This window comes from uncultured Porphyromonas sp. (genome assembly GCF_905372525.1).
Taxonomy (GTDB): Bacteria; Bacteroidota; Bacteroidia; order Bacteroidales; family Porphyromonadaceae; genus Porphyromonas.
The window spans coordinates 1-50,581 of sequence record NZ_CAJPPN010000014.1; the positions used below are offsets into that span (position 1 = coordinate 1).

At 53.9% G+C, this 50,581-nt stretch carries 48 protein-coding genes; 31 read left to right on the forward strand and 17 right to left on the reverse strand.

Annotated elements, in window-relative coordinates:
- From QZ170_RS03910 to QZ170_RS03950, 9 genes are all read left to right on the forward strand, one after another.
- A partial coding sequence (locus QZ170_RS03910; RefSeq protein WP_297177419.1) for a hypothetical protein occupies window positions 1-688 on the forward strand: 688 nt, incomplete at its 5' end.
- A gap of 55 nt (window positions 689-743) precedes the next feature.
- Window positions 744-1,469, forward strand: a complete 726-nt coding sequence (locus QZ170_RS03915; RefSeq protein ID WP_297177422.1) for a hypothetical protein — start codon at window positions 744-746, stop codon at window positions 1,467-1,469.
- Window positions 1,470-1,530: 61 nt separating this feature from the next.
- A complete protein-coding gene (locus tag QZ170_RS03920; protein WP_297177424.1) occupies window positions 1,531-1,896 on the forward strand; it encodes a hypothetical protein in 366 nt (121 codons plus the stop codon).
- Between the two features lie 34 nt (window positions 1,897-1,930).
- Window positions 1,931-2,188 carry a hypothetical protein gene (locus QZ170_RS03925; protein ID WP_297177427.1) on the forward strand — a complete coding sequence of 86 codons (258 nt, stop codon included), beginning with the start codon at window positions 1,931-1,933 and terminating at the stop codon, window positions 2,186-2,188.
- Window position 2,189: 1 nt separating this feature from the next.
- Window positions 2,190-2,792, forward strand: coding sequence for a master DNA invertase Mpi family serine-type recombinase (locus QZ170_RS03930; protein WP_297177430.1), 603 nt, complete (start codon window positions 2,190-2,192; stop codon window positions 2,790-2,792).
- Window positions 2,793-3,038: 246 nt separating this feature from the next.
- Window positions 3,039-3,644, forward strand: a complete 606-nt coding sequence (locus QZ170_RS03935; protein ID WP_297177433.1) for a hypothetical protein — start codon at window positions 3,039-3,041, stop codon at window positions 3,642-3,644.
- A 254-nt stretch (window positions 3,645-3,898) separates the two neighbouring features.
- On the forward strand, window positions 3,899-4,138 hold the full coding sequence (locus tag QZ170_RS03940) for a hypothetical protein (protein WP_297177435.1): 240 nt from the start codon (window positions 3,899-3,901) through the stop codon (window positions 4,136-4,138).
- Between the two features lie 11 nt (window positions 4,139-4,149).
- Entirely contained in the window at window positions 4,150-4,368 is a 219-nt protein-coding gene (locus QZ170_RS03945) for a hypothetical protein (protein WP_297177439.1), read from the forward strand.
- Window positions 4,369-4,378: 10 nt separating this feature from the next.
- Window positions 4,379-7,159 carry a hypothetical protein gene (locus QZ170_RS03950; RefSeq protein ID WP_297177441.1) on the forward strand — a complete coding sequence of 927 codons (2,781 nt, stop codon included), beginning with the start codon at window positions 4,379-4,381 and terminating at the stop codon, window positions 7,157-7,159.
- Between the two features lie 714 nt (window positions 7,160-7,873).
- Here the strand turns inward: QZ170_RS03950 and QZ170_RS03955 are convergent.
- Window positions 7,874-8,020, reverse strand: coding sequence for a hypothetical protein (locus QZ170_RS03955; protein WP_297177445.1), 147 nt, complete (start codon window positions 8,018-8,020; stop codon window positions 7,874-7,876).
- A 179-nt stretch (window positions 8,021-8,199) separates the two neighbouring features.
- Between QZ170_RS03955 and QZ170_RS09115 the strand changes: the two genes are divergently transcribed.
- From QZ170_RS09115 to QZ170_RS04035, 16 genes are all read left to right on the forward strand, one after another.
- Window positions 8,200-8,523 (forward strand): HNH endonuclease signature motif containing protein, encoded by a 324-nt coding sequence (locus QZ170_RS09115; protein WP_365299922.1) that lies wholly within the window; start codon window positions 8,200-8,202, stop codon window positions 8,521-8,523.
- Window positions 8,524-9,281: 758 nt separating this feature from the next.
- Window positions 9,282-9,689, forward strand: coding sequence for a hypothetical protein (locus QZ170_RS03965; RefSeq protein WP_297177451.1), 408 nt, complete (start codon window positions 9,282-9,284; stop codon window positions 9,687-9,689).
- Window positions 9,690-9,921: 232 nt separating this feature from the next.
- Window positions 9,922-11,352: a terminase TerL endonuclease subunit gene (locus QZ170_RS03970; RefSeq protein ID WP_297177454.1), complete on the forward strand. Its 1,431-nt coding sequence runs from the start codon at window positions 9,922-9,924 to the stop codon at window positions 11,350-11,352.
- 46 nt (window positions 11,353-11,398) lie between these two features.
- Complete coding sequence (locus tag QZ170_RS03975; protein ID WP_297177456.1) at window positions 11,399-12,649, forward strand: phage portal protein; 1,251 nt, start codon at window positions 11,399-11,401, stop codon at window positions 12,647-12,649.
- A 54-nt stretch (window positions 12,650-12,703) separates the two neighbouring features.
- Window positions 12,704-13,369: an HK97 family phage prohead protease gene (locus QZ170_RS03980; RefSeq protein ID WP_297177459.1), complete on the forward strand. Its 666-nt coding sequence runs from the start codon at window positions 12,704-12,706 to the stop codon at window positions 13,367-13,369.
- Between the two features lie 17 nt (window positions 13,370-13,386).
- A complete protein-coding gene (locus tag QZ170_RS03985; protein WP_297177462.1) occupies window positions 13,387-14,487 on the forward strand; it encodes a phage major capsid protein in 1,101 nt (366 codons plus the stop codon).
- Between the two features lie 8 nt (window positions 14,488-14,495).
- Complete coding sequence (locus QZ170_RS03990; protein ID WP_297177466.1) at window positions 14,496-14,795, forward strand: head-tail connector protein; 300 nt, start codon at window positions 14,496-14,498, stop codon at window positions 14,793-14,795.
- Window positions 14,792-15,115: a head-tail adaptor protein gene (locus QZ170_RS03995; protein WP_297177469.1), complete on the forward strand. Its 324-nt coding sequence runs from the start codon at window positions 14,792-14,794 to the stop codon at window positions 15,113-15,115. Before QZ170_RS03990 ends, QZ170_RS03995 begins: the two co-directional genes overlap by 4 nt.
- Window positions 15,115-15,597, forward strand: a complete 483-nt coding sequence (locus QZ170_RS04000) for a hypothetical protein (protein WP_297177472.1) — start codon at window positions 15,115-15,117, stop codon at window positions 15,595-15,597. Before QZ170_RS03995 ends, QZ170_RS04000 begins: the two co-directional genes overlap by 1 nt.
- Window positions 15,598-15,600: 3 nt before the next feature.
- Window positions 15,601-16,008 carry a DUF3168 domain-containing protein gene (locus QZ170_RS04005; protein ID WP_297177475.1) on the forward strand — a complete coding sequence of 136 codons (408 nt, stop codon included), beginning with the start codon at window positions 15,601-15,603 and terminating at the stop codon, window positions 16,006-16,008.
- Window positions 16,009-16,032: 24 nt separating this feature from the next.
- The gene (locus tag QZ170_RS04010) at window positions 16,033-16,557 is read left to right on the forward strand and encodes a phage tail tube protein (protein WP_297177478.1); all 525 of its coding nucleotides are present in this window, start codon (window positions 16,033-16,035) and stop codon (window positions 16,555-16,557) included.
- Window positions 16,557-17,168 (forward strand): hypothetical protein, encoded by a 612-nt coding sequence (locus tag QZ170_RS04015; RefSeq protein ID WP_297177481.1) that lies wholly within the window; start codon window positions 16,557-16,559, stop codon window positions 17,166-17,168. The genes QZ170_RS04010 and QZ170_RS04015 overlap by 1 nt, the downstream gene beginning before the upstream one ends.
- A 54-nt stretch (window positions 17,169-17,222) precedes the next feature.
- A complete protein-coding gene (locus QZ170_RS04020) occupies window positions 17,223-21,446 on the forward strand; it encodes a tape measure protein (protein ID WP_297177484.1) in 4,224 nt (1,407 codons plus the stop codon).
- A gap of 34 nt (window positions 21,447-21,480) precedes the next feature.
- Window positions 21,481-22,053, forward strand: coding sequence for a phage holin family protein (locus QZ170_RS04025; protein ID WP_297177487.1), 573 nt, complete (start codon window positions 21,481-21,483; stop codon window positions 22,051-22,053).
- Window positions 22,019-22,474, forward strand: coding sequence for a D-Ala-D-Ala carboxypeptidase family metallohydrolase (locus QZ170_RS04030; RefSeq protein ID WP_297177490.1), 456 nt, complete (start codon window positions 22,019-22,021; stop codon window positions 22,472-22,474). Before QZ170_RS04025 ends, QZ170_RS04030 begins: the two co-directional genes overlap by 35 nt.
- 53 nt (window positions 22,475-22,527) lie before the next feature.
- Window positions 22,528-23,505: a hypothetical protein gene (locus QZ170_RS04035; RefSeq protein WP_297177493.1), complete on the forward strand. Its 978-nt coding sequence runs from the start codon at window positions 22,528-22,530 to the stop codon at window positions 23,503-23,505.
- A 510-nt stretch (window positions 23,506-24,015) separates the two neighbouring features.
- Here QZ170_RS04035 and QZ170_RS04040 read toward each other — a convergent pair.
- The 14 genes from QZ170_RS04040 to QZ170_RS04100 all read right to left on the reverse strand — a co-directional run bounded on the left by QZ170_RS04040 (window position 24,016) and on the right by QZ170_RS04100 (window position 40,488).
- Window positions 24,016-24,285: a DUF5053 domain-containing protein gene (locus tag QZ170_RS04040; protein ID WP_297177496.1), complete on the reverse strand. Its 270-nt coding sequence runs from the start codon at window positions 24,283-24,285 to the stop codon at window positions 24,016-24,018.
- A 68-nt stretch (window positions 24,286-24,353) separates the two neighbouring features.
- A complete protein-coding gene (locus tag QZ170_RS04045) occupies window positions 24,354-24,497 on the reverse strand; it encodes a hypothetical protein (protein ID WP_297177499.1) in 144 nt (47 codons plus the stop codon).
- A 436-nt stretch (window positions 24,498-24,933) separates the two neighbouring features.
- Window positions 24,934-25,767: a GLPGLI family protein gene (locus QZ170_RS09120; protein WP_365299913.1), complete on the reverse strand. Its 834-nt coding sequence runs from the start codon at window positions 25,765-25,767 to the stop codon at window positions 24,934-24,936.
- A gap of 196 nt (window positions 25,768-25,963) precedes the next feature.
- A complete protein-coding gene (locus QZ170_RS04050; RefSeq protein WP_297177502.1) occupies window positions 25,964-26,809 on the reverse strand; it encodes a GLPGLI family protein in 846 nt (281 codons plus the stop codon).
- Between the two features lie 710 nt (window positions 26,810-27,519).
- Window positions 27,520-28,785, reverse strand: a complete 1,266-nt coding sequence (locus QZ170_RS04055; RefSeq protein ID WP_297177505.1) for an amidohydrolase — start codon at window positions 28,783-28,785, stop codon at window positions 27,520-27,522.
- 10 nt (window positions 28,786-28,795) lie between these two features.
- Entirely contained in the window at window positions 28,796-30,160 is a 1,365-nt protein-coding gene (locus QZ170_RS04060; protein ID WP_277086221.1) for a dipeptidase, read from the reverse strand.
- Window positions 30,161-30,418: 258 nt separating this feature from the next.
- A complete protein-coding gene (eno, locus tag QZ170_RS04065; protein WP_297177513.1) occupies window positions 30,419-31,699 on the reverse strand; it encodes a phosphopyruvate hydratase in 1,281 nt (426 codons plus the stop codon).
- A 594-nt stretch (window positions 31,700-32,293) separates the two neighbouring features.
- A complete protein-coding gene (locus QZ170_RS04070; RefSeq protein ID WP_297177516.1) occupies window positions 32,294-32,632 on the reverse strand; it encodes a PG0541 family transporter-associated protein in 339 nt (112 codons plus the stop codon).
- Window positions 32,633-32,643: 11 nt separating this feature from the next.
- Entirely contained in the window at window positions 32,644-35,784 is a 3,141-nt protein-coding gene (locus QZ170_RS04075) for an efflux RND transporter permease subunit (RefSeq protein ID WP_297177519.1), read from the reverse strand.
- 9 nt (window positions 35,785-35,793) lie between these two features.
- Window positions 35,794-36,837, reverse strand: a complete 1,044-nt coding sequence (locus QZ170_RS04080) for an efflux RND transporter periplasmic adaptor subunit (protein ID WP_297177521.1) — start codon at window positions 36,835-36,837, stop codon at window positions 35,794-35,796.
- 33 nt (window positions 36,838-36,870) lie between these two features.
- Window positions 36,871-38,292: a TolC family protein gene (locus QZ170_RS04085; RefSeq protein ID WP_297177524.1), complete on the reverse strand. Its 1,422-nt coding sequence runs from the start codon at window positions 38,290-38,292 to the stop codon at window positions 36,871-36,873.
- 270 nt (window positions 38,293-38,562) lie between these two features.
- Window positions 38,563-38,715, reverse strand: a complete 153-nt coding sequence (locus QZ170_RS04090) for a hypothetical protein (RefSeq protein ID WP_297177527.1) — start codon at window positions 38,713-38,715, stop codon at window positions 38,563-38,565.
- A gap of 206 nt (window positions 38,716-38,921) precedes the next feature.
- Entirely contained in the window at window positions 38,922-39,593 is a 672-nt protein-coding gene (locus QZ170_RS04095; RefSeq protein ID WP_297177530.1) for a peptidylprolyl isomerase, read from the reverse strand.
- 25 nt (window positions 39,594-39,618) lie between these two features.
- On the reverse strand, window positions 39,619-40,488 hold the full coding sequence (locus QZ170_RS04100; protein WP_297177533.1) for a YitT family protein: 870 nt from the start codon (window positions 40,486-40,488) through the stop codon (window positions 39,619-39,621).
- 643 nt (window positions 40,489-41,131) lie between these two features.
- Here QZ170_RS04100 and QZ170_RS04105 point away from each other — a divergent pair.
- The 6 genes from QZ170_RS04105 (at window position 41,132) to rplI (ending at window position 46,187) form a co-directional block, all read left to right on the forward strand.
- Window positions 41,132-42,067, forward strand: a complete 936-nt coding sequence (locus tag QZ170_RS04105; protein ID WP_297177535.1) for an amidinotransferase — start codon at window positions 41,132-41,134, stop codon at window positions 42,065-42,067.
- A 133-nt stretch (window positions 42,068-42,200) separates the two neighbouring features.
- The gene (locus tag QZ170_RS04110) at window positions 42,201-42,794 is read left to right on the forward strand and encodes a 7-carboxy-7-deazaguanine synthase QueE (RefSeq protein ID WP_297177537.1); all 594 of its coding nucleotides are present in this window, start codon (window positions 42,201-42,203) and stop codon (window positions 42,792-42,794) included.
- 5 nt (window positions 42,795-42,799) lie between these two features.
- Window positions 42,800-44,845: an OmpA family protein gene (locus tag QZ170_RS04115; protein WP_297177539.1), complete on the forward strand. Its 2,046-nt coding sequence runs from the start codon at window positions 42,800-42,802 to the stop codon at window positions 44,843-44,845.
- Window positions 44,846-44,979: 134 nt separating this feature from the next.
- Window positions 44,980-45,309 (forward strand): 30S ribosomal protein S6, encoded by a 330-nt coding sequence (rpsF, locus tag QZ170_RS04120; RefSeq protein ID WP_297177541.1) that lies wholly within the window; start codon window positions 44,980-44,982, stop codon window positions 45,307-45,309.
- A gap of 25 nt (window positions 45,310-45,334) precedes the next feature.
- Window positions 45,335-45,604, forward strand: a complete 270-nt coding sequence (gene rpsR / locus QZ170_RS04125) for a 30S ribosomal protein S18 (RefSeq protein WP_297177543.1) — start codon at window positions 45,335-45,337, stop codon at window positions 45,602-45,604.
- A 55-nt stretch (window positions 45,605-45,659) separates the two neighbouring features.
- Window positions 45,660-46,187: a 50S ribosomal protein L9 gene (rplI, locus tag QZ170_RS04130; protein WP_297177545.1), complete on the forward strand. Its 528-nt coding sequence runs from the start codon at window positions 45,660-45,662 to the stop codon at window positions 46,185-46,187.
- 251 nt (window positions 46,188-46,438) lie between these two features.
- Here rplI and tpx read toward each other — a convergent pair whose 3' ends face one another.
- Together tpx and mfd are read right to left on the reverse strand one after the other, a co-directional pair.
- Window positions 46,439-46,942, reverse strand: a complete 504-nt coding sequence (tpx, locus tag QZ170_RS04135; RefSeq protein WP_297177548.1) for a thiol peroxidase — start codon at window positions 46,940-46,942, stop codon at window positions 46,439-46,441.
- Between the two features lie 155 nt (window positions 46,943-47,097).
- A complete protein-coding gene (gene mfd, locus QZ170_RS04140) occupies window positions 47,098-50,496 on the reverse strand; it encodes a transcription-repair coupling factor (RefSeq protein WP_297177551.1) in 3,399 nt (1,132 codons plus the stop codon).
- Window positions 50,497-50,581: the final 85 nt, after the last annotated feature.

Sequence of the window (50,581 nt, forward strand, 5' to 3'; positions counted from 1 at the left end):
AGAGGAAGGTTCAGAGGAAGGTACAAGTAAGGTTGCGACCAAGGTAGAGGAAGGTTCAGAGGAAGGTACAAGTAAGGTTGCGACCAAGGTAGAGGAAGGTCGTGGGGGGAATATAGGGGGGCTAAAAGCCCCTAAAAAGAAAGAGAAGGAAAAGGGGAAAAGGGAGGCAGAAAATGCGCCCGCCCAAGATCTGAATAAGATGGGATATAGAGAGAGCGCCTATGAGGAGTCTCCAAGTAATGGTATCCTTACTCCCATCCTCTCCATCTACGAGGAGGTGCGCAATGAGTACCCTATCCTACCAGCACCACCACTCTACGACAGCAATATCTTCTATCAAGCCAAAGAGCTGACCGACGCTTGGGGCGGAGGAGGCTTCCGGGATCGATTGGGGAAGGCTCTGCGCCGAGCTTGCGCCTCTACCTTCCTGCGTGGCAAAAAGAACCTCTTCAAGTATGCTTGGCTGACGAAGCTAGCTAATCTCGAGAAGATCGAGGCGGGCAACTATGATGATGACGAGCCCAAGGCGCGGGCCTCATCCTCTGCCTCGACTGCCACCCACTACACTAACGCCGCTTGGCAGGAGGTAGCCCCTCCACCCATCACTCCCGAGCAGCAGGCGCTCATGGATAGAGTCAATAACATGACGATCGAAGACTTCTACAAGCAGGCCTCCTCCCAACCATAATCATCACTACTATCAAGAAATGGATAACCAACTGTTACGCGCCCTGCTATCTGCAATGGAGACAACCAATGTCCGCCCTTTGGCTCGCAGGCGTAGCCTCTTCACCGATCCCGAAGGTTTAGCCTCGGGTGACGTCAGTGACATCGTAGACGCGGTCATGTTCTTAGGATACAAGCAATGTCCGCAGTTCAAGCTGGACAATCACAACCTCTTCGCCTACACCAACGCCGCCCTCTGGGTCGCTGGTCGTAGCGAGATGAAGGCCCTAGACCTACAGGGTAGGGAGCGACAGGGAGATCCCACACGTGGGCTACTCATCCTCGGCGGTACAGGTACGGGAAAGAGTCTGCTAGTACGACTCCTTCGACAGCTTGCCACAGCACTCTCTACCGAGCATCTCATCTACGACACCACCTCCCAGAGAGAGGTGTGGAAGCCCTTCGTTTGGGCTGATAGGCATGCGGTGGAGTACGTCAGCGAGTACAACGCTACAGGTACGATCTCCAGCCAAAATGCTCCAGTGCTCTGTATCCAGGATCTAGGCACAGAGAGCGAAGGATCACACTACGGCAAGCGCTGCAATGTCCTCTCGGAGCTCCTCATCTACCGATACGACAAGCAGGACGCTACCCGCCGTACCAGCATCATCACCTCCAACCTCACCCTCTCTGAAATCGGAGACCCTGCACGCTATGGAGAGCGTGTCCTATCTCGCCTCCTCGAGGAGTGCAACATCTTGCAGTTGGCAGGCCCTGATCGGCGCCGTACGCCGCTCCTATGACGACAAAGGTCACCTCAGGAAGAGAACTCTATATCATTAACAAGTTCATCTTAGCTAAGCAATGAGCAGGAAGCATACACATGTAGGTAAAGAAAACAGAGGGGGGCTAACCAAGTCTCGGGAGACATTCATGCTCTCAGAAGAGGAGATAGCCCTCATCGAACACCGAGTGTTCGATGATCGGATGTTGCTAGAGGACGCTGTCAAGGGCTTCCCTCGGACGGGTCCGATAATAACCTTGGCACTCAAGGATCAAGCCCCAGACATCTACTATAGAGCAATCAGGGAGAGCAAGGTGATACGAAGGGAGCGCCGTAGAGAGATCACGAGCGAGCCGTGGTACGGTGATAGCTGTACCCTCTTCTGGTCTCCCAAGCTGCTTATACAAAGAGGCTACCTCAAGGCCTCTGGAGCAAACAAAGATTAGCTGAGGTCACCACCCACGAGGCAAACAATAAGCAATGAAACGATTATATCTCATCTCCATCCTCCTACTCACTGCTATCTGCACCTCTTGCAATAGCTCACCATACAGAATCGGGCGTGTCATTGGGAAGCACCTCCGTATGAATGGGCGGGATACCACCTATGTAGTAGTCTTTTACTGCGGTGAATGGTTTTGGCAGAAAGAATACTCCGCTGTCGTGGCCAAGGAAGACTACAATAGCGTCCATAAAGGCGACTATGCCGAGTTCAATGTAGAAGCAGGAAAGAAGTAACATGATTTACGGATACATACGAGTTAGCAGTGACAAGCAGACGGTGGAGAACCAGCGCTTCGAAATCACTAACTTCTGTCAAAGGCAAGACATGAAGATCGACGACTGGATCGAGGAGACTATCAGCGGTACGAAGGCCTACAACAAGCGCGAGCTCGGGCGCCTACTTCGCAAGGTAGGTAAGGGCGATACCATTATCTGCTCCGAGCTCTCCCGCCTGGGGCGAAACCTCTTTATGATCATGGAGATCCTCAACATCTGCATGACCAAGGAGTGTCGCGTCTGGACAATCAAGGATAACTATCGCCTAGGTGACGACATCCAGAGCAAAGTCCTCGCCTTTGCCTTCGGGCTCTCTGCCGAGATCGAACGCAACCTCATCAGCCAACGAACAAAGGAGGCACTAGCCCGCAAGCGTGCCGAAGGAGTGACGCTGGGGAGACCTAGAGGAAGCAGGAATACTTCTCACAAGCTCTCAGGCAAAGAAAATTATATACGAAGTGCACTGAGTAACGGAGTAAGCAAGAGCACAATATCTAAACGCTTGCACGTTAGTCGTAGCACCCTATATATCTATATCAAGGATAATCTTGTAGGAGTATAATAGACATATTTGCTGTCTCCGACTACCTAGAGCTGACAGGACGTATGCATGAAGGCGAGAGCCTCGAGGAGTACCTCCTACGTGAAAGTCCAGACTTCATGTTAGCAAAGCGCGCCCTTGGGCTCATCGAAATTCCCGAGGAAGATCTCAATCCAGACCGACGCCGTGCGCCGCTCCTGTAGGGACTAGTCACTATCAGAACAATAAAAAGAAGACGATATAACACGTAACTAAACAACAACGAGTATGAACAGACTTTTCAATGTGGAGACACTTAACAGGCTCTCCATGGAGTGTCACGAACGAGCAAAAGATAAAGGCTTTTGGGATGCTCCTCATAGCATCGGTCACCACCTGATGCTGGCGTTCGGAGAGCTTCACGAGGCTATAGAAGCCGACCGCTTGGGGAAGTGGGCAAAGCTCACGCTCGAGCAGATCGAGGAGCTTCGAGGCCTCAAGGGAGCAGCGTTTGCACAAGCATTCCTGCGGATGGTCAAGGACTCCGTGGAAGACGAGATATCCGACGCCGTTATCCGCTTGCTTGACCTACTGGGCTGGTTGCTCAAGAGAAAGCGCACGACAGAACTCCTAACCGAGAGCGACCTCAATAGAGTGTTTGCAGTTCTCGACACGACACGCCCAGACGAGGAACTCACGCATCTTCTTTTGCGCATCGTGGCAGATACCTCTGGATATTGGAGGTTGGGGCTTCTTCGTGATAAGGGTATCCTCTACGCCATCAAGAGCCTCGAACAACTCTCCGACCACCTCGGTATCGACCTTATGACGCACATCGAGCTGAAGATACGCTACAACTCCACCCGACCGCATCTTCATGGCAAGAAGTACTAATTCAAACTAAGCGTACAATCAGTCCCTAGGGATACCCACAAGAGATAAGTCACCTGATCACCTTCAGATCCTCGAGGAAGAAATGCAACTGCACATCCGTAGCCCCACGACCATAGTCGTATTATTTGGTAGAATTATTTTTTAGTCATACCTCCCGCCCCCTGCACCATCAGGTAGAGGTGCTACCACTCTGCACTCCCTTGGTGCAGGGGGATGACGGAGGCAGTCTCAACCCTTTAACTCCTATCTTGCTTATGTCCAAGAAAACGACAGACGGCTGGCCGGAAAAAACGACAGACTGGTCATTCCTATCATTCGTCAGCCTCATCCTCTGCATCTTCCTATTCTCCCTGGGAATTGCATTATGGGCTCTCAGTACTCTCGTTCATTCCTCATGGATGAACGTGGTGTCCTGCATCCTCCTCGGCCTTCAGAGCCCCTCCCTCTTCCTTTGGCTCTACTGCACTAGGAAGGATAACTCTAGAACCCTCTAACACCAAGACTTATGTCTTTCCTAACGATCGCAGGCCTTGTCCTGCTAGCCGTGTGGCTCTGCTTCCTGGCAGTCATTTTTTTTTCGAAGAGTAGCGACTTCTACTCCCAAGGATATCGGGAAGGCCGACGCCACGGGTGGGAATGGGGGTACCGCCGAGGTTGGGATGATGCCCAAGCCAACGCCCGCCCCTCCAGATACCAAAGGCCGTCCGACAGACCCAATAAGTAACGACAACAACATGGCTATACCCAAACCTAAGGAGGTCGATTACAAACAATATGTCGCAACCTTCATGGATAGCAGCGATGAACCGCATCGCTGGATCCTCATCATCTCCTATCCAGACGCGGAGGAAACGCACCATCATCCCCACCGTAAGGAGGTGAGGCTCGGTGTCCCACCTGTAATGTTGAACATAGAGCGAGAGAGCGCTCTAAGCCCAATCGCGGAGGGGCGGCTCTCGTTCAGCCTTCTTCAGGAGGAGCAGGCAGATGCAGGCCGCCACTTTGACTACCGCCACTTGATGCAATCTCCCGAAGGGAGTGTGTCCGTGGCGCTCCTACGTCTCCCATCCTCTGTTCAGATCACGAGTACAGAGGATCTACTCCGGATCCCCGACGAGCCCGGACTCTATCTTAGCGATACATGGGAGCGAGGCTGGTGGCGGGGCACCCTAGACCCCGAGAGCTACCGAGAGCCTGCTAGTCAGCATTCAGGCTACCTAGTAGCCTTCGAGGCTTGTGACTTCGGTAGGCTAAAGCGGATAGAGCTTAGGGCTGGAGATGAGCGGATGCAGGGCTTCCTTCCCCGAATGGAGCTCACAGAGTTCATCGCCTCACTAGTATCACTCGCCCTGTCCGATCCCGAATGGGCGTACATCTATAGTTCCGACTCCATTGCTCGGGAACATGGTAGGAGCTATGTCGTCAAAGGACTCATGGCATGGTGCGCTGACCACTTCACCGATTGGAAGAATGAACTGTTCGTAGAAACAGCCCCATTCCTTTCGGATGAAGAAAAGCCAATCACGGCCTTTGAGGCGCTAGATCGTGTACTCAGAGCCTTCACACTCTCTATAGAGCAAGCGGAGGGAAACTGGGTCATCACGGATCCCTCGACACTCCAAAGTGCGGAGGAGGGGAAGTATAACTTCTCTACGCAGAATGAAGATGCCTATCTGGATCTAGTGCCTGAGGATCTAGTGCCTCTAGGCGCTGATGGAGAACTGTCCGCTCTACCCGCTCGGGGGTCACTGACGCTAACGACAGAGTCCCATCTGTCAGACGCTATACCCGCATTCTCCTTCCCTAAGATGGAGAACCCAGGGAAGTGGAGGCTGGTCCCTCGTGCAGATACTAGACTCAGGATCCCTGCTTGGCGCTATCGAATGAATGGCCTAGAGAATTTTGATTGGACCATTTCTGGAGGTGACCGGGTGGAGACAGAGGCCTTATCTCTGGGAGAAGATCGGGATCTATATACCGTGGTATGGAACCCATGGAGCATTCATGGGCGGATCGATGCTCCGTCGATTCAAAATGGTCAACACACGGTAGATGAGTGGAGCATATTCCGTACAGACGAGGCTAGCTGGGAGTATGCTCCAGATACAGGAGTATACATGAATAGGGCTCTGAGGGCCGTTCATGAGAACGGAAATATCGAGCTCCTCACCTTCCGTGATAGAGCAGGGTGGCACTATGTCTGTGTAAACTCCTTCGCAATTACAACGATCATCCCAGAGCCAAAGCTAATTGGATACACAGCGTATCTAATGGCTGTTCGGGATGACCTAAACTCATCACTAGATACGAAGGGGCGTTCATTGACGGATAAGGCATGGAGCTTCTCCGTACCAAGAGTCGCCGACACAGAAGGGATGGGTCTACGGCTGGATCTCCCCTTGATGGTCTCAATGGGGCAAGATCTCTATCAAGAGCACACAGACAAGACCCATTTCACTATCCCCATATCAAGCACGGGCCCCTATGGGAGAGAATACGATCGAACCGAGTATCTAAATGAGGCTCGGGATAATCTGGCGCGTATCCAAGAATTCACAGATGTGGTTACGGGCTGTCGGATCTACTTCTCTCTAGTTGCTCGAGGGGACCAGGACTCCGACCCAGTTCAGTCCCTTGGGATCAGTGTACGTAAAGAGGAGCTCTCGTGGAGTGATGGTGAGAATACGACTCGTCTCCCCTACCTCTCTTATGGCTCTATGAGTAAGGAGGGACGTCTCAAATGGGGCGCTAGCTGGAACCATCCGAACATCGGTCAGGATGAATATCTAGGAGAAGGCCTGCACATACCGCTCCCTCCTAAGCCGTTCACTCGACTAGAGCTCACAATCTATCAGTCGCCGAAGTTCTACAAGCTGCAGGGTGGACAGTCCGTCGCCACGCACTTTCAGGGGTGGCACCTATGGAGCGTGCCAAGTATCATAGCCCTGCAAGCACCAGCTCTTTGGGTGGCAGACCCTCTTGGCCGTCGTGGTCAGGATCTTGCTCCAGATCGGAAGGAACGCTATCGCTTCACCCCTAGTACAGATGAGGATATAGAGGAGACTCTTCACCTCTCCGATGGGACAGGTCTGACAAAGCTATCTCCCAGTATCGTGCGCACAGCTGATGGGGTAGCACTCAAGGATCGAGAGCGTAAGTCTGAGGATGCCTTCACTCAGTATACTCTAGCTGGGTATCGAGCCGAGTGTTTCGGTGCACTCTATGGAGCTCTTCCTGCTCGAGGCTTTGAACTGACGGGGACATTCCGCTACCGCTCTAAGATCTCTCGAGCTAAATATATGGAGCTTGACTGGCTGGCTGTATCTCGTGAGATCGATATCCAACAGATGTCAGAGAAGGGCACATATCATTTGTTGCGCCCCGCCTCGTCCGTACGACAAGAGAGCCTCATCCCTGAGGTTATCAAGGGGTACCAATATCGAGGAGAGACATATGATACATCTTCACCTCGTTATGTCGATCGTGGACACCGCCCGCCCTCAAGGCGTTGGTAAGTCTCGCCGTTCTCGTCCTACTCCTAGTGCAGATCCCAGAACTCCGATCTTCTTGCAGATTTGTGCAAAGGAGCTAGGCGTTGAGTGCGTTCCTGAGTATCGATTTCACCAGACAAGGCTATGGCGCTTTGACTATGCGTTTCCGATCCAACGCATCGCCCTCGAAGTCGAGGGTGGCGTTTGGACGGGAGGCAGACACACAAGTGCTCGTGGCTTTCTCGGAGATATTGAGAAATATAACGAGGCAACACTTCTAGGCTGGCGACTTTTACGTATCACACCAGCGGATCTCCTTCGTACCTCGACTATGTGCCTACTTAGGCGAGCTATTGAAGCTACTCTCTAGTAAAGGTGCCCACCCTCTTTAATTGGAGGGTGGCACCTTGAGACCCAAAATTCAAGTCGAACTCACACCATTATTCTGCTTTCTCATTTATGCCCACAGATCCCCCCATTCAATGTAGACTCCGTACATGTGTGTCCGAAGATGACGCTCAAGAGTTAAGGCGTCTTCGTAAGGTATTCGGATTTCGCAGCGACTACCATCTTTTCAAGTCTTCTGTACTCTTGGTGTTGCGCTTGCTACAAAAAGCGGAGCGTAAGGGGATGGAGATGGATGAAGAGACCATCGAAGAAGCCTTTACCGCCCTAAGTGACTGGGAAGCACCTGAACTAGGGAAGCGCCCTAAGAGGGGGAGCAGGGAGGCTTCACTACTACACCTTTTGTTCGGGATTGATAATGCACCTGTCGAAGATAAGATAGAGGGGAAATCCGCCCCAGAACCTCGTCCTGAGGTACAGGAATGGTATGAGAGGTTTACCAAACACCATTATCAGCGCCTTCATGATATGTTTGCTCATCGTATTCCCAGACCGACAGCCGACGGTATGACCCCTCTTGACCTATTTCACGAGACACTCCTTCGTCTCTGCTTCCCTCCTGAAGATATCGTTAATTGGGATGATTATCAGCGCTGGGCCCTTCGCAAGTTCCATCAAGTAGAATGAGACGACATCGTACACGCGACTACGCCCGTCTGATGAATAGCAGGGCATGGCGTCGATTGAGACTGACATACCTATCACAGCATCCTCTATGTGAGGATTGCCTACTTGTCGATCGCACCACCCCAGCACAGGAAGTCCATCATATACGCCCCATAGAGAGCGCTGCTGGACGTCCAGAGGAGATGAAGGCTCTTGCACTCGATCCTGGGAACTTACGTGCACTCTGCACTTCTTGCCATCAAGAAGCGCACCGACTGCTCGCTTCATCTAGCAAAGCTGTAGCGAGGGAGCGAGCCAAGGAAGCCCTAGACTCCTTCGTCTCCCATTACCTAACTGATCCACCACCTATTAAATGATGTAGATATTTGTTAGTATGACTTGCTTTCTCTACCTTTGCCCCTGCATGGCAGGCGGGGTAACGTATGCCTGCCAGCAGGGGAAGGAAGAAGTTTAGGACTTTGATATCGTGAATGTCACGATCCACTTCCCGAACTTAATCCTAATACTAATGCTCGTTCGCATGACTTGAAGTATTAGGAGTTTTAAGTTAAAGGGGTGAGGCCTTCGGGCTTTGCCCCTTTTCTCTTAGGTACTAGGACTTTCCTTGTACCCGTCCAAAAGTTCCGTTATCAAGTGGCTCGCTTGCCTCTGTTTCCCATCCCTTTTGTACTACAAAGATACGAAAAATATACGTACTAACCAAATATAATCAATTCTTTCTCAGATACTTACGATGATTTTTAAGCAAGGGGGGGGAGGGTGTTTTTTAGGAAAGGGAGGCCCCCTGCATACCACCCCCTGCACCCTCTTTTACGCGTGAGGTCTCAGGGTCCCGTGGGGGTATTTCTGTGCATGGAAGGTTGGGGGGGAGGGAACTATCCCCGGGGGCAGCTAGGTGACAAAGTTGCAAAAAATGCAACCGAGTGGAACGAAAAATAGGCAAGTGTGAGGTGTTGTGGGGACAGATAAATTCGTTTGGGGGGTAAGGGTATGATTCAACTTTACAGGGGAAGCCCCTGCCATTTCAGGGACCAATCGCAGGAATTGCCCAAGGGGCTACTATGGTTGATATCTTTCGTGAACAGCGCTTGTTCACTAATATTTTGATTGAGCTATGAACAAGGACCAGACTATTTCTTTCCTCCGTGAGTGCCTAGAGGCTATCGAATCTTACTCTGCTGCTTTTGAGCCTCTATTAGAAGATCTATCTATGGCGCTACAGGTGCGTGACATGGCTTATCAGAGCCTCATGCAAGACGGTGTTATCGTGGAGGAGCTAAGTCGAGAGGGTGACCCACGAAAGAAGGGGAACCCTGCCTGGCCGATGTTTATCGAGACCAGCAAGGAAGTCCGTGCTAAGCTCACAGCTCTCAACATGACGGTCGCCACTGCGAAGTTTACTAGTGGAGACGAAGTAGATAAGCTAAATCAGATCCTCCTCGAAGCCCTCAATGAGTACACTAAGCCCAAGCGAAGCACAAAAGCTAAAAGCCCAGCTAGTAGAAAGGTTACAAAGGACTAAGATCCCCTACCCTCGCTTCAACAAGCTGGATAAGCGACTCTCCTCCTATATTCGCGCTTGCATCAAGAGTCCCGAACTACATAATATGTATGAGCTCTTCGCCTTGGAGAGCTTTCTTCAAAAGGTCGAGCGCTATACCCTCCGGGACGAGAAGGTCCGCCACTTTATAACTTTTTACGAGCATATCCGGCTCCCAAGCGCCGAGGGTATGGTCTTTTTCCCGCTGACACCAGTGCAGGTTTTCCAATTCACGAATATCTTCTGGTTCTATTATCCTGATGACCCGGATCGGAGGGTGGTGCGTGAGGTGCTACTTTTCGTTCCGCGTAAGTTCAGTAAGACGACTAGCATTGCCACACTTGCCGTCTACGATCTCCTCTACGGAGATGCTAATGCAGAGAGTTACGTCGGTTCAAATAGCTACCAGCAATCGCAGGTCTGCTTTGGAGTGATTAGTAAGATCCTCCGGGCTCTAGACCCCACGCTTCGTCGCTTCAAGATTAACCGTGAGCAGGTATTCAATCGTATGCCTGGAAAGATGTCGATCTCTCGATGTCTTGCCAGCGCTGCCGATCGCCTTGATGGGCTGAATGCTTCACTCGTGATCATTGACGAGTACGCCCAGGCAGAATCGGACGCTCTCAAGGGTGTACTCACAAGCTCTATGGGAGCCCGTCGCAATCCCCTAACCTTCGTGATTACCACCGCCAGCGATAAGTCAGATACTCCATTTATCGAAATGCTAGAGGCTTATAAGTCAATTCTTCGAGGAGAGGCGGAGAATGATGCTATCTTCGCCCACGTCTTTGAGCCTGACGCCTTGGATGAAGAGGGCGACCCGAATACCTGGATGAAGGTACAGCCCCACCTCGGAGTTACCGTACGCCCTGAGTACTACGCCGCTGAATACGAGAAGGCACAGCTTACCGCTGGAGAGATGAAGACCTTCCGAAACAAGCTCCTCAACATCTTTGCTCGAGATGAACGAGAGATGTGGTTGGATCGAGCCACCATCGAGCGTGCCTTTCTCTCTGTCCCCCTAGAACTTCTCCGTGGATCACGGGCTATGTGTGCCGTGGACCTCTCCGTACGAGACGACTTCTCCGCCGTCACCTTCCTCATCTATACCCCGAGTCGTGTCCCTGAGGGGAGGACGACCGTCTGCCCCTTCCACGCTGTGACATACTACTTCTTCCCCCGGGGGCAACTCGATCGCCATGTCAATCGGGAGCTTTATCGCCGATGGGTAGACGCAGGACACCTCCTCCTCTGCGAAGGTGAATCCATCGACTATGCTCAGATAGTGAATCTCATCCTCAGTCAGCCTTTCGCCACCCTAAAGATCGGATACGATCCCTACAAGGCATTGGAGTTTACCAATCTACTCCTCGCTACCCCCGGGGTAGGGAAGGCGAACCTCGAACCTATTCCTCAGACAAATGGGAGCTTCAACACTGCCGTAGACTCCTTTGAGCTTGCTCTCTCCCGTGACCAGATCACCTTCGACCCAAATCCCATCACCGCTTACTGCTTCGCCAACGCCGTAATTGACTCCGACCGCCTCGAGAACCGTAAGCCCATCAAGGCAACGCCCAACGAGAAGATAGACGGTGCTATCACCTGCCTTATGGGCTTCTGGCTCTTTAATCACTATAAGTCATAGGACTGTACGCTATGCCTTCTCCACTCACCAGCTAATCCCTCATTTTATGTTTCTCCTCCAATCCCTCCGTTCGCTCTTCCGTCGTAGTAAAGACTGCCAAAGTTCTTCAGGTTCCTCTTCTCTGGATAACTTCCTCGCTGACTTCGCTCCACGCCGCAACTCCTCCATCTCTACACCAGAGAGTGCTATGGCAATTGCGGCCGTCTATCGCTGTGTGGACATCCTCTCAGGCACTATCGCCTCCCTCGATCTCCAGCATCAGAAGAAAGACCGCAAGGTCTTTATCTACGACGAAACTAGCCCTCTCTCACTCCTTTTCTCAGGTAAGGCTAACGACCGTCAGAACTTCTTCACCTTACTTCAAAATGCGATTATACGCCTGCTCCTTTCAGGTAACGCTTACCTAATGCCTCGCTTCGATCGATCGGGGCAGATCGATAGTCTCATTCTCCTCTCTGAAGGAGCCGTATCGTACGACCCGTTAAGTAACCGTTACCATATCTCTGATCCAGTCTTTGCTATCGCCGGAGACTTTCCAGCTGATGCCATTATCCACCTCAAGAACAAGAGCCTAGATGGGGGCTACACTGGTGTCTCCACTATCCGATACGCAGCCCTTAGCCTCAGCCTCAGCGCCAACGCTGACCGCCAGACCAATGACGGGCTCCTCGCAGGGAACCAGAAATCTGGCTTCCTTGTCGGTGGTAATGAACTCCAAGGAATAGGCGCACTGAGCGAAGACGTTTCTGACCGAATTACAGCCAGGGTGAACCGAGAGATCCAGGCAGGCCAGCGCATCATTCGCCTTTCTGGATCAATGCAGTTCATAGAGAGTAGTATGAGCAACAGCGACGCAGAACTGCTAGAGGTGCGCAAGTACTCCGTCCTTGATGTCTGTCGATTCTTTGGAGTTCACCCTTACATGGTTTTTGCTGATCAAAGCACCAACTATAAGGAGGCCGAGAACTCCCAGATCAACTTTCTCAACCAGACCCTCCGGCCTTTTCTTCGACAGATCGAGCAGGAGTTCACCGACAAGCTCTTGCCACGCTCCCGGCGACAAGCTGAGCGTATTCGCTTCGATCTATCTGCCCTCTTTGCAACGGATCTACGGACTCGCGCCGAGTACGTAAAATCTTTGGTAGAGTCTGGTGTGATGACACCTAATGAAGGAAGGCAATTTGAAGGTCGTGCACCCCTAGATGGAGGAGACACCCTCTTTGTCTCCTGTAATATTGCCCCTATTGACAGCCCTAAGATACGTGGAGATCAGGGAGAGATACCTCTTGAAGAATAGTGGGGCCAAAAGATGGGCCTGTAGGAGTAAGGGTGTATAACTATCCCAAGCAGTATGTCTAAAGATCCTTCAATAGACCACCCAGTAGAAATCCTGCATGAGCGCCGGAGCTTTGATGGCCTAGATACTCGCCCTGCTTTAGGTGATGGTGAGAGCCGCTGTATTGAGGGGCTTGCCATCGTCTACGAAAGAGAGAGTGAAGTCCTCTATGACTGGTGGGAGGATCGCGCCTTCACTGAGATCGTCCACCGTGGTGCTGTTACAGAGGAACTCCTTAGTTCCTCTGACGTTCTCGCGCTCTACGAGCACGACCGCACCAAGCTCCTCGCCCGTAGTACTCATGGTGAGGGTAGCCTCACCCTTTCCATCACCCAGAAAGGTCTCCGGTATTCGTTCGACGCCCCAAAGACCCAGCTCGGAGATGACACTCTGGAGCTCCTACGTAGGGGGGATCTCCGTGCTTCTAGCTTCCTTTTCGGTGTCGGTAAGGGCGACACCCGCTGGGAACAGAGAAGTGATGGATCATGGATCCGCCATATCGACCATTTCTCCTTTCTTGGTGATGTCTCTGTAGTCAGCCAACCTGCCTACCCTCAGAGCACAGCCAACGCTCGAAGTCTCCCTGACTTTCCGCCCTCCGAGGATCCAAAGAAAGAGCCACGCTCGAAGTCTCCCCTCGAAGAGTACGCACTGAAGCGTGCCAATCTCATTTCCCTCTAAATTTATCCCCCCTCCCTATGACAAAAGAACAAGAAGAGCTCCAAAAGTCGCACGCTCGCTTCAAAGAACTACAAGAAGTCCGCAGAGCAGGTAAGCTCACTGAGGAAGAAGAGCGGGAGCTCATTCAGCTCACTGCTGACCTTGAAGAGCGAAGTGTCAATGCCCTGGCACAGAAGGCTCTCCAAGCGATACAAGGCACTGATAGTGCAGAGGCTAACCAAGCCTTCCTCGAGGCTGGTCGTCGTGCTTATAGCACCCATCAAGCAGTCGATGTGGAAGCACGTGCGGCCACACTCTCCCCTCAAGTCGAGGCGGCTCGCCCGACTGTCATCCAAGAAATCTTGCAGCCACTCGAGGCAGAGCTCATCCACACCAAAGTGGGGCTGAAGATCCAGACAGGGGTCCATGGACAACCAGTTTGGCCAGTCTTAGCAGGAGTTAAGGCGACCATCGCAGGAGAGAATGTCGCACTTAGCGATCAGGCTATTAGCCTCGATAAGGTGAGTGCCAAGTCTGAGCGTGTCGGTGTGTATGTTCCTGTCACCATGCAGGCGCTAGGTACGACGAACCTCAATCTCCGCTCGATCACCATTGAGCGCCTAGCACAGGCCGTAGGGGATACTCTTAACACGGCGCTCTTTGCCAAGACCGCCCCAAGCTCCCCCAACAATGGCATCGGCTCCGTACTCGCAGCACCCTATGCTACTCCTCTCACATCAGGGTGGTCTGCCTCGGTCGCCCCTACGATCAAGGAGGTCGTTGCCCTTGAGGCCGAAGTGCTAGGAAAGGAAGTCAAGGTGGACAATAGTACTGCGTACTTCGTACACCCCAAGACCTATTGCATGCTGAAATCGACTCCCATAGAGAAGGGGAACCCCAAGATGATGCTCGAAGATGGGCACATGAACAATCTCCCCGTAATCTCTACCACCTATATCCCTGAGGACGCTATCCTCTTCGGGACCTTGTCCTATGCGGTGCTTGCTCACCACGGAAATGGTGATCGCTTCTATGCTCAGTACAACGGAGTGTATGATAGGATTGACTTCACCCTCAACGGTGATTACTCCATCACAGTGCTCCGCCCAGAGGCATTTGCCGCCATCAAGCGTAAGTAGTACCCCTTATGCCCCGGTACCTAACCCTCCCCGAAGCTAAGAAACACCTCAACGTAGACCACGATGAGGATGATGGCTTTATCGTCGAGCTCCTTGATGTAGCTGAAGATTTCCTCTCGAACCTCCTCCATCGGCCGCTCTATGCAGTTGAGGAATCAGATGGAACTCTTCCCCCTGCTCTTCGACATGCTCTGAGGATGATAGTCGCTCGTCTCTATGCAGATAGGGAGGGGTATCGGTCTGGGCGCATGACGGAACTCCCTTTTACCATTCCAGCCCTCATCAGCCCTTACAGGATAGAGCGATGAACGCAGGAGCCTTTACCCACCGCATTACCTTCATTAGCTCCGTACGTATTCAGAGCGCATCTGGAGCTGTACGCGACGAACGACAGGAGGCCTTTCACACCCGAGCCTTCCTTAAGACATTGCGTCCAACCTTCAATAAGAATGGATTGCAGGCCCAGGAAGTCGTAGACCCTAGCTCACTTGTCTTTGTAGTACGAGACGACAGGCGCCTCACCGCTTGTCGCTGGCTCCGCTGGCGCGCTGACATCTACAGCATCGTCCTCCTCAAGCCTCTGCCCGATCGTACGGTCGAAGTTACCGCCCGATATGTAGACGAGTAATGCCCGAAATTGTCAGCATCACCGGTCTATCCGAGGTAAAGGGCTTCCTAGAGCGGCTCAAGTTCGCTCCAAGCCCTGAGAGGCTTCGTGAGCCCTTCTTTCGGGCTGCAGAACTCTACCAGCAGGACGTCCGCTTGACGCTCCCGGCCTTATATCGCCCTCCGAGTCGAAACGGACATAGACCACGAGGCAACCTAATTCGAGGGCTTCGTAGGCGTATGCCCCGAAGGAGTAGAGGGGGACGCATCAGCCTTTCCGTGGGCTTCTACTACGTGGACGGACGCATGCCTTATAGCGAGAGCAAGGCTGCTAACCATGCTCATCTCATTGATCAGGGCACCGCCGATCGCTACACTCAGGCAGGAAAGTATCGGGGGCATGTCACTCCGACATTCTTCTGGACGGGGGCGAAGCAGCGTCAGAGATATAGAGCTCAGTCCCTCCTTGTGAAGGGTATATTCCGTACTCTATCAAGTATCTAAGGTATGTACGTCGATTCTAATCGTAAGTGGCGATCCGCTCAGTGGGTACGCACTCAGCTCCTTTCCTCCGAAGATCTTCGAGTCCTTGTCGGAGAGAAGATATTCCCTCTCATAGCTCCAGAAGGTACGGAAGGCGACTTCATCACCGTCACCCGAACAGCCTATGGGCGTGAGTATGACAAGACGGGTGATGCCCACAGCATCACCACTGTTACCGTTCTCTGTGTCTCGGACGACTACGACCGAAGTCTTCAGCTTTCAGAGCTCGTTGATGCTGTTCTTGACGGAGGACGTAACGACGATATTGGCAAAATCTTCGGGTCCAGCTCTACCTCCGCCACTCTTGACACCAGCGAAGAGTACTTCCTGGACGGCAAGATAGTCCAGTCCCTCACTTTCGCTATTTCCTAATTCTCTAACCCCTAATCCAACATTATGCCTTCTCCAGCAACACCTCAGAAGTTCGATAAGAACAAAGACCTCATCAAGGGCGAACTGACGATGGTCTTCCTCAACGGGCTCCTGTTTGCCTATGCTAAGAAAGATGACTTCAAGTTCTCTCCCAGCCAGATTGACGTTGCCAGCAAGCTCTCGGGCAAGTTCGACGACAAGATGGGAGGTAAGAACGAATGGTCACTCTCTGTAGAAGCCCTCCTCTCAACGACCAAGGGACACATGTCCTACGACGCTCTAGAGCATATCGCCGCTAGCGGTAAGGCTGTTACTTTCGAACTAGCTCGGGTCACTGTAACCGACAACAATGGCGAACGTACAGCCACCAAGGGGGATGTCCTACGTAAGGGGCGTGTCACCGTCAGCGATCTCTCCAGGAGCAGTCAGAATGGTGAGTATGAGACTCTGTCTTGTACGCTCAATGGCTCGGGACCTCTCCTGACGGGGTCTGGTAAGGAAGTAGGCAGCGCCGAAGCACTTACCGAAGCAGGCATCACCCTCGAATAATGGATGCCCTTCGCCTCCGCGTAACGCTCCGTGCGGTTCTCCTCTTTGAGAGGCTCTCCGCACGGAGTTTTGCATCTTTAGATCTACAGGATCCAGACGATGTCGAGCTCCTCATCTACACCCTGCAACGAGATGCCACTCCAGAAGGTAGCCGTCTACCTTTCGATGTCTGGAGGAATGTACTCAAGAGCCCCGATGTATCGGAGACTTACTATACAGCATTAGGTAAGGCTCTCGAAGAGTTAGGCGAATTTTCCCTTATGGGAGGATCCGGCGAAGAGGCTGAACTATCGGAGAGACCCGATGACGCTCCCTCCTTCACCGAAATAGCTACTCAGCTCATCATCGAAGGGGGGATTAGCCCAGACTACGTAATGGATCGGCTCGAACTCTGGGAGCTCCCAGCCTTGCTCCAAGCCCTCGAGGGGCACAAGCGGGAAGGATTAGAGTATACTCGTCTTTTCACTTGGCTTTCTATGCTCCCACACCTCGCTCAAGATGCAGCCGAAAGTCCCGAGAAGATTCTTCCTTTCCCCTGGGACGAGGCAGAGCGTTCTGCAGAACGCTCCGCCGTACTTGACATCCTCCGAGGAGCTACCTATACCCCATAGATCAGCATACCCTCATCTCACCTACTCATAAGCGAATAGCTCTGCACTATAGCAATGGCCAACAATCTCTCCTTCTCCGTTCGTCTAGAGCTTCTAGCGGACAAGTTCCGCCAGCAGGCCGAAGGCGCTAAGAATGCCCTGCGAGGTATTCAGTTCCAAGCCATAGCAATGGCTGGGGCTCTTGGTGCTGGCATCTCATCGCTCTCAGGGCTCTTCTCATCACTTGTTTCCACGGCTCGTGAAGCGGGCCGTGCTCGTACCACTCTTCGTAATGTTAGTGCTGATGCGCGCGAGTACGGGCAGAGTCTACGCTTTGTCTCTGAGCTATCAAATAAGTATGGCACCGATCTCATCGGTCTCACGGAGGCCTTTGCTAAATTCAAGGCAGCCGCCACGCCTGCAGGCGTTGCTATAGCTGAACAGGAGCGTATCTTCGCTAATATCTCCAAAGCGATGACATCCTTTGGCATATCAGGAGGGGAGGCAACCCTTACAATGGCTGCCATCACACAGATGATGGGGAAGGGAAAGATTTCCAGCGAGGAGCTACGCCAACAGCTGGGCGAGCGCATTCCTGTCGCAATGCAGGCCATGGCAAATGCTGCAGGTGTATCAGTTGGACAGCTCGACAAGCTTTTGAAGGAAGGTAAGCTCCGGAGCTCCGAGATTATGGGCAAGTTCTCCGATGAGCTGGCTAAACTCAGTGGTGAGACCTCGACAGATAACCTCGAGGCTAGTCTCGGGCGCTTGAAGAATGCCTTTTCCGATCTGGCTGATGCCCTGAGGATTGGTGATCACTTCAAACGAGCCGTAGATATTGTAAGAGGGCTTCTTGAATATCTTCGTACACATCTATCTAACTTCTACATCTGGGCGGGTGCCTTGCTAGCAGGCAAGCTTTGGGGGAAGTTCTCCAATGCCTGGAGTGAGGCTGGTGCTGCTATTCGTGCTAGCCAAGCACAAGCCATCGCCGATGACGCTAGAGCCAAGAGCGTTGCCCAAAAAGCAAAGTCTGATGCCGAGAAGGCCCTCCGTTCTGCCCAGGAGAAGGTCGCACGTGCTGAAGCAGCACTAGAGAAGGCTACTGCTCCCACAAAGTCCGAGACGAACCGCATAGTTAAGGCGCAAGCGTCTGGTGACAAGGGATTTTCTTCCGCCGTGGCAAACCTCAGTAAGGCACAAGCTGAGTACCGCCAACTCACAGCTCTCCACCAGTCCTACTTACGTGGACTGGAAGCCTCCGAGCTAGAGGTGGCAAAGCGTCTAGCCGTTGCTAAGCAAACTCTTGCAACTGCCCACGCTGGTGGTGATGCAAAGACGATCTCTGAAGCCAAAATAACCTATGATAAGGTTTTAGCTGAAGCCTCTCGACTTCACGCCCGGAATACAGCAATCCGTGAGCAAGCCGAGATCCGATACGCTTTCAAGGCTGACGAGCTGCAGAAGAAAATTGCTATCAGCGGACAGGCTCTCAACGAAGCCCAGTACAGACGTCGTGAGCTCCTAGCCGAAGCCCACAGCAAGAATGAAGAGCAGAGGCAGAAGCGTCTCGCCTCCCTACAAGCAACCCTTGACCGAGAGCGTGCAGCCCTAGCTGCTCGAGCTACATCCGTCCCGACGTCCGCTGGTAGCATGTCGGGCGTGGGTAATGCCCAGCGAGCTACACAGTTCGCTGGTCAGCTTTCTTTCCAACGTCAGTCTGCCAGCATTGTGGCGAGTCAAGAGCAGGCCGCTGTTTCCACCGTTTCTCTTTGGACACGTACCACGACTACCTTCCGTGTTCTTTGGGCTTCGGCTGTAGCTACGGTTCGTAGCCTCCTCTCTACCCTTGTACCCATGGCGATTATCGGTGCTATCACAGCCGTTGTCACAGCTATGGTCGATTGGTACAACAAGCAGAAGGAGATCAATGGACTTCAAGACCAATATCTGGCAAAGCAGAAGGCCTTAACCTCCACTCGGGGTGATGAGGCTATCCAGATTCTTCGACTCTTCGATCTATACAAGAGCCTACATGGCAAGCTCGAAGAGCAGAAGACCGTACAGCACCAGTTAGAGAGGAGTCTAGGCCTTCAGGAGGGGAGCCTAGACCGCATTGCTGGTAAGTATGACCAGATTCGATCTATAGTAGACAAGATCGTACAGCTTAAGGATATCGACCGGCAGATCGACTTCTATAGTGAGACTAGTAAGGATAGCCGTAAGCCTCAACAAGAGCTCTATGAATACCACCTAGAGCGTGGTGGGAAGACGCTCAGTGCCGATCAGCAGAGTGCCGTCCGTAGTGTCATTGCCCGCTATGCTACAGCCACAAAAGAGGAGATGTCTGCATGGATGCGTGAGACCTATGCTCGTGTCGGATCTAGCTGGGATCCAGCCAAGGATAAAGCAGCTCTTCTGAATACTATCCATCGTAGCCTCCGGGGGAGTTGGGCGACGAAGGCCGAGCAATCCTTCTACTACAGTGCTGCCAATAAAGGTAATACCTTTTCTGACCTCAAGGATGCAGGAACGCGTGCTTTCATCGGTCAAGATGCAGAAGCAAAGATTCAAGAACTTCAGGTCAAGCGCCTGCGCATCGAGGGGGAAGCAAATGCTGCTGTCAAGGAGATAGGCGGAAGATTTCAAGGGCAAGGATCTGCTACTAGTAGTGGAGAGGTGGATAAGAAGGGTAAGAAGTCTGATCTCGAACGAGCCCGAGAGGCTGCTGCGAAAGACTTACAGGAGGTCGAGAACAAGCGTACAGCACAGCTCTACAAGAGTACCGACGACTATCGACTTGCCCTAGATAAGGTTGCCCAGACTCACACTGAACGCTTGGCATCTCTCCTAGGTGCTCGATCCTTGGAGGACGAGCAATACAAGAGGCTCCAAGGGCTCCTTCTTACCGACCGAGATCTCATAGAAGAGAAGCAAAGGAGCGCTACCGAGCTCCGAGCGCTCTCCGCTAAGGTATCCGCCGGTATTGCTAGCGAAGACGACCTTCGCAACGCCCGTGCAGACCGAGCCAAGGCAGAACTTTCGGCTCTCATCGCCTCAGGCCGTGAGCTTGATGCCTCCGATGCCTATGTCCAAGCCAGGCTCTCCGAGATAGCCGAAGTGTCTGCTATCGCCTCCCTACAGCGTGAGTACACCCATCAGACAAAAATCCTTACTCTGGAGCGTACCGAAGGCGTCTTATCAGAGGAGGAGTACCATAAGGCTCTCGCTGAACTCATCGCATCCACTCGTCGAAAGATCGTCTCCACCGAGACCTCCACCTCAGGTGAGGAGATCCGAAAGATCCAGCTATCAGAAGAATTGCAGAGAGATCTTCAAAAGCTTACCCCTAGCCTTTTACCCTCACGCAAGAGCCGTGATACGACGCTTGACTACAAGAAGACAGAACTTGACAAGCGAAAGGATGAGAAAGAACTCCTTGATGAGTATATCGGCCAGCTAGAGAAAGCCCAGAAGGCTGGACTAGAGGTTGGAGAAGCCTTGCAGAAGGCACAAGCCGAAGCCAAGACACTTGGGCAGGCTGTAAAGCTAGCAGAGCTCTCCGAGGATCTCAAGAAGTATCAGAAGGCCATCGCTGACAAGACCCTCTCCGGGATCAAGGCCGTCGCTCAAAGCGCTCGCAACCTAAAGGGCGCCTTCGACGGCCTAAAGAAAGCCTTTGACCCCGACGAGAGTGCCAGTGCTTGGGAGCGCTTCTTTGCAGTCTTCGACTCCGCCAGCCAAGGTATCGATACAATCCTTAGCCTCGTCTCTATGGTCCAGGAGCTCACTAAAGCTCGTGAAACTGCTGCCGCCGTAGAGCAGGCTCTCACCGCCCAAAAGATCGCCCAGACGACAGCTGTTACGACAGCTGAGACTACCAGTACAGCCACCGAAGTAGGACTCTCCGCCACCCGTACCGCTGCCACCACTATAGAGACCAAGGCTGACACCATCGGTGCTGCAGCTAAGGTTGCAAAGGCGCATGCCGCCCTTCCCTTTGTGGGCGTTGCTATCGCAGGCGCTATGATCGGTGCCCTAATCGCTACTATTGCCTCTTCAGCCAACAAGGTGCCCAAGTTCGCCAGTGGAGGGATTGTCCCAGGTGGTGATGGTTCCGGAGATCGCGTACTAGCACGTGTCAATCCGGGAGAGCTTATCCTCAATAAGGCTCAGCAGGGACGGTTGGCGAACCACCTCACCAGCGCTAGTGCCCTAAGGGTAGAAGTAGAAGGGCACATCCGAGCTAGAGACATTCTCCAACTTTCCACAGTGGCTACCCGACATAAGACTCGATAAAGTCTATCTCTTCACCTTTTCATTCCCTATCTCTATGTTCCCAACACTCACTACACTAGTCTCTACAGCCGATCTCATCCGAGATAGCCTCCTCTTTGTCGCCCTGCACGGAATTGTACTTATAGCAGTGCTCATAGATCTCTCTAGTGGCTGGCACAAGGCAAAGCGGCTCGGAGTTGCACGTACTAGCAAGGCTTTGAGGAAAACTGTCAGCAAGGTTAATAGCTACCTCTCCTGCCTGCTTCTGCTTTCCATGATGGACGTTGCTCTCTATATCGTGGACTTCTGGACTCGTTTCAGTATGCCGGAGCTCCCTTACTTCTGCGCCCTCGGTACCATCCTCGTCCTCATTATTGAACTCCGTAGCGTTTATGAAAATCGCTCCGTGAATGACCCATCCCTCCCTGACGAGGACGAAGTTATTCTATCAGAAAAAGTTCAAGGTGGACTCGAAGTTTTAGAGAGCGCGCTCCACCTCATCTTACGGGCAAAGACTAAAGGCTTATCTGAAGAGGATATCCAACAGCTTTCCCGACTTATCTCCCTTATTCCACCCAAAAATCAGACCCAAGATGAATCTCAATCCCAGTCCCAGCCTCAGGACTAAGTACTTTACCCTCTCCGAACTCGTTCACAGCTCGACGGCCACAAATCGAGGCTGGTCTAACACCCCTACCCCCGTGGCTCTCTCCAATCTTCACCGTCTCATGGTCTACCTCGACAAGATCCGTGAGGCTTATGGCGCTCCAATCCGAGTGTCTAGTGGCTACCGGAGTCCTCGCCTCAATAAAGCTGTCGGTGGCGTTCCAGACAGCCAGCACCTCTATGGTCTAGCCGCAGACCTTGTCACGGAGGATCTCCCGCGCCTATTTGAGGTAATTAGAGCCCTCGGAGGCTTTGACCAGCTCATTGATGAGCGTCCGAAAAGCAGTAGTAGATGGGTGCACGTCTCTATTGCCGCCGAAGGTAGTAAGCCTCGGGGCCAAGTCCTCCTATATAACGGGAGAGGATACAAGCATATTAAGTAATTACAGGAAGAGCCCATGGGCACTCCCTTCACTTCAAACAGGATGATACGACAATGATAGACTTAAAGAATGTTGTACGTGTACCCTATGGTACCGACCAGCTCTTCAGCCTCATAATCGACTTCGAAGAGCCCGGAAACCCTCCTCCCGTTGGAGACCCGCTCCCCCCGCCACTAGATCTTAGACAGGTGGAGGGGCTGACCGTCACGCTCAGTAGCGAGTGTGGGGATGTCTACAGCGATATTCCTATCCGCATCGGGGAACGAGAAGGGCGACATAACCTGCTCTTCGTGGAGCTACCGTGGGAGAAGCAGCATCTTGGACTCTGGTGGTGTAATGTCGTTTTCGACATCCCTAATAACGACTATGCAGATGGCAAGTGGCACCATACGAGGCGCTTCCCTTTATGTTACGTGGCAGGGGCAGAGACCGCGGGTAGCGTACGCCCACGGCCTCAGCCCGAGCACACTCTACTTCTTTCTCGTGCCACTGGAGCGTCGTATCCCTTCTCTGCTCCGGATATGGAGACAAACCTATTCGTCTACAGTAGACTCGCTATGGGACGTATTAACTACAGTAATATTGAGCAGGCCTTTGGCTATGTCCATGACCCGACATTCTACCAGATTGCTCCAGGGGAGGTACTCCGATTTACGGAGTACGGACTATTCAAGGGCTGGGAAAATCTGTCCACGAATATCTATAAGGGGTGGGCTGATGCTCATCCTCCTGCGAGTGTCATCTTCTACGATGAACTTCGTGTACCCTTCCTGAAAGTGGAATACATAAAGGTGTCTGAAGCTGGAAATGGCGGGAGGAGTAAGGATAAGCGACACGTTAGTGGGGAACTCATCATCGCCCCAAGGCGCGCAATGTACTACCGATACGACGCTATCTGGCAAGGGGCTGCATTGATTCTACAGCGTGTTGATATCCGCCGTCCTGCCCCAAGACCTGACGCCTTTCGCCCAAGCCCGATAGACGAACAGTCTCGCTACCCCTTTCCAGAGATAATTCCTTTCCCAAACTAAGAGGTGCTATGAAGAGAAAAAAGATTTTCCTTGCTCTCCTTATCTACCCGTGGTTATTCCTAGTGGGCTGTCAGGTGAGGACACGAACCGTGACCTTGGAGCGGATAAAGACTGAGTGGCGCGACCGAGTTGTACGTGACAGTGTCCTCATCCATGACAGCATCTACGTCCAGGAGAAGATCCGAGGAGATACCGTCTACCGAGAGCGAGAGGTGTGGCGTTCCCGAGAACGAAAGGTACACGACACCATTCGTCTTTATCGTACCGACACCATACCAGTCCCAGTTGAAGTGGTTCGTGAGGTACCCCGTCCCTTCTTCCAAGAGTTACGGCGCTCAGCGCTTTTGCTATGCGTCGTCCCGATAGTATTCGCAGCGGTGATACTTGCCCTTCGGAAATGGAGACGGCGCTAAAGGAGGCAAAAGCAATGACCCCCGAGATCGAAATCTCGAGGGTCATAAAGAAGGGGTGCCTAGTGACTTGATTTGTGATTAGATGATCCCCCTTCTTTTATAGAGCATCTGCACAACGTCGAATCCGATCGGCTAGGTCACAAAGAGCTCCTTTGAGCTCGGCTTGTTCTTGCTCGGTGAACCCTGCATTGAGGCCACCATATATGCCATCCATCTTGTGGTACATCCACGAGGATGACTTGCCAAAGTATCGGCGTGCTAGGCCACGCCAAGATATGTCAAGTAGGATGTCACTGACTTTCTCCTTTACGCTACATTGCTCTGTAGCTTCCTTTACGGGCATGTGAACTGAAACACTCATCGTCATACAACTATCATTAGTTTCTTTTTAGTTTCAGTCACCTCCTCGATAGTTCGAGGAGGTGGCTGTTTCTTTTAAGGGAGATCTACTAGGTCATCGAAGACCTGTTGTGCTGCAAGTAGGAGTTGCTCATATCCATTCGGGTAAGCTCTTCGGATATTCCGAATGAGCTCTATGAGCTCCACTTCTTCTTCCTCTAGTTCCATTTTCTTTGTCATAGGCGTTGTTGTTTATTATCTAATCACACCACAAAGATAATACGAATATTCGTATTACGCAAATTGATACAATCAATATACCCACTACAAAATAGCGCACGCCCCGCGCATATCTGCGTTTTGAAGTTTCTATACTCATTGAAAATTCATACTTTTATAGCGGAATAGTGCGAACCCAGGCGATTCACAGAGCGGTTACCTCACAGTAACCGCTTTTTCTTTGATAGCGTCTGTGCATCATCTAGTTACACAGCTATCCCACTAGTTTGGAGCCGTACGGACAAACTAGGATTTTAGGGCTTTTTACGCATGATTTGCGCACATTTTGCGCACGCCCAAAAAACGTGCGCAAGAATTAAGAATAGGACATGAGCCGTAGACTTCCGCCTAGGTGAGGCTTCCGTCTAAATACGTTCGTAAGGGAGATAGAGAGGATTTATTCCAACTCAATGGGATTATAGGGGCATGTGAAGTCTGATGTGAGAGGACCCTCGGGGGTGAACACCTGGGGAGCACCTATCGATCTAAGGAACCGAGCTGGGTTACGGAACATACATGCAATGGTTCGGTTAGCCTGCTCTCTCGTAGTATCTGTATAGGGCCAATCCCAGAGCTTTATGAAGGTCGTCCTGTGTAAAATCTCATCTGCTGTATACTTCACTTCTCCTGTATCATCATAGACCTCTAGGACAAGGCCGGGGAGAGAAGAGAACTTCCAAGGGCCAGCAGAAAGAGGCAATGCGAGTGTAAACCAAGCACTATAGTTTCGCCCTCGGAATCGGCAAGTCGCTAGTTGGCAAGGGTAGCCTAAGATGGTCTTCTTTTCACTAGAAAATTCCCACTTAATCTGAGGGAGGGGTTCCTGATAGCGCAAGACTGGACCATCGGAGAACGTCCTATATACTGTAGTCACAGATTGATCCACTAGACAGGTGTATAGATCCTCCCTTTGTGCATAGTCAGAATATGTAGGTAGCACTCGTGTCCCCTGTTTGAGCAAGACTGTAGCGACGGAGTCTGTCTGGTATAGGTTCTCACTATAGGACTTGGTGTACCTATCTCCGATCTGGAGGGTGACGACATCTTCGTCTGCCACTTTCTGCTGTGTGGAAGCTTTCGATAGGTACCGGTATCTAACAAGGTATCGTGCTGTGTCCAGAGTCCTATATTTAGCTAGGGAGCGAGCTACAGCAAAGATACAATCTCGCTGTGCCAACAGAGCGGATGCAGACACAAGAAACAGAGTAGCGATGAATACTAGACTTTTCACGGCACCTAATACTTACTTAAACTACAGAAAGCTAATGTTTGCGCTTACCTTCCACTATGGCACAGTCACCGAATCGATACAATCAAGTTCTACAGATGGGGAGCACTGCTTTGCATGGGGAAGTACCGCCTCTGATACTGTGTGGGAGCCTCTACATCGTATGGGGCAACGGCATAAGCCTTATACTTCAGGCTCTTTATTCCACCTCTAGCCATAGCCATTCAAAAGAGAAATCTCGATTCTTATTCGTATTTCCCATATAGATTTGTGCCCCCGTTGCTTGCTCACAGAAGACGATAGGTTGCTTATGCATACGCAGAATGATGCGTCGTAGCTTATCACGCGTCGTCTCGATATGCGGGTAGGTCCAGAAGCGAATAGGAGTAGACTTCTTATTCTCTATCGCGGTACAGGTAAAGACAAACTCTTCCTTTGTATCTTGGACGGCTAGTATTAGCCCAGGAAGCCCACAGAATTTCCACGGCCCATCGGATAGTGGTATATCCGAGCTAAACCAGGCAACATATTCACGGCCCCGAAACTTACCCTTTGCTTTCTGGCACTTATATCCAAGGACATTCTTCGTCTCGGGTAGGATTTCCCACCCAAAGTTGGGCTTGGGCTCGGTATATCTTCCATACCCTGCTCCTAAGAAAAGACGGTACGATGCTGTTAACTCCTTCGAGCTCGGATATCCCTTGAAGATATCTTCAGGGAAGGTTATCCCGCCGTGGGCAGTGATGAGTTCAGCCCCTCGCTTTCTCTCTTCATCTGCTATCTCTCGGAGTCTTAGAATATCCTTGCTGTAGGTGGCGGATATCCGCTTACCGATGAGCAAAGTTTGCACATCTGTATATCCCAGATGACGATACTTGGGGTCGGTGTATAGTTTGACTACGATTTTGTAGCTAACTTCATACATCGCTGTATCAACGACCTTGCACTTAGCTATCTCTCCATAGCAGTTAGGGAAGATAGGTATCCCTGCTGACAGGGTCACTACTTGCACGAGCAAGTAGAGGGCTAGAACCATTCGTCTCATAATCCTATATCTTTTAGTTATCTGAGTTTCCCTCTTGGTGTGAGGGCTACAGTCCATATTATTTCGACCCTGTATCATAGTTACTGAGCACCTCATACCAAGGGACAAGATGGCGAACTTGGCAAAGGTAACTTGGCTTGTTTCACAGAGGTGGGGGATGTCGTTCTTCATTCGTTAGGAGTATTTTCTATGTGTTTGATTGGTATTCCTATCGTCGTTCCCTATGACGGAGCGTGAAGTGTCATTCCTCAGTCATCATATCGTCGTAGTAGTGTACGGTTGTGAGCATGATAGCTATATCCCTCAGGATATTCACGGTCACTCTTACGTATGGTGCACCAACAGTAGGCTGTCCTCTCCAGAGAAGCCTTAACCTTCCGTAGATCCTCTCCTGCAGGGCCATGAACTATCTGTATGGATGTGTTGTCTCCTTCAAGCATAGGTTATCGTTCAATAAGTTAGTACCTCACAAAGATACATTATAGTTTAATAGAGTGATCCTCTAATGAGGTGCGACGCAGGTAGCGACGTCATCAATACGCGGGAGCTAACGGAGCTACCCGCTCGCGAGAGCTATGTGTCTTTGTCGAGCGGAGTATATTTTGCGATGTTGCAGCTCTCCGACAATTACAGGGGTAAGGATACAAACTAGCCCACACAGCATAGGAGCTATGTGGGCTAGTCTATAAGAGGATTCTGACGACGTATATCTATCCGTGTCCGAATAGTCGTCGGGCGACTTCCCTGGCCTCGGCAATGATCTCTTCTTGGCCTGGGACGTAGCGGTCTCGCATGCGTATGACACCGTCGATGATGACGGTGTCGATACAGCTACTGCCGGAGGTGGCGTAGACGAGGTTGGAGGTCAGGCTATTCAGAGGCACCAGCTCTGGTACGTTGAGGTCTACAAGGGACAAGTCAGCGAGCATACCCTCGGCGATACGTCCTGCGGGGATCTCTAGGATCTCTGCCCCGCCGATAGTGACGGTGTGATAGATGTCCGCAGCCTTGGTCGCTGTAGGGCTAAACCGCCAAGCCTTACCCAGGAGCGAAGCTAGCTTCATCGCTATGACCATATCGAGGTTGTTGGACGAGGAGCAACCATCTGTGCCGATGCCGAGGCGTATGCCCCGCTTCTTCATCTCCTCGTACTTGAAGGTATAGCCACTGCACAGCTTCATATTCGAGGCTGGGTTATGCACGACACTTACCCGATGCTTTGCTAGGAGATCCATCTCCTCATCATCCACCCACACGGCATGGGCGACGATCAGGTGCTCGCTCAGGATACCGAGCTTCTCGAGGTAGCGCACGGGCGTCAAGCCATGCTGGCGAACACACTCGTCCACCTCGCCCTTGGTCTCTGCTAGGTGGAGATTGATCTTGACATTATGCTCTACGGCGAACTTGTGGCAGAACTGCAGTTGCTCCCCACTGACCGTATAGATAGCGTGAGGCCCGAGGGTGAAGGTGATGCGGTCACTAAAGGCCTTGAAGGCCTCGTAGTACTCGTAGCTACGCTTACGGTCAAGGGCTGCACGCTCCGCCCCTCCTTGGTCGAAGAGCGTATAGGAGAGGTGGGCACGTAGCCCCAGCTCCTCCACAGCCCGAGCCGTCTCCAGCGGATGCATGTACATATCGAGGAAGCATGTAGTCCCCGAGCGCAGCATCTCCAGACAAGCCAGCCGAGCCCCCACATAGACATCGTGGGCGGTCATCTTGGCCTCCACGGGCCAGATATAGTCCTCGAGCCACTCCATCAGGGGCAGGTCATCGCCGTAACCCCTGAAGAGGGTCATCGCTGCATGCGTATGGGTGTTGATGAAGCCTGGGATGACAGCCTTGTCCGTCCCATCGATCACCTCCGCACCCTCTGGGGTGGGGAGGTTAGGGGCAATGCGAGCTATGCGGTTGCCCTCGATGAGGACGTCAGTGATGGTGTCCTCGTGGAGGACATTCTTGATCAGTATGGACATGCAGGAGGATTTATCTCTTGGGGTAGATCTTGTAGAACTCGGCGACGGACTCGATGCCCTTGTAGAAGATATCTAGGGGCATATTCTCATTGGGCGAATGGATAGCGTTGCTCTCCAGACCGAAGCCCATGAGGATCGTCTTGATGCCAAACACCCGCTCGAAGGCTGCGATGATAGGAATACTCCCCCCACGGCGTACCGCTAGAGGACGCTTGCCGAAGGCTACGCCGATAGCTTCCTCGGCAGCCTGATAGGCAGGTAGATCGATGGGGCAGAGGTAGGCCTCACCTCCGTGCATGGGGGTGACCTTCACACGCACGTACTTGGGTGCGATCTGCTCGATATACTTGACGAAGGCTTCGCTGACGGTGTGGTGGTCCTGATTGGCGACAAGACGGCAGGAGACCTTAGCGTAGGCCTTGGAGGGCAGGACGGTCTTTGCTCCCTCGCCTTGGTAACCACCCCAGATCCCGCAGACATCAAAGCTAGGACGGCAGCTATTACGCTCGAGGGTGTGGTAGCCCACTTCGCCGAAGAGGTCATCTACGTCGAGGAACTTCTTGTATTCCTCTTCGCTGAATGGGATCTTGGCGATCATCGCACGCTCTTCATCCGATAGGGGCACGACGTCGTCGTAGAAGTGTGGGATGGTGATGCGCCCGTCCTTGTCCTGTACCTGTGCGATGAGCTTACAGAGCTCGTTGATGGGGTTCGCCACCGCACCACCGAAGTGCCCTGAGTGTAGGTCGTGGTTAGCACCCGTGACCTCGATCTCCCAGTAAGCTAGGCCACGTAGACCCGTCGTGAGCGAAGGGGTCTCGGCGCTGACCATGCTCGTGTCAGAGACGATGATATTGTCTGCACGTAGCATCTCTAGGTGCTCACGGCAGAACTGCTCCAGATGTGTTGAGCCGATCTCCTCCTCACCCTCGAAGAGGAACTTCACGTTGCAGTGTACCAGCCCTAGTGCCATCGCCGTCTCGAAGCCCTTGACCTGGATCATGGACTGTCCCTTGTCGTCATCGGCGCCACGTGCCCAGATATGACCGTCACGCACCTCAGGCTCGAAGGGTTCGCTCTTCCACAGCTCGAGTGGCTCGGGGGGCATCACATCGTAGTGGGCATAGACGAGGATGGTGGGCAGGGAAGGATCCTTCTCGTAGTGCCCGAAGACGATGGGATTACCCGCCGTCTGATAGATCTCGACGGTCTGCACCCCTAGGCTCAGCAGATGCTCACGCCAGTGCTCTGCACAGCGTTGCATATCGGGCTTGTGCTCACTCTGGGCACTCACGGATGGGATACGGATGAGGGCAAATAGATCCTCTAGGAAACGACCTTCATTCTGCTTGATGAATTCTTTTATCTGGCTCATACTGAAGTATTGTTTAGTTAGTTGTGTCCCCCACCCTCCCCCACGGGGGCTGATAGGGTACTCCATATTATATTTAGGGTAAATGTACAACAAATTAGCGACTAACCTCTCCTACGCCGAGGCCGAGGTCTCCAGAGGGGGGGCTATACACCCCTCACTCGTAGGGAGAGCATGGGTACCTATAGAGACGTAGCGAGCCCCTGAGTGTGTAGGGTCACACTCAGGGGCTCGACGTATCTGTGGAGTCAGTAGCAGAGACTACTTGACGCGCTTGTAGCCGTAGACAGCGAGATCACCAAGCTCTTCCTCGATGCGGAGGAGCTGGTTGTACTTAGCCATACGGTCGGTACGGCTGAGCGAACCCGTCTTGATCTGACCAGAGTTCGTAGCCACTGCGATGTCAGCGATCGTAGCATCCTCGGTCTCACCAGAGCGGTGGGAGGTGACGGAGGTGAAGCCGTGGCGGTGTGCCATGTCGATAGCGTCGAGTGTCTCGGTGAGGGTACCGATCTGGTTTACCTTGATGAGGATAGAGTTACCACAGCCCTCAGCGATACCACGACGGAGGTACTCGACATTCGTTACGAAGAGGTCATCACCTACGAGCTGGATCTTCTTGCCGAGCTTGTCGGTGAGCTTCTTCCAGCCTTCCCAGTCGTTCTCTGCCATACCATCTTCGATCGAGTCGATAGGATACTTCTCTACGAGCTCGGAGAGGAAGGCGACCTGCTCATCGACTGTACGCTTGACCCCGTGTGCACCTTCGAACTTCGTGTAGTCGTACACACCGTCCTTGAAGAACTCCGAGGAAGCGCAGTCCATAGCGATCGTGATGTCCTTACCGGGTACATAGCCTGCCTTTTCTACAGCCTTCAGGATCGACTCGATAGCGTCCTCTGTACCGTTGAGAGCAGGAGCGAAACCACCTTCGTCACCTACTGCAGTGCTTAGGCCACGGTCGTGGAGTACCTTCTTGAGGCTGTGGAAGACCTCGGCACCCATACGAAGACCTTCACGGAAGGAAGAGGCTCCGACGGGACGGATCATGAATTCCTGGAAGGCGATAGGAGCATCCGAGTGAGAGCCCCCATTGATGATGTTCATCATAGGTACGGGGAGCACGTAGGTATTCGTGCCACCGATGTAGCGGTAGAGGGGGATGTCCAGGTACTGAGCAGCAGCCTTGGCTACAGCCAGCGAGACACCGAGGATAGCATTTGCACCGAGCTTGCTCTTGGTCTTGGTACCATCGAGGGCGATCATCTTTAGGTCGATCTCGCGCTGATTGAGGGCACTCATACCGTAGAGCTCAGGAGCGATGACGCTGTTGATGTTCTCTACAGCCTTTAGGACACCCTTACCGAGGTAGCGGCTCTTATCACCATCACGTAGCTCGAGAGCTTCGTTCTCACCCGTAGAGGCACCGCTGGGGACAGCAGCACGGCCGATGATACCACATGCTAGGTGCACGTCTACTTCTACAGTGGGGTTCCCACGCGAGTCGAGGATTTCACGCCCGACGATCTTGATAATTTCCATAACTAAATACTAATTCGAATTAGTAAATCTACTAGTGATTATACTTGCTCGCAAAGATACGATTATTATAGTGAATAGCCAGCCACTTATCTGTCAGGGCTGATGCATGAAATCACTATAGTGCGAGGGCAAGGTCGACAAGGAGTATACGCCGAAGATAGAAGTATCCGTATCCTAGTCTAGATATGCCATGCGAATACCTCCTACCTAGGAGGGATGAGTGTACACGCGTGTACACAACTGTATACCCACGTGTACACAACTGTATACACGCGTGTACACAAGTGCGCTCTAAGTATCTTCTCTGTAGGGCTCGCTTGTATGTCTGTTTCTGGGGATATAATACCTAGGATCTTTAGTGATGGGCTAAGGCTCCCTGGGAGCAGAAATAATACCCCCGAAGATCCAAAGGCAGGAGTGTGCGAGCGAGATCATGCGTCGGCCCTGACTTATCTATACTAACTCCAGGGAATCTCCCCCCTGCCATATCGGGGTCAGTCCACCCAAGCCTTCCAACGAAGAGGGGCTACCCACAGATATAGATCTGGTAGGTAGCCCCGAGAGAAAGAAGTTCTTCGATGAAGGGGGCTAAGGCTAGATCATCTCCTCGACAGCCCAGACGAAAGCACGGAGCCCCTGGTCGGGGGTCGCTTCATCTAGCGCACGTAGGGCAGCGAGCAGGTCGTGCACCTTAGTCGCAGGCACCACGATGAGCATGGCGGAGTTCATCGTTGGCCAGGCATGGCTCCCGATGTGAGGGACACCCGTAGTCGTACCTCGTCCCCGAGCCTGCTCCCACGAGGTATAGCCCCGGAGGTTCTGCTTGTCGAGGATACGAAGGATCAGCTCGTGGTAGGCCTGATTATAGGCTATGAAGACGGACTTCTGTGGCTCACTAGGAGCAAAGGACTTATTCTCATTCATGATGATCATTCGTTTAGCAGTTAGTGAGTAGCCACAGCCTTGTGGGCGAGCTTACGAGCAAGCTTCTTCTCGATACGGCGACGCTCACGCACCATACGACGTGCCTCAAGGGCAGCGTAGAGTGTGGGGATGAGGATCAGGGTGATAAGCGTGGAGAAGGAGAGCCCCCATGCCACTGTGATCCCCATAGACTGCCACATCTCCGAGCCCTCACCGATACCCAGTGCCATAGGTACCATACCGAGTACGGTAGTCAGGGTCGTCATCAGTACGGGGCGTAGACGGGACTTACCCGAGGTAGTGACAGAGAGTGCCACACCCATACCTCGCTCACGACAGAGACGGATATAGTCGATGAGTACAATCCCGTTCTTGACCACGATACCGATCAGCATGATCATACCGATGAAGCTCATCGTATCCAGAGGCACCTGCGTCACCAGTAGCCCGATGAACACACCCGTGAAGGCAAACGGCACGGAGAACATAATGATGAATGGATCGACAAGACTCTCGAACTGAGCCGCCATCACGATGAAGACCATCATAATAATAAGGAGCATCAGAGTCGTCAGGTCTCCGAAGGTCTCCTGCTGATTCTCATAGGCACCTGTGATCTTGTAGGACAGCCCTGAGGAGAGGGGATGATCCTTCAGTACCCCTTGGATATCCGCCACGAGGTCACTGAGCTGGTGCCCTGGACGAGGATTAACCGTGACTGTGACGACACGTGTACGGTCCTTACGCTCGATGGTCGGAGGGGTAAAAGCCTCCTCGATACGTCCCAGTTCGGAGAGACGTACAGCCTTGCCCTGAGGGGTATAGACGACCATGTTCTGTATATCCTGTAGTGACTGACGGGTATCGGGTGCAAAGCTCACACGGATATCGTACTCATTCCCATCCTCACGGAAGCGGGAGGCTACTGATCCATTGACGGCATTACGCAGGTAGGAGGAGGCGGTAGCTAGGTTCAGCCCATTCTCTGCGAGCTTCTGCCTGTCAAAGGCAAAGCGTATCTCGGGCACATAGTCCTTACGACTAATGGTAATCCCGGAGGCTGTGGACTTCTTCTCCATCTCCTGACGGAAGAGACGGGCATAGGTATCGGCCTCTGTGAAGTCCTGTCCATAGATCTCGAGGGATACACCATTACCACCCTGCTCTTGCCCTCCTCCAGTAGTGACCTTATAGGAGGATACGGAGGGATACTCAGCGATGATCCTACGCATGCGGTCGGCAGCCTCATCCTGTGTCTGTGTGCGCTCTGAGCGCTTGTACATACCCACATACATGGTAATGACATTGCTCCCATTATCCTGCACAGAAGCCCAAGCATCCCCATCCGAAGCCTGCCCTACACTCATAGAGATCGTCTCGATGGAGGGTATCTCCTTGCGCATGCGAGCCTCTACCTCTAGCCCTAGAGCCTTGGCCTCCTCGACACGTGTGCCCACGGGGAGCTCGATCGTGACATCTAGGAAGCCGATATCCTGCTGGGGCATGTAAGAGGTCTTGATGAAGCTCAGCCCAAGGAGACTCATCACAAAGATCCCCATGGTGATCAGGATCGTGCTACGGCGGTGGCGCACTGTCCAGCCTAGTGTACGAGCATAGACCTGATCTAGGCGACCTAGGAAGCGCTCGATAGGTGCGAAGAAACGCTCCATCAGCTTACTGCGATTGGCGTCTCGCTTAAGCAGCTGTGAGCAGAGCATCGGAGTAAGCGATAGGGCTGCTGTCGTGGAGACGATCATCACGATACTGATACTCCAGCCTAGCTGTCGGAACATAATCCCCGCCTCACCAGGCATCATCGTCAGCGGTAGGAAGACGGCGAGCATCGTCAGCGTGGAGGCGATGACTGAGATCCCGACCTCATTGGTAGCATGTACGGCGGCCTGCTTGGGATAGCTCCCTCGCTCGATGTGGGTCGTGATGTTCTCGAGTACTACGATCGCATCATCCACGACCATACCGATGGCGATGGAGAGAGAGCTGAGGGATATAATGTTCAGTGTATTGCCCGACACCAGTAGGTAGATGAACGAGGCAACAAGGGAGATCGGGATCGTCAGCACAATGATGAACGTCGCCCTCCAGCGTCCTAGGAAGACGAAGACGACAAGCATCACGATGATGAAGGTGATGAAGATCGTATCCTTGAGGTTATTCACCGTACTGACGATGAAGTCGGAGGTATCGATGAGGTACCCCACCTTGACGTCCGACGGGAGGGAGGACTGGATCTGGGGAAGTAGGCGACGGATCTCCTTGGCGATCTGTACGGAGTTAGACCCGTCCTGCTTATTGACGATGATGATAGCCCCGCTCTTACCATTGACGTAGTTCTCCTGCTGACGCTCAGCGACAGTATCCTTGACCTGAGCTATATCACGCAGATAGATATCCTTGCCACCGAAGCTCGCTACTACGATATTCTCTAGTTGCTTAGGGTCGGTGAACTCCCCCTGTATACGTATAGAGCTCGTACGGGAGCCGATGTCGATCTGGCCAGCAGGGATATTGGTATTCTCGGCAGCGATGAGCTGAGAGATCAGCCCGAGGGTCAGGTGATAAGCCTCTAGTCTAGCAGGGTCGCAGTAGACCTGTATGACACGCTTCTGTGCCCCAGCGATATTGATTGCCCCGACACCATCGACGCGCGCTAGAGGGTTGCTGACCTTATCCTCGAGGATCTTGTAGAGCCCCTTACTACTCTCCTCGGACTCGACAGAGAGGATAGCGACTGGGATAGAGCTGTTGTCGAACTTGAAGATGACGGGCTTCTTCGCCCCATCAGGTAGGTTGTCCGATATAGCATCGAGCTTGTCACGGATGTCATTCGTCGCCTCATCGATAGGTGTACCCGCACGGAACTCCATGGTGATGACCGAGACATTCTCACGGCTCTTGGAGGTGATGTGCTTGAGCTTATCGATCCCATTGAGCGTGTTCTCTAGGGTCTTCGAGAGGTTCGTCTCGATGTCCTCGGCACTCGCCCCGGGATACGAGGTGATGATCATGACCTTCGTCGCATCTGTCTTAGGCATCAGCTCGATGGCTAGCCGTGATAGGGCGAAGAGCCCCAGCACAGTGATCGCCACGTAGATGAGTGCCGTAGTGATCGGCTTACGGACGGATGTTTCGTAGATACTCATGGGGTGGGATTACTTTGTCGTCTTCTGTGGCTGTACGGCCTGACCATTCTTCAGGGTGCTGGGAGCAGAGATGATCACCTGGTCTCCTGCCTGTAGTCCCTTGAGGACCTCATAGTGGTCGCCCTGCTGGTCGCCCAGCTCTACGACCTGATAGACAGCCTTGCCATCACGATAGACATAGACATAGCGCTCGCCACTACCGACCTGGCGTACGACGGCCTTATCGGGCACAGAGAGGACGTCCCTGGAGCCGAAGTCGATGTGTACACGAGCATACATACCTGGGCGAAGCGAAGCATCTCTATTAGGCACCTCGATCTCTGTAGCTATGGTATGTGTCGTTGGGTCTAGGGTAGGATAGACGTTGGAGATCGTGCCCGAGAATTCCTTTCCCTCCAGGGCATCGACACGTAGGGTCACGGGTATGCGCTCCTTCAGTAGGGAGTAGTACTTCTCGGAGACGTTCACCATAGCCTTTACGGGGGCGATCTGCTGGATGACGACGACGGGGAGCTGGGGGGAGGTCATATCTCCGTTGTCGTAGTTCTTGGCGGTGACGACACCACTGATCGGGCTACGTAGGGTGGTATTCTCTGCTACATTATTATAGGCCAGACGAGCCTGCTCAAGAGCACTCTTGGCATTGTCCCACTGAGCCTTGGAGACGCCACCGACCTTGTAGAGCTCGTCCATACGGTCGAAGTTGGTCTTAGCATCCGTGAGCTGGATCTGCGCTTGGCTGGCCTGCGTGGCCTCCATACGAGCGATCACCTGCCCCTGCCCGACGCGGTCGCCGACCTTGACGAGGAGCTGCTTGAGCCGACCGCCCGACTGGGCCGTGATGTTGTTCGTCACCTTGGCCTCTAACTGGGCGGTGAACTCCTGCATGAGTCTCAGGGGCTGTACCTGCACCACGGCGAGCTCTACGGTGCGGGTACTATCTTGTACTGCCTCCCCACTCTCGGCACTTGCGCCCCCAGAGGAGCAGCTGGCAGCTGATAGGAGCGCCAGCGTGGAGAGCGAGAGCAGGAGATATTTCTTATTCTTTGTCATCTCTATAGGGTTTATTCTACGTTGTATGCGGGATTACTTGGTACTATGGGATATGCCCTGTAGCTCATCGAGGGTATAGAGGGCGACCATGTAGTTGTAGATCGCTTGGCTATAATTAAGGCGAGCCTGCAGGAGAGCCATATCGGCATCGTTGAGCTCGAGGATCGTCCCCTCACCCGTCTTGTAGCGGACCTGAGCGATCTGGTAGCCCTTCTCTGCACTGGCGACGGCTTCGCGGGCAGCGACGAACTGCTCGATGGCATTGGTCTGTGCACTGAGGCTATTCATAGCGCTGAGGTGTAGCTGACGCTCGGCATCTACACGCTGCAGCTGGAGCTGCTGTAGCTGGGTACGGGTAGCATGGACATCGTTCTGTCGGGAGAAGCCATTGAAGAGGGGGACACTCAGCGAGAGGGCGATCGTGGAGAAGGGCGACCAACGCTTGGAGTTGTCCAGCTTGAGCTTGTCCGCAGAGAAGTTGTACATATAGTTGAAGCTCAGCGAGAGGGTGGGCATGAAGGCCATCTTCTTGACGCGTAGAGCGGCGTCGAGCTGCTTACCCTGTAGGTCTAGGGTACGGAGCTGGCTATTCTCCGCTAGCGATACGGAGCCCATACGCTCGGGCAGGGCACTAGCGACACGTCCCTGGTAGTCACCGAGGCTCTCGGTGATCTCGATGGGGACGGTGGGCTCTAGGGCAAGGAGCACCTTGAGCTTAGCCTCGGAGAGGCGGATGGCCTCACGTGCCTGTACGAGGTTCGGTAGGATATTCTTCACCTGAGCATCCATGCGGATCTTGTCGTACTCCGCTACGACACCCTGCTGCCACTTGGCTACGATCTGGTCGTAGTTCGTCTTAGCGTTGTTGTAGTTACTCTGTAGGACACGCTCTGACTCCCTAGCCAGCAGTATGCCCATATAGGCCTTGCGCACCTCAGCCTCGAGGGCGATCTTGGAGCTACGAGCCTTCTCCTCGGCGAGAGCTACAGCCTGCTTGTCTAGCTCGAGACTCGCCCAGAGCTGTGGAGCGATGATGGGCATCCCTGCCACGATCCCGCCCTGTAGAGCATGCTTCTCTCCCATCTCAATCCCATCTGCAGGGAACATCCCCGCCATGGGCGAAGAGGGGTCATCCCCTCCGAAGTAGACCCTTTGCTTCTTGAGCATATAGGTGTACGAGCCAGAGAGATTGACATTGGGGTATAGCCCTCCGATGGTCTTCTTCTGCTCGTACCGTGCTTGGTCCACTGCGAGCCCCGAGGTCTTCACCTGAGCACTCTGCTCGAGGGCGAGCCGTACGGCCTCGTCGATCGAGAGGCGCAGCGGCTTCACCTCCTCGCCACTAGGCTGAGACGCCGAGGTAGGTGTTTGCCCCAGAGCAGACCGAGGAGAGAGGAGGAGGCTGAGCAGGAGCATTCCTCCGAGGAGACAATTAGTCCTATTCTTCTTTTCCATTCTATGTTACGTAATGTGCTCTAATATTTCTAGCGATCAGGCACCACACTATCCTCCTTACTAAGAAGAGAGCCACCCTGTATAACCTCGTTTGAGAGAGAGCTATAGAGGGGGAAAGAGCGAGCATGACCCAATTAGTGTACTGACCGCGACTGCAAAGATACGTCAATAACCATCAGAGAATACTTCAGAAACACCTCATAAATGTTCGATTTCGGAACAAACGCCGTGCGAAATACGAACACCTTGTCTTACTCCCCTAGGCTCCTTCTATGGGGTGATGGAGGTCTTCCTACCCTTGCGTCCACGAGAGGATCGGATGAGAGTCGTATCCCCCACTCCTAGCGATATGTCCTGATGTGGGTGGTACTGTGCACGCAGATAGCCCTCGGCATCTACATTGCCACAGCTCCGTAGAGCCATACACCGAGCCCTCCTTAGATCTCCGTCACTAGTCCCCGACGAGGAGGGATATACACCTTCATCTCCCCCCCACCCGTCCGTCCTCAGCCCTAGATGATCGAGAGGAGCGGAAGGTGATCGGGCGATAGCCCCCCTCCCATATACATACATATTGCCCGAGCTGTCAGAGGACAACTCGGGCAATATGTATGTATATGGGAGGGGGGCTACTTCTTCTTAGGTGTATAGCGTCTCATGGACTTGATGATGATATTCTTCAGCGGGCGATCGTTGTCATCGGTATCTACCCGCTGGATCTTATCGATCGTCCCCCAGCCGTCGAGGAGCCTGCCGAAGACGGTATAGGTGCCATCGAGGTGTGGAGCTCCGCCCTCGAACATATACTGCTTCTTCTGCTCATCGGTGTACTGCCAGCTACGTCCCTGAGCCTTCTCCTTGAGGTCATACTCGGTGAAGTACTTGCCCGTGACGATGTAGAACTGACAGCTGGAGGAGCGCATCTCGGGATTGACATCATCGGGCTGGCGTGCAGCAGCCACTGCCCCACGTACATGGACATAGAGCTCGGGGTGAAACTCCCCCGGTAGAGTGGTCTCGGTAGAGTCCTCGGGGAGCTCGAGCTTGCGATCAAGGCCTCGGGTCTTGAGGTGCCCCGTCTGTACCATGAAGTCCTTGATGACCCGATGGAACTGTACCCCCACATAGGCGCCCTCATCGACGAGACGCAGGAAGTTGTCCCGATGGATCGGGGTCTCGTTATAGAGCTCTATGATGAAGGGGCCTTTGCTCGTCTCGACAAGGACCTGAGGACGCTCTTGCCCACATAGCTTCGGCAGTGGGAGGACAAGCAGAGCGAGTAGGAAGAGTATACGCTTCATAATCTCTCGGGATAGATAGGTGGGACTAGAGGAGGATAGGAGTGGTGTCGTTGGTAGCGTCTGCCGTCGTGATGAAGGCGCGGGGGTCTAGCTCTAGGACGAGCTTCTTCAGGGGCTGGAGGTTCTTGCGCTGTATGATGATGAAGAGCACCTCACGCTCAGCCCCGGTGTACATCCCCCGACCATGCAGGAACGTCCCCCTGACTCCCATACGTCCCACGAGCACATCACGTAGCTCCTCGGCCTTGTCCGAGATGATGAAGATAGACTTGTGGGGGTTCTGAGGCTGGAGCGCCTCCACGACCTTGCTATAGATGAAGATAGCGATCCAGGAATAGAGGGGCACACGCCAGTCCTCGAAGACCCAGAGGCCCAGGAGGACGACGATGGAGTCAATGAGCATGATGAGCGTACTGACCTTGGTATTGAAGGTACGAGAGAGCACCCGAGCCAGGGTATCCGTCCCCGCACAAGTACTCTGCGCTCGGAAGATCATCCAGACACTCACCCCTAGGATCGCTCCCCCATAGAAGCTGCAGAGGATCGCATCCTCGACCAGTGGCTTCCCAGCGAACCAGTCGTCGATGAGGTCTGAGAAGAGGGCCACGAGGATGAAGGTCACCACCGTCTTGATAGCCGACATCCGCCCCAGCCCGTGCATAGCGAGCAGGAAGAGGGGGATATTGAAGAAGAGTGCGATCGTCCCCAGCCCAGTCTCCACGTGCAAGAGCTGGCGTAGGAGCTCTCGGATAACGAGTGCCAAGCCATATACTCCCCCAGGACTGATATGTGCAGGGGCGAGGAAGAGGCTATAGCCCGTGGCTAGGAGGAACGAGCCGAGGAGGATAAGAGCGGCATCGATGAAGAGCTGCCGATCAAGCTTGATGGACTCCATGTAGGTTTCTATTGTTATGTAGTACGATATGATACGTGCCACAAAGATAAGGGCTATTGGGCAAAGGTCAGCGTACACGGGCGAAGAGGGTACCTTATACCCGGAGGATAGCTCGGCCTAATCCTCGGTATGCCTAGGCATTAGCCCCTAGGACTATGCCTGCGAAGGCTCTCTACGGGCAGTCAGCAAGAGCTCCACAGGGGACATACCTAGAGCGCTGCAGTGTACACGCTTGTACACTACAGTATACACGCGGGTATACAAGAGTGTACACACGTGTATACTCTCCCCTCCCAGATAGTGGGTGTAGGATGGGTACACCTACCCCCTAGGACACAGATATTTCTGTCGGGATATATACTCCTCGGGAGCCTCGTACTTGACCGCTGGTGACCTTAGGGAAGTCCCTGCCCCAAGCACCGTCTCCACCCCCCTCCCCTACCCCGTCCAGCGAGCTCCCAGCCTAGAGCGAGCCCTCACGGGGGCGATACTCTGCCAGACTCCCCTACCACAGAGGTACCACACGAGAGGGATATTCGATCAAACAGACAACGTTTCTTCCAAAAACAAAGAACTTTACGTATATTTGCGGTACACCACCCTCTTGACCGCCCAATGGGGGTGAGCAATACAGTAAGCAATTATGGAAGCTATCATCCCACACGTCACCAACGAGACCGATCAGCTGCAGGTCGTGGTACTCGGACTGCCCCAGAGTCTCGGAGACGTACCTAAGCTCTCCGAGACCTATGATGCCAAGAGCTATGAGGCTGTCAGCCGGGGGATCTATCCCCGTGAGAGCGATGTCATCCGCGAGATGAATGTAGTCCTCTCCATCCTCCAGCGCTATGGGGTGGAGGTGCTACGCCCGACACCCTTGGAGAACTACAACCAGATCTTCGCCCGAGACGTAGGCTTCACGATCGATGACACCTTCTTTATCTCCAATCTCATCCCCGATCGAGCCCTAGAGACAGACGCCTTCGCCACCTCTATCCTACCCCGTATCGCCGAGGGACACATAGAGCACCTACCCGAGCAGGTACATACCGAGGGCGGGGACATCCTCCTCTACGATGATTTACTCTTCGTGGGCACCTATCTGGGGGATGACTACCCCGACCTGAAGACCGCCCGCACGAACCGCTACGCCATCGACTTCCTACGGGAGCGGTTCCCCCGCAAGCGTGTCATCCCACTAGAGCTGAGGAAGCACGACCACGACCCGCACCGCTCCGTCCTGCACCTAGACTGTGCCTTCCAGCCAGTCTCCCGGGGACGGGCTCTGATCTACAAGGAGGGCTTCCTACACAAGCAGGACATAGGCCTGCTGGAGGAGATCTTTGGGCACGACAACCTCTTCTCCGTGACCCCCGAGGAGGCGTACTATATGAATACGAATATCTTTTCCCTCGGGCCTGATGCCCTCATCAGCGACCAGCACTTCATCCGCCTCAACCAACACCTACGCTCGGCTTGGGGGATGACCGTCGAGGAGGCGCCCTATCAGGAGATCTCCAAGATGGGAGGACTACTGCGCTGCTCTACCATGCCTCTGGTACGTAGAGCGAAGGGGTAGAGCCCTACAGATGCTCCCTACGACACCCTCACAGCACGGCCACCAGACACTCCTGGGGTCGTGCTGTGGGGGTGTCTGCCTATGTATCGGTAGCGTAGCTGTATCTTTGCAGGTGTAAACGAAGAGAAAAAGGATGCTAGTAAATGAGATATTCTATAGCCTGCAGGGCGAGGGACTGAATATGGGGAGAGCCTCTATATTCATCCGTCTGAGCAAGTGCAACCTCAGCTGTAGCTTCTGCGACACCGAGTACGAGAGTGGCTCAGAGATGAGCCTAGAGGAGCTGCGGGATCATATCGCTCAGTGGCCCTGCCGACGGATCATCTGGACGGGAGGCGAGCCAACCCTACAGCTAACCGATGAGGTCGTCGCCTACTTCAAAGCTCTGGGCTATCATCAGTCTATCGAGACCAACGGTACCCGCCGCCCTCCCCATGGGCTGGACTACATCACCTGCAGCCCGAAGAAGGAGGCTATGCGCCTACTGCACCGCAACTTCCCCGACGGTGTGGGAGAGTTTCGCTTCCCCATAGGTCAGGACATAGACCTCCCCCCGAGTATCGAGGAGCTCCCACCAGCCGAAGCCTACCTCCTCAGCCCTATCTTCGTGGGGAGGGATCAGGGCGAAGTCGATCCCACCGCTGTAGCCCTCTGCGTAGACTATATCCTCCAGCATCCTGAGTGGCGACTCAGCCTACAGGTACACAAGCTCATCCACATCCCCTAGAGCCCATGCACCGCACACGTATCATCCCCTTGCTCCTCCTTGGGTGGGCACTCATGGTCACTAGCTGTAGCCCTCGCCTAGAGCGGGAGGCTGAGCACGCTGAGCGACGAGGGGAGTACCATCGTGCAGCAGAGCTCTACCGAAGACTCTACACCAAGACACCAGCTAAGCAGGCGAGTGAGCGGGCACGCCTTGCCTTTCGTGCCGGGGAGAACGCTCGTCGTACCCGAGCCTTTGCCTCTGCCCACACGAGCTACCTCGCAGCCCTGCGTCACCACTACCCTGATAGTCTTCTGCTCCTACGTCTCAGTGAGACTTCGCTGGGGGTGGGTGCCCCCGAACAAGCCAGAGCCTTCGCTCTACGCTACCTTAGCCATGACTCCACGAGTAGGGAGGTTCGTCGTATACTGGAGAGCGCAAGCCTCGCCCTCAGCCACCCCCCAAGCACCGCAGCGCACTCTATATATAAGGTAGAGCGAGCAGGCCACCTCTCCTCCACCCGTAGCGACTACGGCATTGCCTATTCGCCCGAGGGGAAGACAGTCTATCTGACGAGCACCCGCCCCCTCGGGGGATCCCCCAAGAGCTCAAGCCCGATCACCGGGGAGGGGCTAGGTCGGATCTACGTCCTGAGACAAGGAGCGAACGGGATCTGGGAGCGACGACTAGATACCCTTGCTGGCCTTGGGCATCCCCAGGCTGACCTCGGGACTCCCACCCTTAGCCCCGACGGTCGTACGATGTACCTCACCCTAGCAGAGCAGGGAGGAGAAGGAGTACACACGGCTAGGATCTACCGATCCACACTAGGGATGGAGGGACGATGGAGTGAGGCCGAGCCCGTCGAGCTCCTCTCGGACAGCACGGTACTCGTGGCACACCCCTCGCTTAGCCCCTCGGGACGAGTGCTCTTCTTCGTCTCTGACCTCACCTCAGGCAAGGGAGGTAAGGATCTCTACCGAGTAGAGCTAGTAGATGGCATCCCAGGGGCTCTCTACAACCTAGGAGCAGAGGTCAATACCCCCAGCGACGAACTCTACCCATACGCCGTCTCAGACAGCCTACTCTACTTCGCCTCCGATGGGCATGTAGGGCTTGGGGGACTTGATATATATCGGGCACAGCTCCTGCCGAGTGGTCGCTATGAGGTCACACACCTCCCCGCCCCGATCAATAGCCCCGCAGATGACTATGGCCTAGCCCCCGCCCCTCGGGTCAGCGAACTTGATCCTACGGGTAGACTGCTGGAGGTAGGCTTCCTAGCCTCGTCCCGTGATGACCAGCGTGGTCGCCCTCACCTCTATCGCTTCGAGCGAGCACGGATAGAGACCCTCATCGAGGGGCTTGTCCTAGACCGAGAGGGCTACCCGATCCCAGGAGCTACCCTTCGTCTAGTGGGCAATACCGCCGAGGATCAGATACGTGCCGTCACGACCGATACCGAGGGGAGCTATAGACTAGGTGCCTCCGCCGACATCGACTACGTGATGCTCGCCTCTGCCCCCGGTTACCTCAATCAGTACGTGCGCCTGCACACCGACCCATCAGACAGCAGTGAGGTCTACACCGTGGACTTCTACCTGACGAGTCGTGAGACTACGGAGCAGCTACGTGAGCTCTACTACGCCTTCGACTCTGCCGAGATCCTCCCCGAGAGTACCCCCGCACTCGAGGTCTTACTGAGGCTACTAGAGGATAACCCCGAGGTGGTGATCGAGCTGACCGCCCATGCCGATCGTATCGGGTCGGATAACTACAACACCGCACTCTCGGAGCGACGCGCACGCGCTGTCCTCTCCTACCTCACAGCCCGAGGCATCGCAGAGGGGCGACTGCGCTCACGAGGCTATGGGAAGAGTCATCCCTTCGTGGTGACTCGGCGAGTGGCAGAGGAGCATCCCTTCCTAGAGGTAGGACAAGCTCTTGACGAAGGCTTCATCGCCACCCTTCCCGAGGAGCAACAAGCCGTATGTGATGCCCTCAACCGTCGCACCGAGCTACGTGTCCTGCCTGCCCGTGAGCCCTCGGGGGATGAGGGCATGGGGATATAGCCATAGTACGCTCCCCGGCACTCCCGTGATAGTAGCTGTATCGTGAATGATCACAGCTAGATACATTTGGAGTGATAGAGATATTTACGTACCTTTGCGCCCGATAATTTTAACTCTCATAATAGTAACGAGAAATGAATAACTACGAAACCGTTTTCATTCTTACTCCCGATTTATCTGAAGCTCAGGTAAAGGAAGCGGTCGCAAAGTTCGTTGATGTACTCAAGGGCGAAGGCGCTGAGATCGTGAACGAAGAGAACTGGGGGCTCAAGAAGCTCGCCTACCCCATCGCCAAGAAGTCTACGGGCTACTATCAGTTCCTAGAGTTCCAGGCTCAGCCTGAGACGATCGCTACGCTAGAGACGCAGTTCCGTCGCGACGAGAATGTCCTTCGATTCCTGACCTTCCGTCAGGACAAGTTCGCTCACGCATACGCTGAGAAGAGAAGAAGCCGTAAGGCATAACCCACCCAAAGACAAGGCAAAGAAAATGGCTGCATCAACAGAAGTACGCTACCTTACCCCCCTTACGGTAGATAGCAAGAAGAAGAAGTACTGCCGCTTCAAGAAGAGCGGTATCAAGTATATCGACTACAAGGATCCCGAGTTCCTCAAGCGTTTCCTTAACGAACAGGGCAAGATCCTCCCACGTCGCATCACCGGCACCAGCCTCAAGTTCCAGCGCCGTGTAGCTCAGGCCGTCAAGCGTGCTCGTCACCTGGCTCTGCTACCCTACGTAACGGACAACATGGCTAAGTAAGGCACCGCCCCTTACACGAATAAGTAAAGAATAAACCCAGAGGAGACAGAATACAATGGAAGTTATTTTGAAAGAAGACGTAGTCGGTCTCGGCTACAAGGACGATATCGTCACGGTAAAGAACGGCTACGGTCGCAACTTTCTAATCCCCACAGGCAAGGCTATCATCGCTACTGAAGCAGCGAAGAAGATCCTAGCTGAAAACCTTCGCCAGCGTGCTCACAAGATCGCCGCTATCAAGAAGGAGGCTGAGGAACGCTCAAAGAAGTACGAAGGTGTACGCCTCTCCATCACAACTCATACCAACGTAGCTACGGGTAGCCTCTATGGCTCCGTAACCGCTGCTGAGATCGCTGAGGAGCTCGCTAAGCTAGGTCTAGAGACCGAGCGTAAGCTGATCTTCATCAAGACGATCAAGGAGATCGGTAACTACACCGCTACGGTACGTCTGCACAAGGAGGTAGCTATCGAGATCCCCGTAGAGGTGCTCTCTGATGCTCCTAAGGCAGAGAAGAAGGCTGAGGAGCCTAAGGCTGAAGAAGCTCCCGCAGCACCTGCTGAGGAAGTAGCCGAAGAGGCCTAAGCTCAACAACGACTAAGCGCATGCGCCCTAGGATCTCGTCCGAGATCCTAGGGCGCATTCCTTTCTCCCCATCACACTCCTCTCTCTCGGGATACCGTACGCTCGGGAGACAGTAAGGGTGGAGTATAGCGATAACAAGCCAAGGGGGGGCTAGGCCATGTGGCCTAGCCCCCCTTGGCTTTTCCTAGCCCCTACTGTAGAGTGACGCACAGTGTAGAGCTAGGCGTCTGTAGGAGCTGTGGTAGGCGAGCTTACTTCAGCACAGCGAGAGCGGCCTCGTAGTTAGGCTCATGCGTGAGCTCGGGGACGAGCTCGGTGTAGAGCACCTTCCCATGCTCATCGATGACGATGACGGCACGAGCGAGCAGGCCATAGAGAGGACCATCCTCCTGAAGGAGACCATAGCCATCGGTGAAGCAGTTGCAGCGGAAGGTAGACAGAGGGATGACCTTGTCCAGCCCCTCAGCCCCACAGAAGCGTGCCTGTGCGAAGGGGAGGTCCTTAGAGATGCAGAGTACGACGGTGTTGTCTAGCTTGGAAGCCTCGGCGTTGAAGCGACGTACGCTAGCAGCACATACCCCCGTGTCTACGCTGGGGAATACATTGAGGACGACACGCTTGCCACGGTAGTCCTCTAGGTGTACATCGGTGAGGTCAGTCTTGGTACCCTTGAAGTTTGGGGCCTGTGTCCCTACGGCAGGGAGGTTACCATTGAGCTTTACGGTGAGGCTGTTCTTGAATGTTACGGTTGCCATTGTTTTATTACGATTAGGAGCCACTTTGAATCGTTGGCTCGGGTGAGTAGAGGGTGCTCTGCGCTGAGCGACTAGCGAAGTCGGGATCAGGAGCAGAGACAGTAAGAGAACAAGGCTCGCTCGGGTGTGGTTCGATAGCTTCATTGTTTTACGGGTTAGTTATTTGCCTCTGGCTTCCTCCGCCCCAGCACGTCCTCTAGGACGGCGATAGCAGAGGCGACAGAGGCGACATTATGAATACGGATGATATGACGATCGGCTCGCTGGACGAACTCGCAGCTACGGCTATTACGTGCGACGTACTCCAGTAGCCTACCGAAGGTATCGGAAGAATAGTAGGCACTCGTCGTATCGGCGATGAGGTGTAGGCTCATAGAGCCCGCCTTGAGGACGACCTTCTCGATCCCGAGGTGGTGACCTAGGCGGCGAAGGCGGGGGATAAGGATAAGGGCACGAGCCGAGGGGGGGAGCTTACCAAAGCGGTCCTCCATACGCTCTCTGAAGGCCTCTAGCTCCCGATCCTCGCTGAGCCCATCGAGCTCTCGGTAGAGCAGAATACGCTCTGCATCCTGAGGGACATAGTCCACTGGGAAGGAAAGCTCCAGATCGCTCTCCACCTGGGTCTCCACTACGAAGCGATCGGCCAGCTCCTCCCCGCCCTCCTGGCGATCATCGGTGGCATAGACGTGGGCGAACTCTCCGGCCTTGAGCTCCTGTATCGCTTCGGTAAAGACCTTCTGATAGGTCTCATAGCCCATATCGGTAATGAAGCCACTCTGCTCTGCACCGAGCACATTGCCCGCTCCTCGCTGGTCTAGGTCCTGCAGGGCGATCCGAATTCCACTACCTAGCTCGCTGAAGCTCTCTATGGCCACGAGTCGTCTGCGGGACTCCTCGGAGACCGTGTCCAGGGGGGGAGCGAGTAGGTAGCAGAAGGCCTTGCGGTCACTTCGCCCTACCCGACCACGTAGCTGATGGAGTTCACTGAGTCCATAGTGATGGGCATCGTGGATGATGATGGTATTGGCATTGGGGACGTCGATACCATTCTCTATGATCTTGGTCGCTACGAGGACGTCATACTCATGGTTCCCGAAGTCGATCAAGATCTGCTCCATTTCCTTCGGAGCGAGACGCCCGTGTGCCACGGCGATACGGGCATCAGGCACCTCTCTCTGGATGAGTGCAGCTAGGTTCTCTATATTACTAATACGGCTATTGACGCAGTACACCTGCCCATTGCGGCTCATCTCGAAGCCGATCGCCTCACGCAGTACCGAGGGAATAGCCTGCGTGAGGATCGTCTCCACGGGACGACGATTAGCTGGAGGTGTATTGAGGTTCGATAGATCCCGAGCCCCCATGAGTGAGAACTGCAGGGTACGTGGTATCGGAGTGGCACTCATCGCAAGGGTATCGACATTGACCTGGAGCTGACGAAGCTTCTCCTTGGTCGCCACCCCAAACTTCTGCTCCTCGTCTATAATGAGTAGCCCTAGGTCGTGGAAGGCGACATCCTTGCTCGTCAGGCGGTGTGTCCCGATGATGATATCGATCTTCCCCTCACGGAGGTCACGTAGTATCTCCCTGAGCTCCTTAGTCGTGCGTGCTCGGGAGATATAGTCTACTCGGACGGGGAAGTCTCTTAGACGCTTGGAGAAGGTGCGGTAGTGCTGATAGGCCAGTACGGTCGTGGGGACAAGGAGGGCAACCTGCTTGCCATCGGTAGCAGCCTTGAAGGCAGCACGGACGGCGATCTCGGTCTTCCCGAAGCCTACGTCACCGCAGAGCAAGCGGTCCATAGGATAGGGGCGTTCCATATCGGCCTTTACTGCCGCTGTGGCCACAGCCTGGTCGGGTGTATCTTCGAAGGCAAACGAGGCCTCTAGTTCGTGCTGTAGGTAGCTGTCGGGGCTGAAGGCAAAGCCCTCACTCTCCCGACGCTGGGCATAGAGGCGGATCAGGTCTCGGGCGATGTCCTTGATCCGCTTCTTCGTACGGTCCTTGATCCGCTGCCAGGCTCCCGAGCCTACGGCACTCAGGGTTACCTCGGTCTGCTCCCCTCCCGTGCGGTAGTGGGAGAGCTTGTGTAGGCTATGGAGATTGACATAGATGGAGTCGTTATTGCGGTAGATGAGCTTGACGAACTCCTGAGTACGTCCCTGCTGCTCCATCGTCACCAGCCCATCGAAGCGTCCGATACCATGGTCTGCGTGTACGACGAGATCTCCCCGCTGGAAGCTCTGCAGCTCCTTGAGCGAGAGGGTCACCTTACCCGCCGTCGCCTTATCACTACGTAGGCTGTACTTGTGATAGCGGTCGAAGAGCTCATGCTCCGTGAGCAAGACCCACCTATTATCCTCGTCCACGAAGCCCTCATGGAGGGTCAGTGACGTACGCTGGGGCATCAACGCTTCGGGAAGGCGCCCGCTGAGGATGTCGGTCACTCGCTCATAGGCCGTGTCAGACCCTGCAGAGAGCCAGACGCTGTAGCCACCACTCTGCCACGAGCGGATCTGCTCACATAGGGCATCATAGTCCTTGTGGAAGAGGGGCTGAGCTGTGGTGTGAAAGACGAGGTCGGCATCTGTGCTATCGGCCACGAGCTCATACTGCGGTAGTGCAGCGAGCTCGGCGAGCAGGCTCTGGGGCTCCACTAAGGCTCGGCGTAGTGCCTCTAGGTCAGCAAAGCCCTCCCCATCCTGTAGGATCGGAGCCTCATCCCAGGTAGCCTCTAGGCGAGGCAGGAGGGCATTACGTCCCTCGAGCGCTAGCTGCGTCCCCTCTGGCAGGAGGGAGAGGAGCGAAGCCCGCCCGCCCTCACTGCGAGCTAGGTCGGGACTCAATACCAGCTCCTGAAGGGTCTCTACTGACAGCTGGCTATCGACCTCAAATCGACGAAGGCTCTCCACCTCATCGTCAAAGAAGTCTAGGCGATAGGGGAGCTCGGAGGTAAAGGAATAGATATCGAAGATACTCCCTCGGATAGCGAACTGACCAGGCTCGTAGACGTAGTCCATACGCTCGAAGCCCCAGGAGAGGAGCTTGTCTCGCAGTTCGTCTCGATCTAGGAGCTCTCCCCGCTGGATGATGAAGGTATCCTCTGCCTGAGCCTCATCCCGAGGGACACTCTCGATCAAGGCCTCGGGATAGGTCACGATGATAGGTAGGCGAGACTGACCTCGCTTGGCATCACTATATAAGCTACCCAGCACCATAGAGCGGAGGAGGGTACTAGCCTCATCCCGATGTCCATAGCGGATAGCACGGCGGTAAGCGGAGGGGAAGAAGAGGACTGCATCACTCCCCAGCAGTCCCTCTAGGTCGGCATACAGATAGCCTGCTCGCTCCTCATCCCTCATCAGCACGATGAGGGGAGCCGCATGCCTGAGACGAGCGAGCACAAGCGAGCGAGCAGAGCCTGCTAGGCCAGAGAGACGCATCCGCTTCCTCTCTGAGAGGGGATGCTCTAGCTGGGCTGCATGCTCATAGGATCCGTAGAGTAAGGGGGGAAGGAAGGCACCTTCCTTCGTAGGTAAATCAACCTGTTTCACACTACGAAGATACGCCATCTGACGTAAATTACTCTCCCCATCTTAGCTCTATCCGAGCCTCATCTCCCCCACCCCATCCCCCGAC

Bases quoted from the DNA above. Each gene is read 5' to 3' on its own strand.
- QZ170_RS03915 (WP_297177422.1), top strand. From the start codon at position 744: ATGGAGACAACCAATGTCCGCCCTTTGGCTCGCAGGCGTAGCCTCTTC.
- QZ170_RS03920 (WP_297177424.1), top strand. From the start codon at position 1,531: ATGAGCAGGAAGCATACACATGTAGGTAAAGAAAACAGAGGGGGGCTA.
- QZ170_RS03925 (WP_297177427.1), top strand. From the start codon at position 1,931: ATGAAACGATTATATCTCATCTCCATCCTCCTACTCACTGCTATCTGC.
- QZ170_RS03930 (WP_297177430.1), top strand. From the start codon at position 2,190: ATGATTTACGGATACATACGAGTTAGCAGTGACAAGCAGACGGTGGAG.
- QZ170_RS03935 (WP_297177433.1), top strand. From the start codon at position 3,039: ATGAACAGACTTTTCAATGTGGAGACACTTAACAGGCTCTCCATGGAG.
- QZ170_RS03940 (WP_297177435.1), top strand. From the start codon at position 3,899: ATGTCCAAGAAAACGACAGACGGCTGGCCGGAAAAAACGACAGACTGG.
- QZ170_RS03945 (WP_297177439.1), top strand. From the start codon at position 4,150: ATGTCTTTCCTAACGATCGCAGGCCTTGTCCTGCTAGCCGTGTGGCTC.
- QZ170_RS03950 (WP_297177441.1), top strand. From the start codon at position 4,379: ATGGCTATACCCAAACCTAAGGAGGTCGATTACAAACAATATGTCGCA.
- QZ170_RS03955 (WP_297177445.1), bottom strand. From the start codon at position 8,020: ATGAGCAAACATATCATGAAGGCGCTGATAATGGTGTTTGGTAAACCT.
- QZ170_RS09115 (WP_365299922.1), top strand. From the start codon at position 8,200: ATGAATAGCAGGGCATGGCGTCGATTGAGACTGACATACCTATCACAG.
- QZ170_RS03965 (WP_297177451.1), top strand. From the start codon at position 9,282: ATGAACAAGGACCAGACTATTTCTTTCCTCCGTGAGTGCCTAGAGGCT.
- QZ170_RS03975 (WP_297177456.1), top strand. From the start codon at position 11,399: ATGTTTCTCCTCCAATCCCTCCGTTCGCTCTTCCGTCGTAGTAAAGAC.
- QZ170_RS03980 (WP_297177459.1), top strand. From the start codon at position 12,704: ATGTCTAAAGATCCTTCAATAGACCACCCAGTAGAAATCCTGCATGAG.
- QZ170_RS03985 (WP_297177462.1), top strand. From the start codon at position 13,387: ATGACAAAAGAACAAGAAGAGCTCCAAAAGTCGCACGCTCGCTTCAAA.
- QZ170_RS03990 (WP_297177466.1), top strand. From the start codon at position 14,496: ATGCCCCGGTACCTAACCCTCCCCGAAGCTAAGAAACACCTCAACGTA.
- QZ170_RS03995 (WP_297177469.1), top strand. From the start codon at position 14,792: ATGAACGCAGGAGCCTTTACCCACCGCATTACCTTCATTAGCTCCGTA.
- QZ170_RS04000 (WP_297177472.1), top strand. From the start codon at position 15,115: ATGCCCGAAATTGTCAGCATCACCGGTCTATCCGAGGTAAAGGGCTTC.
- QZ170_RS04005 (WP_297177475.1), top strand. From the start codon at position 15,601: ATGTACGTCGATTCTAATCGTAAGTGGCGATCCGCTCAGTGGGTACGC.
- QZ170_RS04010 (WP_297177478.1), top strand. From the start codon at position 16,033: ATGCCTTCTCCAGCAACACCTCAGAAGTTCGATAAGAACAAAGACCTC.
- QZ170_RS04015 (WP_297177481.1), top strand. From the start codon at position 16,557: ATGGATGCCCTTCGCCTCCGCGTAACGCTCCGTGCGGTTCTCCTCTTT.
- QZ170_RS04020 (WP_297177484.1), top strand. From the start codon at position 17,223: ATGGCCAACAATCTCTCCTTCTCCGTTCGTCTAGAGCTTCTAGCGGAC.
- QZ170_RS04025 (WP_297177487.1), top strand. From the start codon at position 21,481: ATGTTCCCAACACTCACTACACTAGTCTCTACAGCCGATCTCATCCGA.
- QZ170_RS04030 (WP_297177490.1), top strand. From the start codon at position 22,019: ATGAATCTCAATCCCAGTCCCAGCCTCAGGACTAAGTACTTTACCCTC.
- QZ170_RS04035 (WP_297177493.1), top strand. From the start codon at position 22,528: ATGATAGACTTAAAGAATGTTGTACGTGTACCCTATGGTACCGACCAG.
- QZ170_RS04040 (WP_297177496.1), bottom strand. From the start codon at position 24,285: ATGACGATGAGTGTTTCAGTTCACATGCCCGTAAAGGAAGCTACAGAG.
- QZ170_RS04045 (WP_297177499.1), bottom strand. From the start codon at position 24,497: ATGACAAAGAAAATGGAACTAGAGGAAGAAGAAGTGGAGCTCATAGAG.
- QZ170_RS04050 (WP_297177502.1), bottom strand. From the start codon at position 26,809: ATGAGACGAATGGTTCTAGCCCTCTACTTGCTCGTGCAAGTAGTGACC.
- QZ170_RS04055 (WP_297177505.1), bottom strand. From the start codon at position 28,785: ATGTCCATACTGATCAAGAATGTCCTCCACGAGGACACCATCACTGAC.
- QZ170_RS04060 (WP_277086221.1), bottom strand. From the start codon at position 30,160: ATGAGCCAGATAAAAGAATTCATCAAGCAGAATGAAGGTCGTTTCCTA.
- eno (WP_297177513.1), bottom strand. From the start codon at position 31,699: ATGGAAATTATCAAGATCGTCGGGCGTGAAATCCTCGACTCGCGTGGG.
- QZ170_RS04070 (WP_297177516.1), bottom strand. From the start codon at position 32,632: ATGATCATCATGAATGAGAATAAGTCCTTTGCTCCTAGTGAGCCACAG.
- QZ170_RS04075 (WP_297177519.1), bottom strand. From the start codon at position 35,784: ATGAGTATCTACGAAACATCCGTCCGTAAGCCGATCACTACGGCACTC.
- QZ170_RS04080 (WP_297177521.1), bottom strand. From the start codon at position 36,837: ATGACAAAGAATAAGAAATATCTCCTGCTCTCGCTCTCCACGCTGGCG.
- QZ170_RS04085 (WP_297177524.1), bottom strand. From the start codon at position 38,292: ATGGAAAAGAAGAATAGGACTAATTGTCTCCTCGGAGGAATGCTCCTG.
- QZ170_RS04090 (WP_297177527.1), bottom strand. From the start codon at position 38,715: ATGGCTCTACGGAGCTGTGGCAATGTAGATGCCGAGGGCTATCTGCGT.
- QZ170_RS04095 (WP_297177530.1), bottom strand. From the start codon at position 39,593: ATGAAGCGTATACTCTTCCTACTCGCTCTGCTTGTCCTCCCACTGCCG.
- QZ170_RS04100 (WP_297177533.1), bottom strand. From the start codon at position 40,488: ATGGAGTCCATCAAGCTTGATCGGCAGCTCTTCATCGATGCCGCTCTT.
- QZ170_RS04105 (WP_297177535.1), top strand. From the start codon at position 41,132: ATGGAAGCTATCATCCCACACGTCACCAACGAGACCGATCAGCTGCAG.
- QZ170_RS04110 (WP_297177537.1), top strand. From the start codon at position 42,201: ATGCTAGTAAATGAGATATTCTATAGCCTGCAGGGCGAGGGACTGAAT.
- QZ170_RS04115 (WP_297177539.1), top strand. From the start codon at position 42,800: ATGCACCGCACACGTATCATCCCCTTGCTCCTCCTTGGGTGGGCACTC.
- rpsF (WP_297177541.1), top strand. From the start codon at position 44,980: ATGAATAACTACGAAACCGTTTTCATTCTTACTCCCGATTTATCTGAA.
- rpsR (WP_297177543.1), top strand. From the start codon at position 45,335: ATGGCTGCATCAACAGAAGTACGCTACCTTACCCCCCTTACGGTAGAT.
- rplI (WP_297177545.1), top strand. From the start codon at position 45,660: ATGGAAGTTATTTTGAAAGAAGACGTAGTCGGTCTCGGCTACAAGGAC.
- tpx (WP_297177548.1), bottom strand. From the start codon at position 46,942: ATGGCAACCGTAACATTCAAGAACAGCCTCACCGTAAAGCTCAATGGT.